This is a genomic window from Agromyces sp. Marseille-P2726 (assembly GCF_902809835.1).
Taxonomy (GTDB): Bacteria; Actinomycetota; Actinomycetes; order Actinomycetales; family Microbacteriaceae; genus Agromyces.
Genome location: NZ_CADDWM010000010.1, coordinates 224,783 through 267,063, shown reverse-complemented (window position 1 = coordinate 267,063; position 42,281 = coordinate 224,783). Strand labels below are relative to the sequence as shown.

44 protein-coding genes (1 of these 44 cut by a window edge) are annotated in these 42,281 nt (G+C 69.5%); 9 read left to right on the top strand and 35 right to left on the bottom strand.

The window, feature by feature from the left end; translation table 11 throughout:
- From HUS56_RS04400 to HUS56_RS04390, 3 genes are all read left to right on the top strand, one after another.
- A partial coding sequence (locus HUS56_RS04400; protein WP_173922160.1) for a hypothetical protein occupies positions 1 to 891 on the top strand: 891 nt, incomplete at its 5' end.
- 103 nt (positions 892 to 994) lie between these two features.
- Complete coding sequence (locus HUS56_RS04395) at positions 995 to 2,914, top strand: dynamin family protein (protein WP_173922159.1); 1,920 nt, start codon at positions 995 to 997, stop codon at positions 2,912 to 2,914.
- Complete coding sequence (locus HUS56_RS04390; RefSeq protein ID WP_254431282.1) at positions 2,911 to 4,497, top strand: dynamin family protein; 1,587 nt, start codon at positions 2,911 to 2,913, stop codon at positions 4,495 to 4,497. The genes HUS56_RS04395 and HUS56_RS04390 overlap by 4 nt, the downstream gene beginning before the upstream one ends.
- Here HUS56_RS04390 and HUS56_RS04385 read toward each other — a convergent pair.
- From HUS56_RS04385 to HUS56_RS04355, 7 genes are all read right to left on the bottom strand, one after another.
- The gene (locus HUS56_RS04385) at positions 4,381 to 5,034 is read right to left on the bottom strand and encodes a hypothetical protein (protein ID WP_173922158.1); all 654 of its coding nucleotides are present in this window, start codon (positions 5,032 to 5,034) and stop codon (positions 4,381 to 4,383) included. The genes HUS56_RS04390 and HUS56_RS04385 overlap by 117 nt on opposite strands.
- Positions 5,035 to 5,065: 31 nt before the next feature.
- A complete protein-coding gene (locus HUS56_RS04380; RefSeq protein WP_173922157.1) occupies positions 5,066 to 5,908 on the bottom strand; it encodes an SseB family protein in 843 nt (280 codons plus the stop codon).
- The gene (priA, locus tag HUS56_RS04375; protein WP_173922156.1) at positions 5,892 to 6,638 is read right to left on the bottom strand and encodes a bifunctional 1-(5-phosphoribosyl)-5-((5-phosphoribosylamino)methylideneamino)imidazole-4-carboxamide isomerase/phosphoribosylanthranilate isomerase PriA; all 747 of its coding nucleotides are present in this window, start codon (positions 6,636 to 6,638) and stop codon (positions 5,892 to 5,894) included. The genes HUS56_RS04380 and priA overlap by 17 nt, the downstream gene beginning before the upstream one ends.
- 112 nt (positions 6,639 to 6,750) lie before the next feature.
- Positions 6,751 to 7,389 carry an imidazole glycerol phosphate synthase subunit HisH gene (hisH, locus tag HUS56_RS04370; protein ID WP_173922155.1) on the bottom strand — a complete coding sequence of 213 codons (639 nt, stop codon included), beginning with the start codon at positions 7,387 to 7,389 and terminating at the stop codon, positions 6,751 to 6,753.
- Complete coding sequence (gene hisB / locus HUS56_RS04365) at positions 7,386 to 8,000, bottom strand: imidazoleglycerol-phosphate dehydratase HisB (protein WP_173922154.1); 615 nt, start codon at positions 7,998 to 8,000, stop codon at positions 7,386 to 7,388. The genes hisH and hisB overlap by 4 nt, the downstream gene beginning before the upstream one ends.
- The gene (locus HUS56_RS04360) at positions 7,997 to 9,097 is read right to left on the bottom strand and encodes a histidinol-phosphate transaminase (RefSeq protein ID WP_173922153.1); all 1,101 of its coding nucleotides are present in this window, start codon (positions 9,095 to 9,097) and stop codon (positions 7,997 to 7,999) included. The genes hisB and HUS56_RS04360 overlap by 4 nt, the downstream gene beginning before the upstream one ends.
- Before the next feature lie 45 nt (positions 9,098 to 9,142).
- Positions 9,143 to 9,529 (bottom strand): LysM peptidoglycan-binding domain-containing protein, encoded by a 387-nt coding sequence (locus HUS56_RS04355; RefSeq protein WP_254431281.1) that lies wholly within the window; start codon positions 9,527 to 9,529, stop codon positions 9,143 to 9,145.
- A 268-nt stretch (positions 9,530 to 9,797) separates the two neighbouring features.
- On the opposite strand from HUS56_RS04355, the gene lexA reads away from it, so the two are divergent.
- The gene (lexA, locus tag HUS56_RS04350) at positions 9,798 to 10,475 is read left to right on the top strand and encodes a transcriptional repressor LexA (protein ID WP_173922185.1); all 678 of its coding nucleotides are present in this window, start codon (positions 9,798 to 9,800) and stop codon (positions 10,473 to 10,475) included.
- Between the two features lie 9 nt (positions 10,476 to 10,484).
- On the opposite strand, the gene HUS56_RS04345 is transcribed toward lexA, so the two are convergent.
- The gene (locus HUS56_RS04345; protein WP_173922152.1) at positions 10,485 to 11,240 is read right to left on the bottom strand and encodes an alpha/beta fold hydrolase; all 756 of its coding nucleotides are present in this window, start codon (positions 11,238 to 11,240) and stop codon (positions 10,485 to 10,487) included.
- Between the two features lie 123 nt (positions 11,241 to 11,363).
- The gene (gene hflX, locus HUS56_RS04340; protein ID WP_173922151.1) at positions 11,364 to 12,893 is read right to left on the bottom strand and encodes a GTPase HflX; all 1,530 of its coding nucleotides are present in this window, start codon (positions 12,891 to 12,893) and stop codon (positions 11,364 to 11,366) included.
- A gap of 42 nt (positions 12,894 to 12,935) precedes the next feature.
- Between hflX and HUS56_RS04335 the strand changes: the two genes are divergently transcribed.
- A complete protein-coding gene (locus HUS56_RS04335; RefSeq protein ID WP_173922150.1) occupies positions 12,936 to 13,550 on the top strand; it encodes a class I SAM-dependent methyltransferase in 615 nt (204 codons plus the stop codon).
- 25 nt (positions 13,551 to 13,575) lie between these two features.
- Here HUS56_RS04335 and dapF read toward each other — a convergent pair whose 3' ends face one another.
- From dapF to HUS56_RS04260, 15 genes are all read right to left on the bottom strand, one after another.
- The gene (gene dapF, locus HUS56_RS04330; protein ID WP_173922149.1) at positions 13,576 to 14,457 is read right to left on the bottom strand and encodes a diaminopimelate epimerase; all 882 of its coding nucleotides are present in this window, start codon (positions 14,455 to 14,457) and stop codon (positions 13,576 to 13,578) included.
- Positions 14,458 to 14,461: 4 nt separating this feature from the next.
- Positions 14,462 to 15,382, bottom strand: coding sequence for a tRNA (adenosine(37)-N6)-dimethylallyltransferase MiaA (gene miaA / locus HUS56_RS04325; protein ID WP_173922148.1), 921 nt, complete (start codon positions 15,380 to 15,382; stop codon positions 14,462 to 14,464).
- 1 nt (position 15,383) lies between these two features.
- Positions 15,384 to 16,982 carry a tRNA (N6-isopentenyl adenosine(37)-C2)-methylthiotransferase MiaB gene (miaB, locus tag HUS56_RS04320; protein ID WP_173922147.1) on the bottom strand — a complete coding sequence of 533 codons (1,599 nt, stop codon included), beginning with the start codon at positions 16,980 to 16,982 and terminating at the stop codon, positions 15,384 to 15,386.
- A gap of 12 nt (positions 16,983 to 16,994) precedes the next feature.
- Positions 16,995 to 17,675 carry a regulatory protein RecX gene (locus HUS56_RS04315; protein ID WP_173922146.1) on the bottom strand — a complete coding sequence of 227 codons (681 nt, stop codon included), beginning with the start codon at positions 17,673 to 17,675 and terminating at the stop codon, positions 16,995 to 16,997.
- Positions 17,676 to 17,716: 41 nt separating this feature from the next.
- Positions 17,717 to 18,787: a recombinase RecA gene (gene recA / locus HUS56_RS04310; protein WP_173922145.1), complete on the bottom strand. Its 1,071-nt coding sequence runs from the start codon at positions 18,785 to 18,787 to the stop codon at positions 17,717 to 17,719.
- A 267-nt stretch (positions 18,788 to 19,054) separates the two neighbouring features.
- Complete coding sequence (locus HUS56_RS04305) at positions 19,055 to 19,300, bottom strand: DUF3046 domain-containing protein (protein WP_173922144.1); 246 nt, start codon at positions 19,298 to 19,300, stop codon at positions 19,055 to 19,057.
- A gap of 61 nt (positions 19,301 to 19,361) precedes the next feature.
- Complete coding sequence (locus HUS56_RS04300) at positions 19,362 to 19,670, bottom strand: helix-turn-helix domain-containing protein (protein ID WP_173922143.1); 309 nt, start codon at positions 19,668 to 19,670, stop codon at positions 19,362 to 19,364.
- 145 nt (positions 19,671 to 19,815) lie between these two features.
- Positions 19,816 to 20,325 carry a CinA family protein gene (locus HUS56_RS04295; protein WP_173922184.1) on the bottom strand — a complete coding sequence of 170 codons (510 nt, stop codon included), beginning with the start codon at positions 20,323 to 20,325 and terminating at the stop codon, positions 19,816 to 19,818.
- 11 nt (positions 20,326 to 20,336) lie between these two features.
- Positions 20,337 to 20,939, bottom strand: a complete 603-nt coding sequence (pgsA, locus tag HUS56_RS04290) for a CDP-diacylglycerol--glycerol-3-phosphate 3-phosphatidyltransferase (protein ID WP_173922142.1) — start codon at positions 20,937 to 20,939, stop codon at positions 20,337 to 20,339.
- A 52-nt stretch (positions 20,940 to 20,991) separates the two neighbouring features.
- The gene (locus tag HUS56_RS04285) at positions 20,992 to 23,877 is read right to left on the bottom strand and encodes a DNA translocase FtsK (RefSeq protein WP_173922141.1); all 2,886 of its coding nucleotides are present in this window, start codon (positions 23,875 to 23,877) and stop codon (positions 20,992 to 20,994) included.
- Positions 23,878 to 23,988: 111 nt separating this feature from the next.
- Positions 23,989 to 25,011, bottom strand: a complete 1,023-nt coding sequence (locus HUS56_RS04280; protein ID WP_217423924.1) for an alpha/beta fold hydrolase — start codon at positions 25,009 to 25,011, stop codon at positions 23,989 to 23,991.
- Positions 25,012 to 25,116: 105 nt separating this feature from the next.
- The gene (locus HUS56_RS04275; protein WP_173922140.1) at positions 25,117 to 26,793 is read right to left on the bottom strand and encodes a ribonuclease J; all 1,677 of its coding nucleotides are present in this window, start codon (positions 26,791 to 26,793) and stop codon (positions 25,117 to 25,119) included.
- A gap of 73 nt (positions 26,794 to 26,866) precedes the next feature.
- Positions 26,867 to 27,841: a 4-hydroxy-tetrahydrodipicolinate synthase gene (dapA, locus tag HUS56_RS04270; protein WP_173922139.1), complete on the bottom strand. Its 975-nt coding sequence runs from the start codon at positions 27,839 to 27,841 to the stop codon at positions 26,867 to 26,869.
- 167 nt (positions 27,842 to 28,008) lie between these two features.
- Positions 28,009 to 28,560, bottom strand: a complete 552-nt coding sequence (locus tag HUS56_RS04265; RefSeq protein WP_173922138.1) for a dihydrofolate reductase — start codon at positions 28,558 to 28,560, stop codon at positions 28,009 to 28,011.
- Positions 28,557 to 29,366: a thymidylate synthase gene (locus HUS56_RS04260; RefSeq protein WP_173922137.1), complete on the bottom strand. Its 810-nt coding sequence runs from the start codon at positions 29,364 to 29,366 to the stop codon at positions 28,557 to 28,559. Before HUS56_RS04260 ends, HUS56_RS04265 begins: the two co-directional genes overlap by 4 nt.
- 119 nt (positions 29,367 to 29,485) lie before the next feature.
- Between HUS56_RS04260 and HUS56_RS04255 the strand changes: the two genes are divergently transcribed.
- Entirely contained in the window at positions 29,486 to 29,908 is a 423-nt protein-coding gene (locus HUS56_RS04255; RefSeq protein WP_173922136.1) for an OsmC family peroxiredoxin, read from the top strand.
- A 1-nt stretch (position 29,909) separates the two neighbouring features.
- Entirely contained in the window at positions 29,910 to 30,824 is a 915-nt protein-coding gene (locus HUS56_RS04250) for a TIGR01777 family oxidoreductase (RefSeq protein ID WP_173922135.1), read from the top strand.
- Here the strand turns inward: HUS56_RS04250 and HUS56_RS04245 are convergent.
- Together HUS56_RS04245 and dapB are read right to left on the bottom strand one after the other, a co-directional pair.
- Positions 30,787 to 31,239, bottom strand: coding sequence for a hypothetical protein (locus HUS56_RS04245; protein ID WP_173922134.1), 453 nt, complete (start codon positions 31,237 to 31,239; stop codon positions 30,787 to 30,789). The two genes, HUS56_RS04250 and HUS56_RS04245, sit on opposite strands and share 38 nt — an antisense overlap.
- Positions 31,236 to 31,988: a 4-hydroxy-tetrahydrodipicolinate reductase gene (gene dapB, locus HUS56_RS04240; RefSeq protein WP_173922133.1), complete on the bottom strand. Its 753-nt coding sequence runs from the start codon at positions 31,986 to 31,988 to the stop codon at positions 31,236 to 31,238. The genes HUS56_RS04245 and dapB overlap by 4 nt, the downstream gene beginning before the upstream one ends.
- Positions 31,989 to 32,046: 58 nt before the next feature.
- On the opposite strand from dapB, the gene HUS56_RS04235 reads away from it, so the two are divergent.
- Positions 32,047 to 32,529, top strand: coding sequence for a GNAT family N-acetyltransferase (locus HUS56_RS04235; RefSeq protein ID WP_173922132.1), 483 nt, complete (start codon positions 32,047 to 32,049; stop codon positions 32,527 to 32,529).
- Positions 32,530 to 32,544: 15 nt separating this feature from the next.
- On the opposite strand, the gene HUS56_RS04230 is transcribed toward HUS56_RS04235, so the two are convergent.
- From HUS56_RS04230 to HUS56_RS04195, 8 genes are all read right to left on the bottom strand, one after another.
- The gene (locus tag HUS56_RS04230; protein WP_173922131.1) at positions 32,545 to 33,147 is read right to left on the bottom strand and encodes a histidine phosphatase family protein; all 603 of its coding nucleotides are present in this window, start codon (positions 33,145 to 33,147) and stop codon (positions 32,545 to 32,547) included.
- A 36-nt stretch (positions 33,148 to 33,183) separates the two neighbouring features.
- Positions 33,184 to 34,569 carry a pitrilysin family protein gene (locus HUS56_RS04225; protein ID WP_173922130.1) on the bottom strand — a complete coding sequence of 462 codons (1,386 nt, stop codon included), beginning with the start codon at positions 34,567 to 34,569 and terminating at the stop codon, positions 33,184 to 33,186.
- 63 nt (positions 34,570 to 34,632) lie between these two features.
- Positions 34,633 to 35,751 carry an aldo/keto reductase gene (locus tag HUS56_RS04220; RefSeq protein ID WP_254431280.1) on the bottom strand — a complete coding sequence of 373 codons (1,119 nt, stop codon included), beginning with the start codon at positions 35,749 to 35,751 and terminating at the stop codon, positions 34,633 to 34,635.
- Positions 35,752 to 35,919: 168 nt separating this feature from the next.
- Positions 35,920 to 36,735, bottom strand: coding sequence for a CoA ester lyase (locus HUS56_RS04215; RefSeq protein WP_173922129.1), 816 nt, complete (start codon positions 36,733 to 36,735; stop codon positions 35,920 to 35,922).
- A complete protein-coding gene (locus tag HUS56_RS04210; RefSeq protein WP_254431279.1) occupies positions 36,732 to 37,253 on the bottom strand; it encodes a MaoC family dehydratase in 522 nt (173 codons plus the stop codon). Before HUS56_RS04210 ends, HUS56_RS04215 begins: the two co-directional genes overlap by 4 nt.
- 13 nt (positions 37,254 to 37,266) lie before the next feature.
- Complete coding sequence (locus HUS56_RS04205; RefSeq protein ID WP_254431278.1) at positions 37,267 to 38,427, bottom strand: acyl-CoA dehydrogenase family protein; 1,161 nt, start codon at positions 38,425 to 38,427, stop codon at positions 37,267 to 37,269.
- 8 nt (positions 38,428 to 38,435) lie between these two features.
- Entirely contained in the window at positions 38,436 to 40,511 is a 2,076-nt protein-coding gene (locus HUS56_RS04200; protein ID WP_173922127.1) for an acetyl-CoA carboxylase biotin carboxylase subunit, read from the bottom strand.
- Positions 40,512 to 40,621: 110 nt separating this feature from the next.
- Positions 40,622 to 41,191, bottom strand: a complete 570-nt coding sequence (locus HUS56_RS04195) for a TetR/AcrR family transcriptional regulator (protein WP_173922126.1) — start codon at positions 41,189 to 41,191, stop codon at positions 40,622 to 40,624.
- Positions 41,192 to 41,268: 77 nt separating this feature from the next.
- On the opposite strand from HUS56_RS04195, the gene HUS56_RS04190 reads away from it, so the two are divergent.
- Positions 41,269 to 42,033 carry an MBL fold metallo-hydrolase gene (locus tag HUS56_RS04190; RefSeq protein ID WP_254431277.1) on the top strand — a complete coding sequence of 255 codons (765 nt, stop codon included), beginning with the start codon at positions 41,269 to 41,271 and terminating at the stop codon, positions 42,031 to 42,033.
- Between the two features lie 75 nt (positions 42,034 to 42,108).
- Here the strand turns inward: HUS56_RS04190 and HUS56_RS04185 are convergent, their stop codons facing one another.
- On the bottom strand, positions 42,109 to 42,281 hold the 3' portion of the coding sequence (locus tag HUS56_RS04185) for a carboxyl transferase domain-containing protein (RefSeq protein ID WP_173922125.1). 1,435 nt of this gene lie beyond the right edge of the window; only the last 173 of its 1,608 coding nucleotides appear in the window; its start codon lies beyond the right edge, outside the window; it ends in the stop codon at positions 42,109 to 42,111.

The window sequence follows — 42,281 nt, the reverse complement described above, 5'->3', positions numbered from 1 at the left end:
GGCGGCGGCCACGGCGGCGGCAAGAAGGACTGGGGCGGGGACGACCACGGTGACTACGCCGCGGCGAAGGCCAAGCTGATCAGCGTCGTGAACAACTACTCCTACGTGGACGACCGCGACGTCATCAACGACCAGTCGGTGAACCAGATCAACACGATCCTCGCCGGCGACGACGTCCACTTCGACCAGGACTTCAACCAGGAGTCGACCACCATCGGCGATGGCAACATCGTCGCTGGCGGCAGCGTCGCGGCCGGGAACACCGAGTACAACCTCGACGTCGACATCGACGACTCCTTCAATGAGGAGACCGAGATCGAGATCGAGGACTCGTTCAACGACAACTCCGACAACTCGACGAACACCGACAACTCGACGAACGTGCTCATCAACGACTCGTTCAACGAGGAGACGGAGATCGAGGACTCGTTCAACGAGACCGACGTCGAGGTCGACATCGAGGACTCCTTCAACGAGGACAACTCGACGAACACCGACGTCGAGGTCGACATCGAGGACTCCTTCAACGAGGACAACTCGGTCGACAACTCGACGAACACCGACGTGGAGGTCGACATCGAGGACTCGTTCAACGACAACGAGATCGGCAACACCGACAACTCGGTCGAGGTCGAGGACTCGTTCAACGACAACAACATCGACAACGACGGCAACGTCGTCGACTCGCTCAACGACAACAACGTGGCCGTCGACTCGTTCGACGACAACGTCGTGGTCAACGATTCGCTGAACGACAACGAGATCGGCAACACCGAGGTCGACGTCGAGGTCGAGGACTCGTTCCAGGTGAACGACAACTTCAGCGACAACTTCAGCGACAACAACGTCGCCGGGGATGACGTAGTCGCAGACAACGACGTGGCCCTGTAATCACACGTCACACCTGGGTCGGCCCGGCGCGGAACCATCCGTGCCGGGCCGATTCGGCGTCCCATCTGCAAGACTGAGGAAGCCTGGAACTAGGAGTGCACGGATGCAGCAACTCATCGAACTCGTCGATCACGGCATCGCGCTCGCAGGCACGGGAGATCGAGCCGACCTCCGACGTCGACTGGAGCAGACGAAGGACCGGCTGCTCGACCCGAGCATCCGGGTGATCGTCGTCGGCGAGTTCAAGCAGGGCAAGAGCCAGCTCGTGAACGCGCTGGTCAACGCCCCGGTCTGTCCGGTCGACGACGACATCGCCACGGCGGTGCCGACGAGCGTGCGCTTCGGCGAGAAGCCCGCGGCGTTCGTGCTCTCGCAACGGTCGAGTTCCGGAACGATCGAGTCGGGCGGCAGGGTCGAGCGCACCGAGGTCGCGCTCAGGGAGCTTGCGGGGTTCGTCTCCGAAGGTGGCGCGGATCCGCGTCGTGACGACGGCCGCGAGGTCACCGGAGCCGAGGTGTTCCTCCCCCGGAAGCTGCTGAAGAGCGGACTGACGCTCATCGACTCCCCCGGCGTCGGCGGTCTGACGTCGGCTCACGCCCTGACCACGCTCGCAGCGCTCCCCTCCGCGCACGCGATGCTCTTCGTCTCGGACGCCTCGCAGGAGTTCACCGAGCCCGAGATCCAGTTCCTCCGCCACGCGATGCGCATCTCCCCGAACGTCGCGTGCGTGCTCACGAAGACCGACCTGTATCCGCAGTGGCGAAAGGTCGAGGAGCTCAACCGTGCGCACCTGCGATCGATCGATCCCGACATCCGCCTCTTCCCCGTGTCGTCGCACCTGCGGCTCGCCGCGGTCGAGTCATCCGACACCGAGCTCAATGCGGAGTCGGGCTTCCCCGCCCTCGTCTCCTACCTGCGCCGCGACATCGTCGGACGCGCCGAACTGCTGCAGCTCAGGTCGACCGTGGCCGACCTGCACTCGACGACCGAGCACGTGCGCCTCGCCATCGACTCCGAGCTGAGCGCGCTCCTGAACCCCGAGAAGACCCCCGAGATCGTGGCTCAGCTCGAAGCCACGAAGGATCGGGCCGACGAGCTGCGACGGATCTCCGCTCGCTGGCAGACGACCCTGAATGACGGAGTGGCCGACCTCATCGCCGACCTCGAGCACGACCTCCGCGACCGCATGCGCTCGATTCAGCGCGAGGCCGAGGACTCGATCGACGAGGGCGATCCCGGACCGGTGTGGGACCAGTTCGTCGAGTGGTTCGAGCGTCGAGTCTCCGCGGCGGTCACCGACACGTTCGTGTGGACGCAGGAGCGTGCGACCTGGCTGTCGGAGCGGGTCGCCCGGCACTTCACCGAAGACGAGGTGGCCCTTCCGACGATCAATGTCGACGACACCCGCGACGTGCTCGACCCCGTCGGCGAGGTCGCGACCCTCGACTCCGGACGCCTCGGCGCCATGCAGAAGTTCTACATCGGACTCAAGGGGTCGTACGGCGGTGTGCTGATGGTCGGCATCATCACCGGCATCGTCGGGATGTCGATCATCAATCCGCTCTCCCTCGCCGCGGGAGCCGTGATCGGACGGAAGGCCTACAAGGAGGACACCGAGAACCGCCTCCAGCGGCGACGCAACGAGGCGAAGATGCTCATCCGCCGACAGGTCGACGAGATCATCTTCCAGGTCGGCAAGCAGCTGCGGGACCGACTGCGCATCGTGCAGCGCACGACCCGCGACCATTTCACGGCGATCGCCGACGAGCACCATCGTTCGCTGGCGGACTCGGTACTCGCAGCGCAGAAGGCGGCCTCGATGTACGCCGCCGAACGTGACAAGCGCGTCACGGCCCTGCGACGAGACCTCGAGCGCGTGGACGCCCTCACGAAGCGCGTCCGTGCCATCGAGAAGCGCGACGCGCGCCCGGCCGCGGGGGAGAGCGGACCGGCATCCACCGCCCAGCCGGCGGCTTCGCGCGTCTCCGCCGGCGAGCCCCGCGTCGGGACGGCTCCCGCGTGACCGTGCGCGTGCTGGACGAGGTGCACGCGCTGCTGGAGGCGGCGGCCGCCGAGTATCACGAAGACGATGAGGCTGTTCGGGTCCTCGACGAGCACTCCCAGCGCCTCGGCGAGCCGCTTCGGGTCGCCATCGCCGGGATGGTGAAGGCCGGCAAGTCGACCCTGCTGAATGCGATCATCGGCGAGGAGATCGCGCCGACGGATGCCGGCGAATGCACGAAGGTCATCACATGGTACCGACACGGGACGGCTCCCCGGATCACGTTGCACCTCGTCGACGGGGGCATACGGTCGCTGCCGGTCCGCCGCGACGACGGGCGGTTGGTCATCGACCTCGGCGAGACGCCCGTGAGCGACGTCGACCGGATCGAGGTCGAGTGGCCGTCGAAGCGTCTCGAGGAGGTGACGCTCATCGACACCCCCGGCATCGCGTCGCTGTCGACCGAGGTGTCCGCACGGTCGGCGGCGTTCCTGACGCCACAGGATTCGCCCTCCGAGGCGGACGCGATCGTGTACCTGATGCGCCACCTGCATTCCGCCGACCTGGGCTTCCTGTCCGCCTTCCGTGACACGTCCGTCGGCACGTCCGAGACGGTCAACGCGATGGCGGTGCTCTCGCGAGCCGACGAGATCGGCGCCGGTCGCATCGACGCGCTGTTGTCCGCTCGCACCATCGCCGAGCGCTATCGCACCGACGGTGCGCTGCGCTCGCTCGCCCTCGACGTCGTTCCGGTCGCCGGGCTGGTCGCTCAGTCGGCGCGCACCCTTCGCCAGCGCGAGTTCGATGCCCTTCGCGAGGTCGCACGCCTGGGTAGGGACGCACGCGAACGGATGCTGGTCTCGGTCGACCGGTTCGCACGCGCCGACGCCGGGATCGACGTGCCTGCCGACGACCGGCGAAACCTGCTCGACCGGTTCGGCATGTTCGGCATCCGGATGTCGGCGGTTGCCATCCGATCCGGGTGCAACGATTCGACCGACCTCGCCGACGAACTCTACCGGCGGAGCGGGATGGAGGATCTGTGGCGGGTCGTCTCGGACCAGTTCCGCTCTCGCGCCGACGCCTTGAAGGCGCGCACGGCCCTGGCCGCGCTCAGCTCGCTCATCAGCCGCCGACCGACCGCCGGCTCCTCAGCGCTCGCACGTGCGATCGAGCGGCTCGAGGCCAACGCGCACGAGCTTCGCGAGCTGCGACTGCTCTCGGCGGCCCGCACCACTGGTATCGGTCTCCCCGACGCCGAGGCGGCCGAGGCCGAGCGGCTCATCGGTGGAAGAGGAACCTCGGCGACTCGTCGTCTCGGTCTCGACGATGACGCCGGCGACGACGAGGTGCGCGCCGCTGCCGGCGCCGCACTGCAGCGATGGCGCGCCATGCTCGGCAGTCCGCTGCTCGACCGTGCCGCCGTGGAGGCGTGTCAGGTCGTGATCCGATCGTGCGAAGCGGTCATGATGGGCGTCGCGCCGACGTCAGTCGTCCGCAGCAAGCTGCGTCTCGTCCGGCATCCGGAACCATCGCTGAGCCGACCTGACCACGCCGAACACCCAGGCAACGGTCGCGAGCACGATTCCGGCCAGCATCAGTAGCTCGGCGATTCCACCCCAGTCGCCGATCGCGAGGAACGCCGACGCCACCAGCACGACGCCTGCGTGGACGACGAGCACCGGCAGCTGCAGCCACCGTGCGCCGCCACGCCGCGTGAGCATCGTGCCGAGCAGCACGGCTTCGATCACGACCACCACGCCCAGTCCGGCGAGGCTCGACCAGTAGACGAGGTCGACGAGCGCCGCCACCTCCTCATCGTCGTAGCCCGGCGAGAGGCGGCCGATCGTCTCGGCGAGCTCATCGTTGAGCGCGTCGTGCGTCAGGAAGGAGATGAACACTGCGGCCATGGAGGCCACGAACGAGATCAACCAGAGCGTGCGAGCGACGCGGACGGCCTTCGGCATGGGGATCGTGCGAACCACCGGCGGCTTCGTGTCATCGGACATCGCGGGCCGCGGCGGCGGCGGTGGCGCATCGTCATCCCACTCGCGCGCCGGCGCGAGCGGCATCCGACGCGGCTCGTTCGAGTTCCGTTCGCCGGTGCCGTCGACGGGGGACGTGGATTCCTGATCCGCCATACCAAGAAATATACGGCAGGGCACTGCGGGGCTAGTGCGGATCCTGCGCGATCAACCGCACGGTGAGCGAATCGACGAGCGTGGCGATCGCGTCATCCGCTGCCCAACGCGCCGCGAGGCGCTGGAGCACCGCGTCGAGCTCCGACCGCGTGAGGCCTCCCACCAGGGTGAGACGCACGACGAGCTCGGGGCCGGCGAGGCGGGCATCGGGATCGCCAGCCGAGAGCTCGACGCCCAAGACGGCGAGCTCGGTTCCGATCGAGCGCGCGAAGGCGTCGCGCACGGCGGGTGAGTCGTGCGGTGGATGCCACGGCTGCGACTGCGCGACGGCCCACACCGCTGGGCGCCGCAGCACGAACTCGGTCGGGGATCCGGGATCGAGAACGATGAGGTCCGTGCCGTCATCGGCCGCGGCCAGTGCCACTCGCACGCCGTCGGCCGGAACCGGTCGCGCCAGCGGATTCCAGCGCGACATGGTCTTTACTGAGGCGAAGACCGGGAGCACGCGCCGGCCGTCGGGCCCCTCGACCGTCACGATCGAGAGTTCCTGGCTCTTGTCGACAGCGAGCCCATGGGCCCCAGTCTCCGATCCGCCGTCGCCGAGTTCGGCGAGCAACGGGATCAGCAGACGCGACCGGGCGAACTCGGCGACCACGTCGCCCTGCCCGCCGTCGCCGGAGCGGAACCGGCGCAGCGCGGCGCTGAGGGCTTCAGGGGCTCGTCCGTCATCGGTGGCGTGCGGATTCGCCTGGAACGATCGGCCGGCCCACGGCACGCCGGCGGAGTCGCTGCCTGCCGAGGACGTCGGGTCGGCGCCGCGACGCGACGGCGCGGCATCCTCCGATTCAGCGGAGGGATCAGTAGCCGGCGACATCCAGCGCCTCTGCCAGCGTGAACGCGCCGGCGTAGAGGGCCTTGCCCACGATGGCGCCTTCGAGGCCCATCGGCACGAGATCCCGGAGCGTGGCGATGTCGTCGAGGCTCGAGACCCCGCCCGAGGCCACAACCGGTCGGTGGGTGCGGTCCATGACCTGGCGTAGCAGGTCGATGTTGGGGCCCTGCAGGGTGCCGTCCTTCGTCACGTCGGTCACGACGTAGCGGGCCGTCCCGGCCTCCTCGAGGCGATCCATGACCGACCACAGGTCTCCGCCGTCCTTCGTCCATCCGCGAGCGGCGAGGGTCGTTCCGCGAACGTCGAGCCCGACCGCGATGGCTTCGCCGTACTGCGAGATGACGGATGCCGCCCACTCGGGATTCTCGAGGGCGGCGGTGCCCAGATTGATGCGCTTCGCGCCGATCTCGAGCGCGTGCTCGAGGGATTCGTCGTCGCGGATGCCACCCGAGAGCTCGACGTTCACGCCGCGCACCTGGCGGATGACCTTCTTCAGGATGCCGGTGTTGGACCCGCGCCCGAAGGCCGCGTCGAGGTCGACGAGGTGGATCCAGTCGGCGCCCTGGTCGGCCCAGTCGACCGCTGCATCGACGGGGTCGCCGTAGCTCGTCTCGGTTCCGGCCTCGCCCTTCGTCAGTCGCACGGCCTTGCCACCGGCCACGTCCACTGCCGGAAGCAGCACGAGACGCGGCATGTTGTTGAACTCACTCATCACTGTCCTCGATTCGGTGGCGCGCACACCACAGCCGACAGTCACAACATCGTAGTCGGGTCGATCGCCCGCGGTCGGCTCGCGTACCAGGCATCCTCGCAGGACCCTGCCGTCAGCGCAGCGAACCCAGCCAGTTCGCGAGCAGGCGGATGCCGGCATCCGATGACTTCTCGGGATGGAACTGCGTCGCCGACAAGGGACCGTTCTCGACCGCGGCGAGGAAGCGGCCCCCGTGCTCGGCCCAGGTGAGCTTCGGCTTCACGAACGGCGGCGTGGCATCGAGCTGCCAGTCCTGGGCGGCGAAGGAGTGCACGAAGTAGAACCGCTCCCGCTCGATGCCGTCGAAGAGCACGGAGCCCTCGTCGGACTCGACGGTGTTCCATCCCATGTGCGGGAGCACTGGCGCCGGCAGCTCGGTCACGACCCCCGGCCATTCGCCGAGACCCTCGGTGTCGACGCCGCGTTCGACGCCACGCTCGAAGAGCACCTGCATGCCGACGCAGATGCCGAGCACCGGCCGGCCGCCGGCGAGCCGGCGATCGATGATCTCGTCGCCTCGCACGGCACGCAATTGCTGCATGACCGCGCGGAATGCTCCGACTCCGGGCACGACGAGCCCATCAGCCTCCATCGCGGCCGCGCGATCGGCCGTGACCTCGACCTCGGCGCCCGCGCGTTCGAGCGCCTTGGCCGCGGAGTGCACATTGCCCGAGCCGTACTCGAGCACCACCACGCGCTTGGCGCCGATCACAGTGCGCCCTTCGTGGAGGGGACGCCCGAGACGAGCGGATCGCGCGACTTCGCCTGCCGGAAGGCCCGAGCGAACGCCTTGAACTCGGCCTCCGCGATGTGGTGCGGGTCGCGGCCGCCGAGCACGGTGACGTGCACGGTGAGGCCCGCATTGAACGCGATGGCCTCGAAGACGTGCCGCACCATCGAACCCGTGAAGTGACCGCCGATGAGGTGGTACTCGAATCCGGCCGGTTCGCCCGTGTGCACGAGGAACGGTCGCCCCGAGATGTCGACGACGGCCTGGGCGAGCGCCTCGTCGAGCGGCACGAGGGCGTCGCCGTAACGGGAGATGCCGCGCTTGTCGCCGAGCGCCTGGCGGATGGCCTGGCCGAGCACGATGCCCACGTCCTCGACGGTGTGGTGCACGTCGATCTCGATGTCGCCTCGCGCCCGTACGGTGAGGTCGGTGAGCGAGTGCTTTGCGAACGCCGTGAGCATGTGGTCGTAGAACGGCACGGTCGTCTCGATATCGCTCGATCCCGATCCATCGAGGTTCAGCGAGAGGTCGATATTCGACTCGCTGGTCTCGCGCTGGACCCGAGCGGTTCGCGCTGCTCCGGCGGACGTCATGTGGCAATCCTATTCTCGGCCGACGACGCGACGGCCGCGAGGGCCTCGAGGAACGCCGTCGTCTCGGCCTCCGTTCCTGCGGTGACCCGGAGGCATCCGGGAAGCCCGACGTCGCGAATCAGGATGCCGCGCTCGAGGAGCGCTTCGAAGACGGCGGCCGGGTCATCGACGCCGCCGAACAGCACGAAATTCGACCCGCTCCGGTACGGGCGGAAGCCGAGGTTGGCCAGCTCGGTCGAGATCCGGTCTCGCTGGGCACGAATCTCGTCGACCATCGCCAGCATCTCGTCGGCGTGGGCCAGCGCCCCGAGAGCGGCCGCCTGGGTCAGGGCTGAAAGGTGGTAGGGCAGGCGAACAAGCCGAAGTGCGTCGATGACGACCGGATCTGCGGCGAGGTAGCCGACGCGAGCGCCGGCGAATGCGAAGGCCTTGCTCATGGTGCGCGAGACGATCAACCGAGGCCTGCCCTCGAGCAGCGTCAATGCACTCGGCGTGCCCGGGTCCGCGAACTCGAAGTACGCCTCGTCGACGACGACGATGCCGCGAGCGGCATCCGCGACTGCGCTGATCGTCTCGAGCGACAACGGGGTGCCGGTCGGATTGTTCGGCGCACAGAGCAGGACGACGTCGGGGTCGTGCTCGCGGACGGCGGCGACCGCGGTTTCGGGGCCGAGCTCGAAGTCATCGTCGCGTCCGGCGGTGACCCACGCCGTGCCCGTGCCGGAGGCGAGCAGCCCGTACATCGAGTAGGTCGGCGCGAAGCCGAGCGCCGCGCGGCCCGGTCCCCCGAACGCCTGGAGGATGTGCTGGAGCACCTCGTTGGATCCGTTCGCCGCCCAGATGCGGTCGATGCCGAGTCCGTGACCGAGGTATCGGGCGAGTGCGCCGCGGAGTTCGGAGAACTCGCGGTCGGGGTACCGGTTCAGGTGGAGGATCGCGGCGGCGACCCGGGCCACGATGTCATGCGCGACGTCCTCGGGAATGGGATGGGTGTTCTCGTTGACGTTGAGTGCGACCGGAACGGCTTGCTGGGGTGCGCCGTAGGGAGTGCGTCCGCGGAGGTCGTCTCTGATGGGCAGGTCTTCGAGGCTCGTCACCAGTCCATGCTAGCTACGAGCCGCTGAGCGGCCGGGCTCGCATCGTCAGGGAGCGAGCGGGAGCGCGAGACGCTGACCCGGCTCGAGGACGGCGTCGGCAAGGCCGTTCAGCCGGATGATCTCGTCGACCACGACACGAGGATCGGCTTCGGGCGCGATCGATTCGGCGATGCCCCAGAGCGACTCGCCCTGATGCACCGTCACGTACTGGAACCGGGTCGACGCTCCCCCGCCGTCGGCATCGGCGGCGGCGCCTGCGGAACCCAGCACGCCGACGAGTGCCCACGTCACCAGGGGCAGCGCCGCGAGTGCCGTGAAGACGATACGCCCCCGTCGAGTGAGGCGGAGCCGGGTGGTCGGAATCGCCGACGCATCGCCATCGCCCTGGCGCATCGGAGCGCCGAATCCGCTCGATACCATCACTGCGCTCATCTCGCACCTCCTGATGAGGAGCCTCCGACCCTCGGGCCGGGAGGGCCGGAGGCGAATCTCTGTTCCGAATGTATCTTCGAATACTCGAACCCGCAAGCGAGAATCGCTCGAACTCCGCGCAACGAATGGCACGACACACTCGAACGAATGTTTGCCGCTCACCCGTGGTACGGATACAGTTTCGAATGTCCGGTCACCAGTGGACCAGATACCACCGACATCCGGTCGCGAGCGGCCGCAACGAGGGGGCGAGAGCGTGAGCACCGACATCGACGACGTGCGGGAGGCCGGCCGGGGCCGGCGCCGCAAGAACCTGAGCGCGAAGCAGGTCGCGATCCTCGAGGTGATCCAGCGATCGGTGTCCACTCGCGGATACCCGCCCAGCATGCGCGAGATCGGCGACGCCGTGGGGCTCTCGTCGCTCTCGAGCGTCACGCATCAGCTGAACCAGCTCGAGCTCGCCGGATACCTCCGCCGCGACCCCAATCGTCCCCGCGCGCTCGAGGTGCTCATCGAGGTGCCCGGCACGACTGATCGGCCGGCGGAGTCGGGCGAACCGACCCCGGTCGGCGACGCCGCGATGGTGCCGCTGGTCGGTCGCATCGCCGCCGGCATCCCGATCACGGCTGAGCAGCAGATCGACGAGATCTTCCCGCTCCCCCGCCAGTTGGTCGGCAAGGGCGAGCTGTTCATCCTCAAGGTCGTCGGCGATTCCATGATCGACGCGGCCATCTGCGACGGCGACTGGGTGGTGGTCCGATCTCAGCCCACCGCCGAGAACGGTGAGATCGTCGCGGCGATGCTCGACGGGGAGGCCACGGTGAAGGTGTTCCGCCAGCGCGACGGCCACACGTGGCTGCTTCCGCGCAACAGCGCGTTCGAACCCATCCTCGGCGACGAGTCCGAGGTGCTCGGCAAGGTGGTCGCCGTGCTCCGCGCGGTCTGACCGTCCCCGTCAAGCCGGGCTCAGTGCCTTCGCGGGCTCCGCGCCCGTGTGGTTCCGGAGCCACCCCGTGATCGTCTCCATGAAGCCCGAGTGGTCGTCGCGGAAGACGGTGTGTCCCGTGCCCGCAACCGTCGCGACGGTCATGCCCTGGCGGCGCAGCTGCGACGCCACCCGCTCGGTGATCAGCAGGCTCTTCTCGGCGAGGACGACGAGGCTCGGAGCCACGAGTCGCATCGGCGGCACGAGCGGCCGTGTGTCAGCGAATCCGAGGATCGTACGGCGGTCCCAGTCGCGGAGGGTGGCGAGCTCGATGTCCACGTCGACCGGGTTCCACTTCGGGTTCATCCGCACGAGCGCCGCCCGCTTCGGTCGCGGTGCGATGGCGAAGAACAGCTTGAAGGCCAACCCGCGGATGCCGCGGGGGAACGAGAACGCAGGGTCGATGTAGATCGCGGCTCGCGGGGCCATGCGATCGGCGACGAGGCTCGCCACGAGCCCTCCGAGCGAGTGGCCCATGACGACGTCGGGAGGGCCGTCGAGCAGGGGCCCGAGCGTCTCGACCACATCGTCGGCCCATGCCGACGGCGAGTACCGAAGCGCGCGTGGGCTTCGTCCGTGGCCGGCGAGGTCGACCGCGATCACGCGAAAGCCGTGCTGTTCGAGCTCAGCCGTCACCCGGTGCCAGGCGCGTGAATCCGACATGATGCCATGGATGAGAATGGCCGTCTTCGTGCCGCTGCCAGATTCGTGAACCGCGAGTCGCATGCGACGACGCTATGCGACGCACCTGAGCGATCCCCCGGCAGCAACCGGGGGTTCCCCGACGAACCGGAATGTGCTAGCCCCACGAGCGACGAAGCTGAAGCCGCGCAGCGCGGCCCGACGACATCAGGCGTGCACGGATGCCGCAGCGAACTCGCTGAGCTGCGCGGCCTGTTCGGGCGACGCGAGCGCCCGGATGCGCGTCCCGTCATCGACGTAGGTCACCGACAGCACCCTGCCGGTCTCGTGGAGGGTCGACACCACGTCGCCCCGGTCGTACGGAACGAGCAGGTCGACCTCGACGGCGGGGTCGGGCAGCATGTCGGCAATGGCCGTGAGCACGTCGGGGATTCCCTCACCCGTGCGAGCCGAGGCGAACACCGCGTTCGGCTCCAGCCCGCGCAGCACGAGACGCTCCTCGGCTGTGATCAGATCGGCCTTGTTGAAGACGACGAGCTCGGGAATGCCGCGCGCGCCGACCTCACCGATGACGTCGCGCACGGTCGCGAGCTGGCCGGCGGGGTCGGGGTGGGCCGCATCGACGACGTGGACGATCAGGTCGGCCTCGCCGACCTCCTCGAGGGTCGAACGGAACGCCTCGACCAGCTGGTGCGGGAGGTTGCGCACGAATCCCACGGTGTCGGCGATCGTGTAGACGCGACCGTCGGCGGTGGTGTTCCGTCGCACCGTGGAATCGAGCGTGGCGAACAGCGCGTTCTCGACGAGCACGCCGGCGCCGGTGATGCGGTTCAGCAGGCTCGACTTGCCGGCGTTCGTGTACCCGGCGATCGCGACCGAGGGCACCGCGTTGCGCCGCCGGTTGGCACGCTTCGCCTCTCGAGCGGGCTTCATGCCGGCGATCTGGCGACGCAGCTTGGCCATGCGCGTATGGATGCGACGACGGTCGAGCTCGATCTTCGTCTCGCCCGGACCACGCGACCCCATGCCGGCGCCTGCACCACCGACCTGGCCACCGGCCTGGCGCGACATCGACTCACCCCAGCCTCGGAGGCGCGGAAGGAGGTACTCGAGCTGCGCCAGCTCGACCTGCGCCTTGCCCTCGCGGCTCTTGGCGTGCTGGCTGAAGATGTCGAGGATGACGGCCGTGCGGTCGATGACCTTCACCTTGACGACGTCTTCGAGTGCGCGCCGCTGACTGGGTGACAGCTCGGTGTCGGCCACGACGGTGTCGGCACCGAGCGCCGCGACCACATGTCGCAGCTCCTCGGCCTTGCCGCTGCCGAAGTACGTGCTGGGATCGGGATTCGGGCGACGCTGCAGCAATCCGTCGAGCACCCGGGCGCCTGCCGTTTCGGCGAGGGCGGCGAGCTCGCGCAACGAGTTCTCTGCCTCGAGCTGCGATCCCTGCGAGTACACGCCGATGAGCACGACGTTCTCGAGGCGCAGCTGGCGGTACTCGACCTCGCTGACGTCCTGCAGCTCGGTCGAGAGCCCGCCCACTCGGCGCAGGGCCGCGCGATCGTCACGGTCGAACTGGGCGCCGTCGGTCGAAGTGTCGGCCGTGGCATCCACCTGGTCGTGCTGGATGGCCGCCGCCTTGGCGGCGCCGAATCGCGCCACACCCGCCTTCGACTCGGCGGCGCGCAGCACCCGCTCGACGGCGTCGTCTGCAGTGCTCTGTTCGGCTTCCTTCATCTCGTCAACCCTACTTCCGATCGCGTGCGATAGCTTGCTTGCATGAGCTCCGACCACTACTTCTCCACCTCGCCTCGGAGCCGATTCGACACCCGCACCATCCGCGCGGTCCTTGCCGGACGCGAGGTCGACCTCGTCACCGCGCCGGGTGTCTTCAGCCCCGAACACCTCGACCAGGGCACCCGCGTGCTCCTCGACACGGTGCCCGCCCCGTCGGCCTCGGGCCACCTGCTCGATCTCGGTGCAGGATGGGGACCGGTCGCGCTGACGCTCGCCATGCGGGCTCCCGATGCCACGGTCTGGGCCGTCGACGTGAACGAACGCGCCCTCGACCTCGTACGCCGGAATGCAGCAAGACTCGGCATCACGAATATCAACACGGCCCTGCCCGACGATGTTCCCGCACAGATCGAATTCGCCACCATCTGGTCGAATCCTCCGATCCGGGTCGGAAAGCAGGAACTGCACGCGATGCTCGAGCGCTGGCTCTCGCGCCTGACCGGCGATGGCGAGGCATGGCTCGTGGTCGCCAAGCATCTGGGCGCCGAGTCCCTGCAGCGGTGGCTGGGCGACGTGCTCGGACTCGAGGTTGCGCGTGCCGCGACCTCGAAGGGGTTCCGCGTGCTCTCGGCTCGCCGCGCGGCGAGCACGAGATGACCGGTGCGACCGATCGTGACCGCGCTCAGGCCAGGCTGAGCACCCCGTCGAAGACCAGTTCGGCGGGACCTGAGAGCGCGGCGTGCTCTCCATCGGGTGCCTCGAACACGCGAACTCCGAGCACGCCACCCGGTACGTGCACGCGCCATTCGTTCGGTGCCCCCCGCCCCGCCCAGTGGCGCACCGCGAGGGCAGTCGCGACGGCTCCCGTGCCGCACGAGAGCGTCTCGCCGGATCCCCGTTCGTGCACGCGCATGCGAACCCGTCCGACCGCGTCTTCGATGAGCGGATCGGCCGGAACCACGAACTCGACGTTCGCTCCGCCCTCGGGATGCGGATCGAGGATCGGCTGATAGCCGAGATCCAGCTCGGCGAGTTCGTCGTCGTCGGCAAGGGCCACGACGACGTGCGGGTTGCCGACATCGATGCCGAGGCCGGGCCGCGGCACGTCGAGGTTCTTCGCGCGAACCAGCGGGTCTTCGCCCGTGAGCCGCCACCTTCCGAGGTCGGCTTCGTAGCCGCCGCGGCTGCGCCTCACGGTGCGAACGCCGGCGCGCGTGCCGATGGCGATGGACCCATCGGCCGGAAGGTCGGCGAAGCCCTGGTCGAGGAGGTAGCTCGTGTACACACGGATGCCGTTGCCGCACATCTCGGAGACCGAGCCGTCGGCGTTCCAGTAGTCCATGAACCAGACGGCGTGCGGATTCTCGGCAAGTGCGGCGGCGCCCGCCTCGAGGTTCGCCGATCGCACGGCACGGATCACCCCGTCGGCGCCGACACCGAAGCGACGATCGCACATCGCGACGATCTGCGTGGGCGTCAACTCGGTGACGCCCTCGGGGTCGCTGAAGAGCACGAAGTCGTTGCCGGTGCCCTGCCCCTTGGTGAATCGCAGATCGAACGACATCCGATCAGTCTAGGGCCGCCTGGCGGGCGAGCTCTGCCCTGCGGGCGACGAGGTCGTCGGCGTCGATCGCCACCGCGTCGGCGTACCTGCGGAACCACCCGACCTGCCGCCTGGCGTACGTGCGGGTGAGTTGCTGCGTCTGGGCGATCGCCTCGGCACGCGATATCCGGCCGTGCAGTTCTGCCAGCGCTTGTGCGTACCCGATCGCCTTGCGAGCGGTCACGCCGTGCTCGAGGCCCCGTGGGATGAGTGCGCGAACCTCGTCCACGAGTCCGTCCTCCCACATGCCGGAGGCGCGGGCGTCGAGTCGTTCGACGAGTTTCGACCGTTCGCTTCGAAGGTGCACGATGCGATGCGGTCGCCACGGCACAGGGTCGTCGGGAAGCCGCGCCGCCTTGGGCTCCCCGGTGAGCTCGATGACCTCGAGCGCACGCACGATGCGACGTGCGTTCTGCGGGTCCACACTCGCCGCGGTCTCGGCATCGATGGCACGCAGCCGAGCATGCAGGAGGCCCGGACCCAGCGCCGCGAGGTCGGCCTCGAGGCGCGCGCGGATCGAGGCATCCGTGCCCGGGAAGCGGAAGTCGTGGATGACGGACGACACGTACAGACCCGACCCACCGACCAGCAGGGCGAGCCCGCCTCGCGACATGATCTCGTCGATCACCGTGCGGGCGGCCCGCTGGTACTCGGCGACGGATGCCTCGTCGGTGACCTCGAGGACGTCGAGGAGGTGGTGGGGAACGCCGCGGCGCTGGTGCATGGGCACCTTGGCCGTGCCAATGTCCATGCCGCGATACAGCTGCATCGCGTCGGCGTTCACGACCTCGGCGACCCGGCCGACCTCGTCGAAGGCCTCTGCGAGGTCGAGAGCGAAGTCGGACTTGCCCGTGCCGGTGGCGCCGACGATCGCGATGAGCGTCACGTCAGCGCTGTGCGTCGCTCGGGTCGTAGATCGGCATCGTGCCGACACCCGGCGCAATGAGCGGCTCGGCCCCGCGAGTTCGCAGCGTCGGCAGCCCGAGCGAGACGCGACCCTGACCGGATGCCGCGGCTCCTGGGGTCGGCACGGCGCAGCTGTCGGCCTGTTCGCGGTCCCACGCGTCGCCGGCGCGCGTGCGGCGGATACGCAGCGGCGCATCGTCGACGGAGTCGGCGAGCAGGTGGAACGGAGCGGCCTGCGTGATCGTCACCGAGACGACGTCGCCCGGACGCGGAAGCTCGGATCGCTCGGGCACCTCGAAGTGCACGAGCCGGCTGTCTTCCGCCCTTCCGCTCAGGCGATGCGTCTCGGCGTCCTTCTTGCCCTCACCGGTGGAGACCAGCACTTCGACGGAACGCCCGACGAGCGCCTGGTTCTCCTCCCACGAGATGCGCTCCTGCAGTGCCGCGAGGCGCTCGTATCGCTCCTGCACGACCTCCTTCGGGACCTGGTCCGGCATGGTCGCGGCGGGTGTGCCCGGACGGATCGAGTACTGGAAGGTGAAGGCCGAGGCGAACCGAGCTGCCTCGACCACCCGGAGCGTCTCTCGGAAGTCCTCCTCGGTCTCTCCGGGGAAGCCGACGATGATGTCGGTCGAGATCGCCGCGTGCGGGATCTTGGCCCGAACCCGGTCGAGGATGCCGAGGAATCTCTCGGATCGGTACGAGCGGCGCATCGCCTTCAGGATGCGATCGGAGCCCGACTGCAGTGGCATGTGGAGTTGCGGCATCACCGTGGGCGTCTCGGCCATCGCATCGATGACGTCGTCGGTGAACGCCGCCGGGTGCGGGCTCGTGAACCGGATCCGCTCGAGACCGTCGATCTCGCCAGCCGCACGGAGGAGCTTGCCGAACGCCTGCCGGTCGCCGAACTCGACGCCGTACGAGTTGACGTTCTGGCCGAGCAACGTGACCTCGATCGCGCCGTCATCGACCAGCGCCTGGATCTCGGCGAGGATCTCGCCTGGCCGGCGGTCCTTCTCCTTGCCGCGGAGCGCCGGCACGATGCAGAACGTGCAGGTGTTGTTGCATCCGACCGAGATCGACACCCAGCCGCTGTAGGTGGAGTCGCGCTTGGTCGGCAGTGTCGAGGGGAAGACCTCGAGCGCGTCGAGGATCTCGAGCTGCGCCTCGTCGTTGTGCCGCGCCCGTTCGAGGAGGCTCGGGAGCGAGCCCATGTTGTGCGTGCCGAAGACGACGTCGACCCACGGCGCCTTCTCGAGGATGACGTGCTTGTCCTTCTGGGCGAGACAGCCGCCGACGGCGATCTGCATGCCCTGGTGGCGGCGCTTCACGCCGGCGAGGTGCCCGAGATTGCCGTAGAGCTTGTTGTCGGCGTTCTCTCGGACGGCGCAGGTGTTGATGACGACGACGTCGGGCTCGACCCCCTCTGCCGGCACGTATCCGGCCGCCTCGAGCGAGCCGCTGAGCCGTTCGGAGTCGTGCACGTTCATCTGGCACCCGAACGTTCGCACCTCGTACGTGCGCGGAGTGGCCGTCGTCTCGATGGCCTCGCCGGGCGAGACCTGGTGAAGGGTGCTCATGATCGCACCAGTCTACGAGTCGTCGGCCCCGAGGACCGCCCTCACCGCCTCACGGACGACGCCGCTGGAGTACCCGCGGCGCTGGAGGAACGCCGAGAGACGCCGCTCGGCCGTCTGGCGGTCGAGCCCGGCGAGCTGCCGCACGCGACGTTCGGCCGCGGCGAGGGCGTTTCGCCGTTCGATGTCGGGATCGAGCTCATCGACTGCGGCGCGCGCAGCGGCAGCGTCGACTCCACGACGAGTGAGCTCGTGCAGGATCGCAACACTGCCCCGACCACGCCGCGCCCCGTTCACGTACACGAGCTGCTCAGCCAGCCGGGCATCGTCGAGGTACCCGAGCCGCTCGTAGCGCTCGATCCACTCCTCGATCTCGGCCTCATCGAGTCCGTGCTCGGTGAGCACGGCCCGCACCTCGGCCACCGACAGGGCGGACCGCCGCAGCCGGGATACGACGAGTCGGTCGATGCGGGCATCACGCTCGGCGCCGGTCTCATCGTGGCCCTCGACCGCTTCGTCAGCCCGCACGGTCGACAGTGGCACCGGTCGTGGACTGCCGCCGGAGCGGGCGGCGCCGAATCGGTCGCGATCACGATCACGATCGCGACGCCGAGCCGGTGACTCGCTGCCTCGGTCGCCCGGCGTCGCCCACGGCAGGTACGAGACCGGGGCGAGGTGCTCGGATGCGTCGCTCATGCCACTCCCCTCCCCGATCTCGTTCGTGCCCTCCCGCCTGCTCAGGCGCCCTTGCGCCCGAGCTTCGTCTCGATGGACTCGACGTTCGACGCCGTCGCGGGTGCCTGACCGGCGGTCGCGCCGATGCCGAGCTTGGCGAGGATCTTCTTCTCAATGTCTGCTGCGATGTCGGGGTTCTGCAGCAGGAAATTGCGGGCGTTCTCTTTGCCCTGCCCGAGCTGATCGCCGTCGTAGGTGTACCAGGCACCGGACTTCTTCACGATGCCCTGGTCGACGCCGTAGTCGATGAGACTGCCCTCGCGCGAGATGCCCACCCCGTAGAGGATGTCGAACTCAGCCTGCTTGAAGGGGGGTGCCATCTTGTTCTTCACGACCTTGACGCGCGTGCGGTTGCCGACCGCATCGGCGCCGTCTTTCAGGGTCTCGATGCGGCGGATGTCGAGCCGCACCGACGCGTAGAACTTGAGCGCCTTGCCGCCCGCGGTGGTCTCGGGACTGCCGAAGAACACACCGATCTTCTCGCGGAGCTGGTTGATGAAGATCGCGGTGGTCTTCGTCTGGTTGAGCCCGCCCGTGAGCTTGCGGAGGGCCTGCGACATGAGACGCGCCTGAAGGCCGACGTGCGAATCGCCCATCTCGCCTTCGATCTCGGCCCGGGGAACGAGCGCCGCCACCGAGTCGATGACGACGAGGTCGATCGAGCCCGAGCGGATGAGCATGTCGGCGATCTCGAGCGCCTGCTCACCGGTGTCGGGCTGCGAGACGAGCAGGGAATCGATGTCGACGCCGAGCTTCTTCGCGTAGTCGGGGTCGAGCGCATGCTCGGCGTCGATGAACGCCGCGATGCCGCCGGCTCGCTGGACGTTGGCGATGGCGTGGAGCGTGAGCGTGGTCTTGCCCGATGACTCGGGACCGTAGATCTCGATGATGCGGCCGCGGGGAAGCCCGCCGACGCCGAGTGCCACATCGAGCGCGATCGATCCGGTGGGGATGACCTCGACTGGAGCACGCTCCTCACTGCCGAGGCGCATGACCGAGCCCTTGCCGAACTGGCGGTCGATCTGCGCGAGTGCCGTCTCGAGGGCTTTCTCGCGGTCTGCAGGTGATGGCATTGCTGGGCTCCTTCGATGCTCGATGCTGCTGCCTCTAGGCTGTCGTTCCACGTACGGGCCCGACTCGTAAGCGCTGCCCGCGCGTCTTCCGACAAGGCGGTTGCGGTGTGTTCCGACGCATCGACCGTATGGCCGACCACCGACATCCATCGCCCGGCTGAGCGGAGATGTGAGCAGTCGCGTCATCCCTCCTGCTGTTGAGGAGAGCCTAGTAGCACACCCGAACGGATGTTCGAAGACACGCCCGCGTGTCGAACGCGTCTTCGGTCAGCGAGCACCCCCGGGTCGGCGCGCGCCCGGCTCACGGCGGCCGACGCCGTGTCGACGCTCGGGCGGAACATCGGTCGCCTCGCACAGTGCGAGCCAGACGTCGCGGGGAGGGACTCCGGCGGCGAGGGCTTCGCGCGCGGTTCGGCCGCCGACACGCTCGAGCACGAGGTCGTTGACGACCACTCCCCCGTACGCGGGACCGAACTCGTGGTCGACCGCGATCTGGAACTCGCTCAGCTTCATGAGATGTCTCCGGAGACGACGTCGGCCGGTCCGAAGACCGGCCGACGCACGAATGCCTGGATCAGCGAACCATCATGTCCGCATCGAACTCCGCCACGAGCTCGTCGGGCAGGCTGTCGGGAACGACGGCCATGCCTTCGAGTACGGCGATACGGTCGCCGACCTCGTGCATGATGACGGAGATGGGGGTGTCGAGGGCCTCGGCCACCGACGCGAGGATCTCGGACGAGGCCTCTTTCTGGCCACGCTCGACCTCGCTGAGGTACCCGAGCGCGACGCTGGCCTTGGACGCCACCTGTCGAAGGGTGCGCCCCTTCTGCAGACGGAAGTCCCTCAGCACGTCGCCGATTTCCTGTCGAACCAGAACCATCGGGAACCTCCTTCAATCTGCCTGCGGCTCCGCCGGAGCCGGAAACGGGAGAGCCAGTCTAGCCGACTCTCGTGGCTTCCAATCTAGCGTTGCACACTGGGCCTTTCGTGTGAACTCGACACCTGTAACAGGTTGTTCACGAAGGTTATTCCGCCCTGCCGGACAACTGCGCGAGCTCGTCGCGCGCCGCGGAGATCGCCTCGGCGACGGCGGCCCGGCGCACGGCCGGCCGGTCGCCCGACAGCTGGAGTGCCACCGATCGGATGCCGCGTCCACTCGCGACCCCGAGGTACACGGTGCCCGGCTCACGACCGTCCTGCGGGTCGGGGCCCGCTGCCCCCGTGGTGGCCAGGCCGAGGTCGGCCGCGCGGCCATCGACGGCGCACGCACTCCGCACCCCGTCGGCCATCTGGCACGCGACGTCGGGATCGACCGCACCCCGCTCGGCGAGGAGCTCCGCGTCGACACCCAGCAGGGAGTGCTTCAGCGGGGTCGCATACGCCACCACGCCCCCGTTCACGACGAGCGACGCGCCCGGCACGTCGACGAGTGCTGCCGTGAGCATCCCGCCGGTGAGCGACTCGGCGACGGCGATCGTCAGCCGGCGCTCGGTCAGTTCCCCGATGAGGGCGACCGCGTCCTCGGAGGGCGACATCCGCTCCTCGCTCACCGCGCCTGTCCTCGGTGCTCGCGGGCCAGACGGAACGCCTCACGCACGTACAGCAGACCCGACCAGACCGTGAGCACGAGGGCCGCGATCATGAACGCCCAGTTCACCCAGATGATCCAGTCGCCCACGACCGTCCAGAGGGGCGCGAGGAACAGCGCGATCGCGATCGCCTGCGTGAGCGTCTTCAGCTTGCCGCCCGAGGACGCCGGCACGACCGTGCCGCGACCGAGTTCCACCAGGCGCCACACCGTGATGCCGACCTCCCGCACGACGATCACGATCGTGATCCACCACGGAAGGTCGCCGAGGATCGAGAGGCAGACCAGCGCGCCGCTCGTGAGCAGCTTGTCAGCGATCGGGTCGAGGATCTTGCCGAGATCGGTGATGAGTCCGCGCGAGCGGGCGAGCCATCCATCCACCCAGTCGGTGGAGATCGCCACGATGAAGATCACCGCCGCCCACCAGCGCATGGGCCCGTTCTGCCCGGCGTCGGCCAGCAGAAGCCAGAAGAACAGCGGCGCCATGAGGATCCGCACGACCGTGATCGTGTTCGGCAGGTTCCAGTTCGCGGCGCCTGCCCGGCTCACGGGAGCAGTCATGGCCTCAGCCTATCCGCGAGCGGGGAGAGCCGAGCGACGGAGGTCGTGCACGTCATTCCCGGCCGGTGAGGCCCCAGGCGTCTTCGTCGGAATCGGCTTCGAACTCGGCGCGGCCGTTCGTCGCCCGCCCGACGGCATCGTCGTCGTAGCGATCGTCAGGTGCGCCGTACACCTCTTCGGCGGCCGATGCGGGAGATGCAGACGTCGACGTCGGGACCGAACCGCTGGGCTCGTCGCCCCGGAGTCGGGCGAGCACGCCGGGCAGCTGCTCGGCGGTCACGAGCACGTCGCGAGCCTTCGAACCTTCGGACGGACCGACGATCTCGCGCGATTCGAGGAGGTCCATCAGCCGCCCCGCCTTCGCGAACCCGACCCGGAGCTTGCGCTGGAGCATCGACGTCGAGCCGAACTGGGTGGAGACGACGAGCTCTGCGGCGGCGAGCAGCAGCTCGAGGTCGTCGCCGATGTCGGCATCGATCTCTTTGCGCTCGACGGCGGCCGCGACATCCTGCCGATACTCGGGACGCGCCTGCTGCGTGACGTGCTTCACGACGCGCACGATCTCGGCCTCGGTCACCCATGCGCCCTGGACCCGAATCGGCTTGGACGCCCCCATGGGGAGGAACAGCGCGTCGCCCTGCCCGATGAGCTTGTCGGCGCCCGGCTGGTCGAGGATGACGCGCGAGTCGGTGACGCTCGTCACGGCGAAGGCGAGCCGCGACGGCACGTTCGCCTTGATGAGGCCGGTCACCACGTCGACCGACGGGCGCTGCGTGGCCAGCACGAGGTGGATGCCGGAGGCGCGGGCGAGCTGGGTGATGCGCACGATCGAATCCTCGACGTCGCGCGGGGCGACCATCATGAGGTCGGCGAGCTCGTCGACGACGACGAGCAGGTAGGGGTAGGGCTTGAGCCTGCGCTCCGAACCCGCCGGCAGCACGATCTCGTCGTTGACCACGGCCTTGTTGAAGTCGTCGATGTGACGGAACCCGAACGACGCGAGGTCGTCGTAGCGCATGTCCATCTCCTTCACGACCCACTGCAGCGCCTCGGCTGCCTTCTTCGGATTCGTGATGATGGGCGTGATGAGGTGCGGTACGCCGGCGTACGGGGCGAGTTCCACGCGCTTCGGGTCGATGAGCACCATGCGCACGTCGGACGGCTTCGCCCGCATGAGCAGCGAAGTGATCATGGAGTTCACGAAGCTCGACTTGCCCGACCCGGTGGATCCGGCGACGAGCAGGTGCGGCATCTTCGCGAGATTGGCGACGACGTAGCCGCCACCGACGTCTTTTCCGACGCCGATCGTCATCGGGTGGCGGGCGTTGACGGCTGCGCCCGACCGGAGCACGTCGCCGAGCGTCACCGTTTCGCGGTCGGCGTTCGGGATCTCGACGCCGATCGCGCTCTTGCCCGGGATCGGCGAGAGGATGCGCACCTCGTTCGAGGCGACGGCGTAGGCCAGGTTCTTCGAGAGGGCCGTGACGCGTTCGACCTTCACGCCGGGACCGAGCTCGATCTCGTACTGCGTGACGGTGGGGCCGCGCGAGAACCCGGTCACCTTCGCATCGACCTGGAACTGGTCGAGCACCGCGGTGATCTGCCGGACGACGTCGTCGTTGACGGCGGACCGGGATTTCGCGGGAGCGCCGGCGGCGAGCGTCGATGCTGCCGGCAGGTGGTAGGGGCGCTCGGGCGCGGATGCCGCGGCCTCGTCGACCGCGGCGGCGTCGCCTGCCGCGTCGGACGTGCCTGCATCGCCGTCGCCCGACGGGTCGAACACGGAGAGCACGCCGGTCGCCCCGCCATCGTCGCCACGGAGGCCGGTGCCGCCGCGCGGCACGTCGCCCGTGTAGCGCTGGAGCGCCGATTCGGCGCGCTCGAGCTCGCCGAGCACCTCGGTACCGTACGAGGTGGCCCCACCCCCCGCTCCCTCGATCGGGGACTCGAAGCTGCCGGCCGCGGACCCGGGCCCGAACACCTCGGTGATGCCGTCGACACCACTCGACTGGAACGCGGGGTCCTCTTCACGATTGGAGTCGTTGCGCCGCCACCACGGCAGGAGCCCGGTGCGCTCGGGCTCGTCGTCGGTCCCGTCGATGCCGTCGAGCTCGACCTGGGCGGCCTTGCGGCGCTCACGCCTCGAGGGCTTGGGTGCGGCATCCGTCGACGGGTCGTCGGGTTCGGGCGCGCCGAACAGCCACGCGTAGAGCTCGCGGGACCGTGCGGGGATGCGGTTCGGCGGCGTCTTCGTGATGATGAGCACCGACAGAGCGAGGACGAGCACGATGACGATCGCCGCGCCGACCTCGGTGATGAGCAGGATCAACGGCTGCGCCAGCATCCAGCCGAGGATGCCGCCGGCCCGTGCCAGCACCGCCATGCCGGCGCTCGGCTCGGGCTGGCCGCCGAACAGGTGGCACAGCCCTGAGACGGTGAGCAACAGCAGCCCGACGCCGATGCCGATGCGCGTGTTGTCGTGCACCGAGCTCGGGTGACGGAACAGCCACACGGCGAACAGCAGCATCACGACGGGCAGGGCGAATGCGACGCGGCCGAACAGGCCTCCGAACGTCCAGGAGTCGAGGGCCTGGGCGATGGGATCGTTGATGAGGAACCACTCGACCACGGCCCCCACGACAGCGAGCAGGACGATGAAGAACGGCAGGCCGTCGCGGCGCTCCTCCTTCTGGAGCGTCTCGGGACCGAGGGCACGTGCGGCACCGCCCACGAGGTGCGCGAGTCCCATCCACGCGCGCACGAGGACGCCCCGTCGGTCGGCGCCGGCGGACTTCGTCGCCTTGGTGCCTGCGGAACCGCGGGCCGTCGTCGCGGGAAGCTTCTTGGTCGGTGCGGTCTTGGCGCCGCCGCCCCGTGAGCTCCCGCCGCGCCCGGACGTGCCCGAGGCACGCCCGTTCGACCTGGTGCGCGTAGCCATGCCCACCACGTTACGGCCGACCGCCGACCGATCCCGACAGGACGCAGCGAGTGTTCGCGATCAGCCGTGGCCTCGCAACCGCGTCGACGACCCGCCGGCTCTCGTCGGCGGTCAGCGCATCGTGTTCCGGCCCTGCCGAACCGCTGCGACGACCTCGAGGATGGAATCCGACACGAGAACCGGATTCTCGAGCATGATGTCGTGACCGCTGTCGGTCTCGGTGATGTGCTCGGCCCCCGGCACGAGCTGGGCGACCTGGCGCTGGGAGACATCCTGCGCGTCGCGCGTCACCACATGGATGTCGGCAGGCAGGCCGGGTTGCGTCGGCGCAGGATAGGGCTGGTCGGCGGTGAGCACGACGAGCGGCATCGGATGGATGGATCGGTTCGCCTCGATCTCGTCGAGCGCGGCGTCGAAATCGACCCGTTCGTAGTCGGGGTACTCCACGATGATCTCGGCCGGCGTCGTGTTCCACGCGATCCACGATGGCCACAGGTCGGCCATGGCGTCGCGCAGCTCGGGTGAGAAGCTGTCCACCAGCACCATGCCCGCGACATCGTCGGGGTACTCGTGGGCGTAGTAGCGAGCGACCAGTCCCCCGTAGGAGTGGGCGGCGAGCACGAACGGCCCCGACTCGCCGGCCGCCTCCATCAGTGCGTGGAGGTCCGCCGCCGAACGCGACGGGGTGACCGGCTGCGGAACGGGATCACTGCGGCTGGGCCCACCCTCGGCCCTGGCCCGAGTCGTTCCCGGCCTGTCGTACGCGCACACCCGCGTCTCTTCGGCGATCGTCGGATGCACCGTCGGCTGCTCGCCGAGCGGGCTGTCCCAGAGATCGGCCGCGATTCCACCTCCGGAGATCAGGATCACCGTGGGCGACCCATGGCCCGTGCACTCGAGGTACATCTCGCGGCCGCCGATGTCGAACGTTCGGGCGAGGTCGGCTCGGTCGGCCGTAGCAGGGGCAGTGGCACTGTCCATCGATGGCGCGGTGCTCGTCGGCGTCGACGCGCACGCACCGCCGAGCAGCACGACGCCGACGACGAGTACGGCGACGCTCGGCTTCGTGACACGTGGAATCGCGTCGCGGCGTGCGGAACCCGACACGGCGAGGTGGTCGGCGGAACGGGACATGGCAACCTCCGAGGCTCGGAGATGACTGCCTCGCCCCAGATTCTCCGCGGGTGAACGCCCATCGTCAACTGGCCCGGGCGACGCGGCACGAAGGACCCGCCGCGACTACGCCTCGATGACCAGCGGCACGAGCATCGGGCGTCGGCGCAGGCGGCGGTTCACCCAGGTGCCGACCGTGCGCCGCACCGTCTGCTGCAGCGCGTGCTGGTCGCGCACCCCGTTCTGGGCGGCCTCGCGCAGCGCCGAGGAGATCTTCGGCTTGACCTCCTCGAACACGGCGTCGTCCTCGGCGAACCCGCGCGCGTGGATCTCGGGCCCGACGATGATTCGCCCGGTCGTGGCATCCACGACGATGATGACCGAGATGAAGCCCTCCTCGCCGAGGATGCGGCGATCCTTCAGGTCGGCGTCGGTGATCTCGCCCACGGTCGAGCCGTCGACGTAGACGAAGCCGAGATCGAGTTGCCCGGCAACCCGCACCTCGCCGTCACGCAGGTCGTAGACGGCGCCGTTCTCGCCGATGAACGTGTTCTGCTCGCGGATCCCGGTGTCGTGCGCGAGCTTCGCGTTGGCGAACAGGTGCCGATACTCGCCGTGGATCGGCAGCACGTTCTTCGGCTTGAGGATGTTGTAGCAGTAGAGCAGCTCACCGGCGGCGGCGTGACCCGAGACGTGCACCTTCGCGTTGCCCTTGTGCACCACGTTCGCGCCGAGCTTGGTGAGGCCGTCGATGACCCGGTAGACGGCGTTCTCGTTTCCGGGGATCAGGCTCGAAGCCAGGATGACCGTGTCACCCTCGCCGATCTCGATCTGGTGGTCTCGGTTCGCCATGCGGGACAGCACCGCCATCGGCTCGCCCTGCGAACCGGTCGACATGTAGACGATGCGATCGTCGGGGATGTCGCCGGCCCGCTTGTAGTCGACGAGCACACCCTCGGGAACCTTGAGGTAGCCGAGTTCGGCCGCGATGGTCATGTTGCGCACCATGCTGCGCCCCAGCAGGGCCACCCGGCGGCCGTTGAAGTGCGCCGCATCGAGCACCTGCTGCACCCGGTGCACGTGGCTCGAGAAGCTGGCGACGATGACGCGGCGTGGCGACCGCGCGATGACCTCGTCGAGCACGGGACCGATGGACCGCTCGAGCGGCGTGAAGCCCGGGATGTCGGCGTTGGTGGAATCGACCATGAAGAGGTCGACGCCCTCTGCGCCGAGGCGGGCGAACTCGCGGAGGTCGGTGAGGCGACCGTCGAGGGGCAGCTGGTCCATCTTGAAGTCGCCGGTGGCCAGCACGCTGCCCGCGCGGGTCTTGATCGCGACGGCGAGCGCGTCGGGGATCGAGTGGTTGACCGCGATGAACTCGAGGTCGAACGGGCCGATCCGCTCGCGCTGGCCCTCGGCCACCGTGAGCGTGTAGGGCTGGATGCGATGCTCCTTGAGCTTCGCCTCGACGAGCGCGAGCGTCAGCGTCGACCCGATGAGGGGGATGTCGGTCCGCTGGCGAAGCAGGTACGGCACCGCCCCGATGTGGTCTTCGTGGCCGTGGGTGAGCACGACGCCGACGATGTCGTCGAGACGCTCGCGGAGGAACCCGAAGTCGGGCAGGATCAGGTCGACGCCCGGCTGGTGCTCCTCTGGGAAGAGCACGCCGCAGTCGACGATGAGGATCTTGCCGTCGATCTCGTAGCTCGTCATGTTGCGGCCGACCTCGCCGAGGCCCCCGATGGGGATGATGCGGAGCGTTCCCGCTTCGAGCGGGGCGGGTTCGATGACGACGTCGGGCATGTGCCCTCCTCACGTGTGCGGTATTCGGTTCGTGCGGGGCCTTCATCGGCCCGGCGGATGCCTGGTGAGCGCGTCAGCGCGTCGTGCCCGCGACCTTCGGCAGCGCGCCGCCGGCGGCGGCATTGCGATCGGGGCGGAAGTTCTGGAAGTCGGCGCCCGGGATGCCGCTGACGAGACCGATCTCGTCCTCGATCAGCGCGGCCTCCCATTCCTCGGGGCCGACGAGCGGCAGGCGCACGCGCGGGCTGCCGATGCGGCCCAGTCCGTGCAGGATGTACTTGGTCGCGACGGTGCCGGGCACGTGCGTCATCACGGCGCGGACGAGCGGTTCCAGTCGCCGGTGCTCGGCGGTCGCCGCCGTGAGGTCGCCGCGGTTCACCGCGTCGACGATCGTGCGGTACGGCGCGGGCGCGATGTTCGCGGTCACGCCGATGAGGCCGGTGGCGCCGATGGAGAGATGCGGCAGCACGTTCGCGTCGTCGCCCGAGAAGTACATGAGGTCGGTCTGGTTCAGCACTCGGCTGACCTCGGAGAAGTCGCCCTTCGCATCTTTCACGGCGAGGATGTTCGGATGCTTCGCGAGACGCAGGATGGTCTCGTACCTGATCGGCACGCCCGTGCGCCCCGGGATGTCGTAGAGGATGACGGGGAGGTCGGTCGCATCGGCGACGAGCCGGAAGTGGGTGAGGATGCCGGCCTGGGTCGGCTTGTTGTAGTAGGGCGTGACGATCATGATGCCGTCGGCGCCTGCCTGCTCGCTGTGCTTGTAGAGCTCGATGGCGTGCGCGGTCTCGTTCGAACCGCCGCCGGTGATGATCTTGGCGCGGCCCGCCGCGACATCCTTTCCGACTTCGACCAGCCGGATCTTCTCGGGGTCGGTGAGCGTGGAGGTCTCGCCGGTGGTACCGGTGACGACGATGCCGTCGGCACCCGCCGTGATGACCTCGTCGATGTGCTGCTCGACCGCCGGCCAGTCGACCTCGCCGTCAGCCGTCATCGGCGTGACGAGCGCGACGAGCACCTGTCCGAACGGGTTCTCCTGAGTCACGTGCTCAAGGCTATCGTTCTGCCCGCCCGCACCGCTCCCATGCCGGCACGAAGCCTCGCGAGAGACGTCCTTCCTTTCAGGAGTCCACCGAACCCTTTGGCGCCCACCAGACCCTTTCAGGACTCCACCAGACGAAGCGGCGGAGTCGAGCAGGCCGGGATGCAGCGTCAGGCACGCTCGAGGCGGCGGAAGCGGTAGCGCACGCCCGTCGTCGAGGTGTGCCAGCCCGAGGGCGGATCGGCCGCCGCCTCACGCCAGGCGGCGGGGTCGAGGCGTGGGGCGAACGTGTCGCCGTCGACCGTGAGATCGATCTCGGTGAGTTCCACGACGTCGGCGTCGTCGATGAGCGCGGCGAAGAGCTCGCCCCCGCCGATGACCGACACCCGATCGGGGCCCGAGGCCGCGGCTGCGGCGAGCGCCTCATCGATCGACCCCGCCCGCACCGCACCGTCCGCCGCCCATGCGGGGTCGCGGGTCACCACGATGTTGTCCCTCCCCGGCAACGGCCGGAACTGCTCGGGAAGCGACTCCCATGTGCGGCGACCCATGATCACGGGGGTGCCGAGCGTCACCGCCTTGAAGTGCGCCAGGTCCTCGGGCACATGCCACGGCAGGCGACCGTCGCGTCCGATCACGCCGCCGTGCGCCTCAGCCCAGACCAGGCCGACGGGCGGGAGCGGCGCAGCCGAAGGCGCGGGCTCCGCTGCATCCGTCGTCATACCGCGACGGCGGCGCGGATCGCCGGATGATGCTGGTACCCCTCGACCTCGAAGTCCTCGTACTCGTACTCGAAGACCGACGGCGGCCGCCGGGTGATGCGCAGCGTCGGCGGCGGGAACGGCTCGCGCGAGAGCTGCTCGGTCACCTGCTCGACGTGGTTGTCGTAGATGTGGCAGTCGCCGCCGGTCCAGACGAAGTCGCCGACCTCGAGCCCGGTCTGCTGGGCCACCATGTGGGTGAGCAGCGCGTACGACGCGATGTTGAACGGCACGCCGAGGAACAGGTCGGCACTGCGCTGGTAGAGCTGGCATGAGAGCCGGCCGTCGGCCACGTAGAACTGGAAGAGCGCGTGGCAGGGTGCCAGCGCCATCGCCGGGATGTCGGCGGGATTCCACGCCGAGACGATCAGGCGACGCGAGTCGGGATTGCGACGGATCTCGTCGACGACCCAGGCGATCTGGTCGATCTGCTCCCCCGACGGCGTCGGCCACGAGCGCCACTGCACGCCGTAGACGGGGCCGAGCTCGCCCGCGGCATCCGCCCACTCGTCCCAGATGGTGACGCCGTGCTCCTGCAGCCAGCCGACGTTCGACGAGCCCTGCAGGAACCACAGCAGCTCGTAGGCGATCGACTTGAAGTGCACCCGCTTCGTCGTGACGAGCGGGAACCCCTGCGACAGGTCGAATCGCAGCTGCCGGCCGAACACACTGCGCGTTCCGGTGCCGGTGCGATCGGTCTTCTGCGCCCCGTGCTCGAGCACTTCTCGAAGCAGGTCCTCGTACGGCGTCGGAATCGTCTCGGCCATCGCTCGATGCTACCGCCGGAAGCGATGGTGAGGATGCCGCGGCGCGCGTCCCGCGGGAACCCGACCGTCGCGGCATCCGCCCGACTAGGCTGGGAGCCCGGCTCGACGAGGAGGAACACATGGCACTGACGAGTGAAGCGACCACCATCTGGAAGGGCACCCTGTTCGAAGGCTCGGGCGACGTCGCCCTCGACTCGTCGGGGCTCGCGAAGTTCCCGGTGAACTGGCAGGCCCGCGCCGAGGGCGTGGCCGACATGACGAATCCCGAGGAGCTGCTGGCGGCGGCGCACTCGTCCTGCTTCTCGATGGCGCTGTCGCTGGCCCTCGCGAAGGCCGGCAACCCCGCAGAGAGCATCCAGACGACCGCCGCCGTGACCTTCGAGGCAGGCAAGGGCGTGCTCGGCAGTCACCTGCTCGTGAGCGCACGGGTCCCCGGCGTCACCGAGGAGGAGTTCGAGCGCTTCGCCGAGGACGCGAGGGCGAACTGCCCGATCTCGCAGGCCCTGTCGATCCCCATCACGATCGAAGCCGAACTGGCCTGACGTGCGGGTGCTGGTCGCCGGCGCTTCCGGCTTCATCGGAACAGCGCTCGTCGACCGGTTGACGGCCGACGGCCACGAGGTGGTGCGCCTCGTGCGCCGTCGAGCGCACGACCACCACGAGAGCTCGTGGTCGCCGGCGGCCGGCATCATCGACTTCACCGTGATCGACCGGGTGGATGCGGTCGTGAACCTCTCCGGCGCCTCGCTGGCGAGGCTGCCGTGGACGAAGCACTACCGCGGCGAGATCGCCCACTCGCGCATCGCGGCCACACGCACGCTCACCGACGCCATGGCCAAGGCGAAACGCCCGCCCGCGGTGTTCCTCAACGCCTCGGCGGTCGCCTACTACGGCGACCGGCCCGGCGAGCTGCTCACCGAGTTCTCCAGCGCCGGTTCCGGATTCCTCACCGATGCCGTACAACGATGGGAGGCCGCCGCCGCGCTGGCACCCGAGGAGACTCGGACCGTGCTGTTCCGCACGGGCATCGTCGTCGGACACGGCGGTGCCCTGCAGCGCATCTTCACCCTCACGAAGACCGGCCTCTCCGGCCGACTGGGCACGGGCGGTCAGTACTGGGCCTGGATCGCGCTCGACGACGAGGTCTCGGCCATCAGGCACCTGCTGACCTCCCATCACTCGGGTCCCGTGAACCTCGCCGGCCCGACCCCCGCGACGGCCGACCGGGTGATGACGGCGATCGCCGAGCGGCTGCACCGGCCCTACACGTTCGCCGTCCCCGAGCGCATGCTCGAGATGGCACTCGGCCGGGCCGCTGACGATCTGCTGCTGTCGAGCCAGAAGGTTCGGCCGCAACGGCTCCTCGACGACGGGTTCCGGTTCCGTCACGCGACGGTCGAATCGGCGATCGATGCACCGCTCAGCGCCCCGCGCGCTGCTCCGCGCGCTGGGGCGTGATCGCGTGGCGCCCCGCGCGCGGTGCGCGACGGCGGTCTCCGGCCGCGTCGTAGGCGAGCCCGGGGCGCAGCCGGGCCCGCCACGACTCGGGGTCGGCCTCCGCTGCCGCCTGGAAGGCCGGGAACGCGGCATCCGCGCCGGCACGTTCGGGCCGACCGCTCGGCAGCTGCGGAATGCCGAGGTCGAGCGCCCCTTCGGCCTCGAGTCGTCGTACGAGCGCCTGCGAGCGCACGCCGAAGGCGATCTCGCGCCAGAGCGCCCAGGCGGCGATCACCGGGAGCACCAGGAGCGCGACGCCGATGCCCACGGCGACCGGTTCGCCTGTGCCGATGAACTGCACGGCACGCCAGCCGACGAGCACCAGGTAGATCGCGAGCAGCACGGCCATGAGCGCTGCGCCGGTCTTCGTCGTCATCGGCCGGTGCCCGGGATGCCGAGGTCGAGGAGGGCGTCGAGCCCGACGACGACACCCGACTCGTGAGGAGCGCGACGCAGGGCGAGGAGGATCCCTTGCTCGTACGACTTCGGCGAGAGTGTCGAGTGCGCGATCGTGAGGGTCTCGCCGTCGCCGCCGAGCACGACCCGCTGCTCGGCGAGCACACCGGCGAGCCGCATGCTGTGGACGGGAACCCCCGACACGAGCTGGCCCCTCGCCCGCTGGTCGGCGTGCGGGGCGGCGACGGGGCCCACGTCGCCGCGAGCCTCGCCGATGAGCTCGGCGGTGCGCACGGCCGTGCCCGATGGCGAATCCACCTTGCCGGCGTGATGGGCCTCGATGACCTCGATGGAGTCGAAGAACCGGGCCGCGAGCACCGAGAAGGCCGTGCCGAGCACGCTGCCGACGGAGAAGTTCGGAATGAACAGCACGGCACCGGCGTCGTCGTGGCCGCGCATGAACTGCGCGATCTCGGCGATGCGATCGTTCGACCACCCCGACGTGCCGACGACGATCGGGATGCCCGCGCCCGTGGCGAACTCGACGATCGCGGGACTCGCACCGGGGTGGGTGACGTCGAACGCCACGTCGGCCCCGAGCATCTCGTCGAGGCTCGAGCTCGAATCCAGCGCCGCATGCAGTTCGAGGTCGTCGGATGCCTCGATGAGCCCGATCGCCAATCGCCCCATCCTGCCCGTGGCCCCGGCCACGGCGACCCGAATCGTCACGGCTTCACCCTAGCAATGCGCGCGGAGACCCTGGTCGCGGCGGCCCTAGTGTGGACGCATGCGATTCCGACAGGTCGACGTGGCGGACCCCGAGGCGCTGGCGCTGCTCGACGCGTACTTCGCCGAGCGGTCGGCGGGGTTCCCCGCCGAGCAGGGTACCTACCGTCCGACCTATCCGACGAGCGAGCAGTTCACTCCCCCGGCGGGCGTCTTCCTCGTCGTCGAGGACGACCACGGCACCGTGATCGGCTGCGGCGGAGTACGCCGTGTCGAGTCGGGGCGCGGCAGCGACGACGTCAGGTTCGAGGTGAAGCATCTCTGGTTGGCGCCGTCATCGCGCGGCCGCGGTGCTGGCCGGGCATTGCTGACCGAGCTGGAGCGACGTGCGATCGGGTTCGGAGCCGACGAGCTCGTGCTCGACACGAACGCGAGCCTCGAAGCCGCGGGCGGTCTGTACCGTTCGAGCGGGTACGTCGAGATCCAGCCCTACAACGCGAATCCGAACGCCACGCACTGGTTCGGCAAGCGAGTCGCGCGTTGATCGGCCGACGACACGTCAGACCGAGTACGGTTCCGGCAATCCCGTGCGCAGCTCGAACGGCAGGTGCGCGAGGTCGTTGTGCGCGAGCAGGCTCCACGGGCGGCCCGTCTTCTGCGTGAGCACGGTGAGGCCGCAGTTCGCCTGGTTGATCGACATCCAGCGCCATTCGGGCGCGCCGAGCACCTCGCGGACGAACCATCCGATCACGAAGTTGTGGGTGATGAGCAGGTCGTGCGTGTCCTCGCGATGGGAGCGGAGGAACTCGGCGCGGGCATCGGCCATCTGGGCGCTGCCCGCCTCGATCTCGGCCTGCGTGACCGATCCGAAGAAGGCGTCGTAGACCTTCGGCGTCTCGGGAGCGGGGCCTGATGGGATGCAGTCGAAGAGCAGGGCCGACGGCTCGGGGTTCAGGGCCGGCATCTTCGCCGCGATGATCTCCGCCGTCTCGGTGGCTCGCTGCAGCGGGGAGTGCCACGCATTGTCGAACGGGATGCCGCCCAGCCGCTCGGCGAGGAGCTCGGCCTGGCGCCGACCGCGGGGAGACAGCGGTCCGTCGGGCATGCCGTGCTCGGCGTCGAGCTGCTCGCCGTGTCGGACGAGGTACAGGTGGTGGGGCACGCTTCCGCTCTCCTGGATGTGTTGGGGGTCGCCGCGTCAGGCGACGTCGATGGCAGGCGCGGCATCCTCGACCGCGCCACGGAACGCCGCTTCGTCGGTCGCGCCCACCGCGACCAGCGAGAACGGCCGGGAGACGAGGTCGGCCGCGAGCGATTGCACGTCGTCGACCGTGACGAGCGCGATGCGCCGGAGGACCTCGTCGAGATCTGCGAACTCGCCGAGCGTCAGCTCGGCGCGGCCCAGCCGCGTCATCCGCGTGTCCGAATCCTCGAGCGCGAGCGCCGACGCGCCACCGAGCTGGCCGGCTGCACGACGGAGTTCGTCCGCAGTGACGCCGTGCTCGGCGAGACGCTCCAGTTCGGTCCGCATCAGCGCGGCGACGGTGCCCGCCTTCGAGGGCGCGCATCCGGCGTACATGGCGAAGAGGCCGGCGTCGGAGTATCCGGGAGCGAACGAGTAGACCGCGTACGCGAGACCCCGGCGCTCTCGCACCTGCTGGAACAGGCGTGAGGACATGCCCGAGCCGAAGATGGCGTTGAGCACGCTCATCGCCGGACGGCGTTCGTCGGTGGCGACCAGCCCGGGCACCCCGAGCAGTAGGTTGACCTGCTCGTTGGGGCGCGGCACGATCGTGAGTGCCGACCCCGGCGCAAGCTGTGCCGCCGTGGTGGGGCGACGCTCGACGGGTGCCGCCTCGGCCGACAGATCCCAGCCGTATCGCGTCAGCGAGCGCTCGAGCTCGCCGACGAGCTCGTCGTGGTCGACCGCCCCCGCCACGGTGACCACCAGGTCCTGGGGGCGATAGTTCGCGCGGTAGTGCGCCCAGACCGCCTCGCGGGTCGCCGCACGGATGGTCTCGGGGTCGCCGCCGATGGGCCTGCCCAGGTCGTGCTCGCCGAGGACGGCCTGGAAGAAGCGTTCGTTCGCGACATCCGCCGGATCGTCGCTGGCCATCGAGAGCTCCTCGAGGATGACCCCGCGCTCGTTGTCGAACTCCGTCGGGTCGAGCACCGAGGACGTGAACATGTCGGCGAGCACATCGACCGCCATCTGCAGGTCACGATCCTGCACCTTGGCGTAGTAGCAGGTGTACTCCTTCGCGGTGAGGGCGTTGTGTTCGCCGCCGACGGCGTCGAACGAGATGGCGATGTCGAGCGCCGAGCGCTGTTCGGTGCCCTTGAAGAGCAGGTGCTCGAGGAAGTGGGTCGACCCGTAGGTGGCCGGGTGCGTGGCCTCGGCATGCTGCTCGTCACGCGATCCGACGGCGACCCAGAATCCCACCGTGACGCTGCGACTGCCCGGGACCTGTTCGCTGAGGACCCGAACGCCGGATGGGAGCACGCTGCGCCGAACCCGCGCATCGCCTGCCGCGCTGAAGGAGAGTTCGGCCTGGCCGAGTGGGAGGTCGACAGCGCCGTTCATCCCGTCCACCATACGTCACTGCGGCACCAACGGAGGCCGCTCACGACGCCCCGCCGCGGCCGGTCAGGCCGACACGCGATCGAGCTCGACGAGCTCGGACCGGTTGAGATCGACGCACGCTGCGGCGATGAGGGCCTCGACCTGATCGGGGCGCGTCGCGCTCGCCACTGGCGCGACCACGGTGGGCTTGGCGAGGAGCCACGCGAGCGCGATGGTCGCCGGCTGCACGCCACGCGCGAAGGCGATCTCGTCGATCGCTGTGAGCACGCGGTGACCACGGCGCCCGAGGTGACGTGCCACTCGCAGGCCACGGGTGTCGCGACGCACCTCCGACCGGCGGCGCACCCGACCACCGAGGAATCCGTTGGCGAGCGCGAAGTACGGCAGCACCCCCAGGCCCTGGGCGTGGGCCACGAGCTCGGTCGCTCCCTCGAACGGGCGTCGTTCCATCAGGTTGTACCGGGTCGTGAGGAGCTCGAAGCGCGGCAGGCCGTTCGCGGCGAGCACCCGTGCCTCGATGAGTCGCTCGGGGGTGAAATCGGCCGCTCCGATGCTCCGCACCTTGCCGGCGGTGATCAGCGCGTCCACCGCTCCGAGGCTCTCCTCGAGCGGCGTGCGCGGGTCGTCGCCGTGGAAGAAGAGTACATCGATCCGGTCGGTGCGGAGCCGCATGAGCGAGTCGTCGACGGCACCGCGGATGTCGGTCGGCGCAAGTCCGGGGTGGTCGGGGTGCCGTCCGAGCTTCGTCATGATGCGCATGCGGTCCTGGCAACGACGTGACGCCATCCAGGACCCGATGATGGACTCGCTGCGGCCGGCGGCGTAGCTGTCGGCTGTGTCGATCAGGTCGCCGCCCGTGCCCGCGAAGCGGTCGAGCACGGCGAACGCGTCGTCGGAGCCGAGCGTCCAGCCGAAGGTGCTGCCGCCGAGGGCCAGTGGATGCACCGCCAGTCCGGTCTCGCCGAGGGGACGCCGCACGGGCACCGTGATGGGCCCCGAGAGCGTGTTCGTCTCGACGGTCTCGACGCGGAGCGTCGGCACGTCGACCGCGAGCGGGCGGGGCGTGGTCGCGATGACGGTGGGGGATGCCGCGGCCGTTTCCCTCGCGTCCGCGGTCGTCTCGGCAGCGATCGCCCCCGCGACGCTCACCGGATGCGCCCCGTAGCTGTGCCGTCGTGCCACGCGCTCCCCCTCCCCAGGATTGGAACTCGACGATACGTCTTCGGGGTACCTGTACCCCAACGCCACGGTGAACCGTTACCGAATCGTTTGCAACACCCGGGGTGTTGTCCCCCATGGGGCCGAGGTCATGCGGTAGAAGACCCCCGAGCAGGGGTCACGCGAGCCTCATCATCCGCCCGCGCGCCGCACGACCGCTTCCGCTTGACGAAGCAGCGGCGCGTCCACCATCGCTCCGCGAAACGCGAAGACACCCGGTCGGGTCGAGGCCTCCGCGAGCACGGCGCGCGCCCACTCCAGTCGTTCGGCGCTCGGCCGGAATGCGTCGCGGACGACGGGCACCTGCGACGGGTGGATGCATGCGGTCGCCGCGAATCCCATCGCCGCGGCATCCTCGGCCGCATCCTGCAGGCCCGGCAGGTCGGCGATGTCGAGGTGCACCGTGTCGATGGCGGCGATGCGGTGCGCCCCCGCTGCGAGCAGCACTCGGGAGCGCGCATGGACCGCGACATCCCGATACCGCCCGTCGGGATGGCGGCTCGACGAGCCGCCCAACGAGACCACCAGGTCCTCGGCGCCCCACATGAGCGCCGACACGTTCGGGAGGGCGGCGATCTCGGGTGCGGCGAGCACGCCGCGCGCCGTCTCGCAGAGGGCGATGACCTCGTAGTCCTCGAGCCCGACGAGGTCGGCGGTGCCCTCGCACTTGGCGAGCATCACGGTCCGGTAGTCGGTGGCGGCGACCGCCCCGAGGTCGTGGGCGAAGTCGTCCGACGAGGCGGGATTCAGCCGAACGATCACTCGTTCGGGGTCGAGCGACGCCCCCACCAGCGCGAGACGGGCATCGTGCTTCCCGTCGGCAGCGACGGCGTCCTCGAGGTCGAGGATGACGGCGTCGGCGCGCTCCGCCGCCTTCTCGAAGCGGTCGGGCCGGTCGGCCGGGCAGAAGAGCAGCGCGGGGCCGAATCGGAACGGCGGATGCGTCATCCGCTCGCCTCACCGCCGGTGCGGGACTGCCGCTCCCCCGCCTCGCGCATCCAGACGAGCATGGTGCGCGACGCCGTGGCAACGATGGCGCCGTCCTGGTTGCGGGCCGTGTGGCCCAGGACGACGATGCCCTGCCCGGGCCGCGAGGCGGACTCCCGCTTCGACTCCACCACGCTCTCGCCGTACAGCGTGTCGCCGACGAACACCGGATGCGGGAACGCGACCTCGCCGAACCCGAGGTTGGCGACGAGGGTTCCGCGGGTGAGCTGGCTCACCGACTGCCCGACGAGCGTCGACAGTGTGAAGAGCGAGTTCACGAGCGGCCGACCGAACGGCTGGCCGGCCGACCATGCGGCGTCGAGGTGCAGCGGCTGGGGGTTCATGGTCAGCGTGGTGAACAGCACGTTGTCGGCTTCGCTCACCGTGCGGCCGGGACGGTGCAGGTAGCGCACCCCCTCCTCGAACTCCTCGTACCAGAGCCCCCGCTCCACGATCTCGCGCATCGGAACGTCCGTCATGCCGATCTCCTCGCTAGCCGATGCCCAGCTCACGCGCGATGACCATGAGCTGCACCTCGTTCGTGCCCTCGCCGATCTCGAGGATCTTCGAATCACGGTAGTGCCTGGCCACGAGGCTCTCGTTCATGAAGCCCATGCCGCCGAAGATCTGCGTGGCGTCGCGCGAGTTCGCCATCGCCGCGTCGCTCGAGACGAGCTTCGCCATCGCCGCCTCCTTCTTGAACGGGAGGCCCGCGTCGAGCCGTCGGGCCGCGTCCCGCCAGGCGAGGCGTGCGGTGTGGACCCGCGCCTGCATCTGGGCGATGGTGAACGCGATGTACTGGTGCGAGGCGATCGGAACGCCGAAGACGTTTCGGCTCCTCGCGTAGTTCAGGGCTTCGTCGAGGCAGCCCTGGGCGACGCCGGTCGCGAGCGCGGCGATCGCGACGCGGCCCTCGTCGAGGGTGCGCAGGAAGTTGGCGAAGCCTCGGCCGCGCTGCCCGAGCAGGTTGGCAGCCGGCACGCGGACGTTCTCGAACGTCAGCGGGTGCGTGTCGGAGGCGCGCCAGCCCGACTTGTCGTAGCCCGGTCCGATGGTGTAGCCGGGCGTGCCGTTCGGCACGATGATCGTCGACAGTTCCTTGGACGTCGAACCGTCGGGGCGTGGCTCGTCGCCGGTCACGGCGGTGACCGTGACGAACCTGGTGATCGGCGTACCCGAGTTCGTGATGAACTGCTTCGAGCCGTTGACGACCCATTCGTCGCCATCGAGCACCGCGGTCGTACGAGTGGCGCCCGCGTCGGAGCCCGCCTCGGACTCGGTGAGGCCGAAGCCGGCGAGCGCGCGCCCGGCGACGAGGTCGGGAAGATACTCGGACTTCTGCTCCTCGGTGCCGTGACGGAAGATCGGCATGGCACCCAGTCCGACAGCGGCTTCGAGCGTGATCGCGATCGACTGGTCGACACGGGCCAGGGCCTCGATCGCGAGGCACAGGGCCACGTAGTCGCCGCCCTGGCCGCCGTACTCCTCGGGGAACGGCAGTCCGAAGAGTCCGAGCTCCCCCATCTGCCCGACCACGTCCATCGAGAGGGTGTGGGTGCGGTCTGCCTCGTACGACTGGGGAGCCACGACGGTGTCGGCGAACTCGCAGACCATGTCGTACAGCTGCTGTTCTTCGGCGCTCAGGTCGTGCATGACGTTCCTCATTCCTGGTGGGGTGCGTTCGTGACGGCTGCGTCGTGGGAGCCGTTCGACAGCTGGGGGTCGGATGCCGCGGCGGGCGGCTCGATGCGGGCGACCGCCTGATCCCGGGAGACGAGGTCGCCCAGGCCGACGGCGAGCCGCGCGGTGCCGTCGAGGGCGGCGACGATGCGGTGCTCCATCTTCATGGCCTCGATGGCGACGACGGCGTCGCCCGCCTCCACCGAATCGCCGTCCGCGGCGAAGACCGCGGTGACCGTGCCCGGCATGGGTGCGCGCAGTTCGGGGTCGGCCGACAGCCCTCCGCGTTCGGCTGCCGCGCGTCGGCGCTCGACGTGCGCGCGGCGGTCGATGCGGATGAAGGCCGCGGCCTCGCCGTCGTGGTGCGCCCAGACGGAGCCGTCATCGCCACGCCTGACCGTCACGTCGCCGTCATCGAGGCGTTCGCCGTCGACCCCGCCCGCGGCGACGACGCGCACGTCGTGCGGATGGTCGCGGGGAGCGAGCAGGACCTCGTATGCGCGCGGGGAGCCGGGGCGCCACCCCGTGGCAGACCGCCACGCCGTCGGACCCGTCGCACGCCGCCCGGGTTCGCGGTCGACCTCGTCTCGCGCGAACCGGCGCGCCGCGATCTCGACGAGCGCGGGTGACGGACCGCCGGCGTCGGTCTCGGGCATCCGGTCGATGAGTCCGGTGTCGAGGTGTCCGGCCTGCACGTCGGGCTCGGCGAGCAGCCGACGCAGGAAGCCGAGGTTGGTGTCGACGCCGAGCACGACCGTGTCGGCCAGGGCGGCGTCGAGCCGCGCGATGGCCTGCTGGCGGTCGTCGCCGAACGTGATCACCTTGGCGATCATCGGGTCGTAATGGGCCGTGATCTCGAACCCCTCGGTGATGCCGGCGTCGACCCGCACGCCCTCGCCGCCTGGAGCTCGCCAGGCGAGGACGCGCCCGGTCGAGGGCAGGAACCCGCGATGCGGCGTCTCGGCGTAGACGCGCGCCTCGATGGCGTGCCCGGTCAGTCGCACGTCGTCCTGCCCGATGGCGAGCGGCTCGCCCGCGGCGATCCTGAGCTGCTGCTCGACGAGGTCGACGCCCGTCACGAGCTCGGTGACGGGATGTTCGACCTGGAGGCGGGTGTTCATCTCGATGAAGAAGAACTCGTCGGGTGCGGCATCCGAGACCAGGAACTCGACGGTGCCGGCGCCGAGGTACCCCACGCTGCGGGCCGCATCGCACGCGGCCGCACCGATGCGTGCCCGCGTCTGCTCGTCGAGGAGCGGTGACGGCGCCTCCTCGATGACCTTCTGGTGTCGTCGCTGGAGCGAGCACTCGCGTTCGCCGAGGTGCACGATCGTGCCGTGGGAATCCGCGAGCACCTGCACCTCGATGTGGCGGGGTCTCTCGATCAGGCGCTCGAGCAGCAGGGTGTCGTCGCCGAACGCTGCACTGGCCACGCGGCGGGCCGTGGCGAGCGCTGCAGCCAGCTCGTCGGCGTCGCGGGCGACCTGCATGCCCTTGCCCCCGCCACCGGCCGACGGCTTCACGAGCAGCGGGAATCCGACCGAGTCGGCAGCGACGAGCAGCGCATCGTCGTCGAGTGTCGGGTCGGCGATGCCGGGCACGATGGGAACACCGGATGCCGCGACGTGCGTCTTGGCCCGGATCTTGTCGCCCATCACCTCGAGCGCCTTCTCGCCGGGCCCGATGAAGACGATCTCCGCCTCGCGGCAGGCGCGAGCGAAGCCCGCGTGCTCGGACAGGAATCCGTAGCCCGGGTGCACCGCCTGGGCACCCGTGGCGATGGCCGCCTGGACGATGCGAGCGGGATCGAGGTAGCTCTCGGCGGCGGGCGACGGGCCGATCCGCACGGACTCGTCGGCGAGGAGGACGTGCGGCGCGTCGGCATCGGCGTCGGAGTAGACGGCGATCGCCGTGATGCCCAGCCGCTTCAGGGTGCGGATCACGCGGACGGCGATCTCGCCGCGGTTCGCCACGAGCACGCGATCGAACGGCGGCCGGCGGCGGTCGCCACCGGCGGAAGCACGGTCCGAGTCGGGTGTGCTCGTGTGCGTGACCATCGGCGCCTCTCTGCTGCGACTCTGCGAACGTGCACCACGTCAGTTAGCGTGCATTAACTGGGAGTGATGTTAGTGGCCACTAACTGAAATCACAAGTGGCCAGCGGTGCGTCAGGTCGACGGCAGCGACATCGCCCTGGAAAGCCGGTCGATCCCGAAGTCGAACGCGCGGTCGACCTCGCCCGCGAGACGGAACGCGCCCGCGAGCTCCATGCTGATGAATCCGTTCGCCCAGGCCGTGAAGGTGCGTGCCGCATCGAGCGCGTGCTCTGGTCCGGCGAGCTCGCTCGCGACGCGCAACACGCTCGCGCTCGCAGCGGCGAGGGAGTCGTCTTCGAGCCGCAGGTCTGCACCGGGAGCGAACACCAGCGCGAACGCTGCCGGCCGCTCGTGGGCGAACGCCCTGGCCACGGCGGCGAGTCGACGAAGTGCTTCGCGCGCGTCGCCGCCCGCTGCTGCCGCCGCCGCGTCGAGGCGCTCGCCGAGATCGCGGATGCTGGCATCGGCGACGAGCGCGACGAGGTCGCTGCGATTGCGGACCCGCTTGTACAGCGATGGAGCCCGCACCCCGACCCGGTCGGCCACCGACTGCATCGTCAGGCCGTCGAGTCCGCCGACCTCGAGCAGGTCGCGGCCCGCCGCGACGATGGCCTCGAGTGACGTGCGGCGTGGCGTTGGCATGAAGTGGCTCCCCTCCTCGATGGCTCGTCGGCAGTCTAGGCTATTGACCGTAGCCATGATAGCTAGGTACCATAGCCATGAATCAGCTCGCACACCCGACCATCGAGGAGCTCACCATGAGGCTCGGCCCGAACCTCCACCGCATCGGCAACGACCTCGTCGCGGTCCACCTCGTCGACACGCCCGAGGGAGTGACCGTGATCGACGCCGGCCTCGCCGGTCAGTGGCGCGACTTCGTCGCCAAGCTCACCGCCATGGACCGCACGATCGACGACGTGCGCGGCGTCGTGCTCACGCACGGGGACACCGATCACCTCGGTTTCGCCGAGCGCCTTCGCCGCGACCACGGCGTCCCCGTGTTCGTCCATGAGGCCGACGCGGCTCGCGCCCGCGGCGAGGAGTCGACGAAGCCAGACTGGGGTCACGTGAAGGTGGGCCCGACGGCGCGGTTCCTCTGGTTCGCCATGCGGAAGGGCGGTCTGCGAACGACGTGGCTCGACGAGGTGGTCACCGTACGCGACGGTGACGTGCTCGATCTTCCGGGTTCACCGCGCGTCATCGGCATGCCGGGGCACTCCCCGGGGAGCATCGCGCTGCACGTGCCCGCTGTCGACGCGGTGTTCGTCGGCGACGCCCTCACGACCCGCCACGTGCTCACGGGCGCGGCCGGGCCGCAGCCCGCGCCGTTCACCGACGATCCCGCCCAGGCCCTCGTCTCGCTGCGGCGGCTCGAGGGGCTCGAGGTCACGTGGGTGCTGCCCGGTCACGGCACTCCGTGGAAGGGCGGGGTCGCCGAGGCCGTGCGTGAGGTGGAGCGCGCAGCCGCGACATCCGCCGCCTGACACATCTGGGTGAGCACTCGCCGACCGTGCAGTCGCCGGCCCGTGAGTGGCGGGGAGTGCACTCTCGACGACGCGCTACATGCGGAACAGGCCGAAGGCCGGTTCGGGCAGCGGAGTGCGGCTCGCGAGCTCGAGCGCGAGGGCGAGCACGGTGCGGGTGTCTGCGGGGTCGATGATGCCGTCGTCCCACAGCCGCGCGGTCGAATGATACGGGCTGCCCTGATCCTCGTACTGCGCCCGGATCGGCG

What these genes read in the sequence shown, in the direction of transcription:
- HUS56_RS04395 (WP_173922159.1), top strand. Translation starts at nt 995, where the DNA reads ATGCAGCAACTCATCGAACTCGTCGATCACGGCATCGCGCTCGCAGGC.
- HUS56_RS04385 (WP_173922158.1), bottom strand. Translation starts at nt 5,034, where the DNA reads ATGGCGGATCAGGAATCCACGTCCCCCGTCGACGGCACCGGCGAACGG.
- HUS56_RS04380 (WP_173922157.1), bottom strand. Translation starts at nt 5,908, where the DNA reads ATGTCGCCGGCTACTGATCCCTCCGCTGAATCGGAGGATGCCGCGCCG.
- priA (WP_173922156.1), bottom strand. Translation starts at nt 6,638, where the DNA reads ATGAGTGAGTTCAACAACATGCCGCGTCTCGTGCTGCTTCCGGCAGTG.
- hisB (WP_173922154.1), bottom strand. Translation starts at nt 8,000, where the DNA reads ATGACGTCCGCCGGAGCAGCGCGAACCGCTCGGGTCCAGCGCGAGACC.
- HUS56_RS04355 (WP_254431281.1), bottom strand. Translation starts at nt 9,529, where the DNA reads ATGAGCGCAGTGATGGTATCGAGCGGATTCGGCGCTCCGATGCGCCAG.
- HUS56_RS04345 (WP_173922152.1), bottom strand. Translation starts at nt 11,240, where the DNA reads ATGCGACTCGCGGTTCACGAATCTGGCAGCGGCACGAAGACGGCCATT.
- hflX (WP_173922151.1), bottom strand. Translation starts at nt 12,893, where the DNA reads ATGAAGGAAGCCGAACAGAGCACTGCAGACGACGCCGTCGAGCGGGTG.
- HUS56_RS04335 (WP_173922150.1), top strand. Translation starts at nt 12,936, where the DNA reads ATGAGCTCCGACCACTACTTCTCCACCTCGCCTCGGAGCCGATTCGAC.
- dapF (WP_173922149.1), bottom strand. Translation starts at nt 14,457, where the DNA reads ATGTCGTTCGATCTGCGATTCACCAAGGGGCAGGGCACCGGCAACGAC.
- miaB (WP_173922147.1), bottom strand. Translation starts at nt 16,982, where the DNA reads ATGAGCACCCTTCACCAGGTCTCGCCCGGCGAGGCCATCGAGACGACG.
- HUS56_RS04315 (WP_173922146.1), bottom strand. Translation starts at nt 17,675, where the DNA reads ATGAGCGACGCATCCGAGCACCTCGCCCCGGTCTCGTACCTGCCGTGG.
- recA (WP_173922145.1), bottom strand. Translation starts at nt 18,787, where the DNA reads ATGCCATCACCTGCAGACCGCGAGAAAGCCCTCGAGACGGCACTCGCG.
- HUS56_RS04305 (WP_173922144.1), bottom strand. Translation starts at nt 19,300, where the DNA reads ATGAAGCTGAGCGAGTTCCAGATCGCGGTCGACCACGAGTTCGGTCCC.
- HUS56_RS04300 (WP_173922143.1), bottom strand. Translation starts at nt 19,670, where the DNA reads ATGGTTCTGGTTCGACAGGAAATCGGCGACGTGCTGAGGGACTTCCGT.
- HUS56_RS04295 (WP_173922184.1), bottom strand. Translation starts at nt 20,325, where the DNA reads ATGTCGCCCTCCGAGGACGCGGTCGCCCTCATCGGGGAACTGACCGAG.
- pgsA (WP_173922142.1), bottom strand. Translation starts at nt 20,939, where the DNA reads ATGACTGCTCCCGTGAGCCGGGCAGGCGCCGCGAACTGGAACCTGCCG.
- HUS56_RS04285 (WP_173922141.1), bottom strand. Translation starts at nt 23,877, where the DNA reads ATGGCTACGCGCACCAGGTCGAACGGGCGTGCCTCGGGCACGTCCGGG.
- HUS56_RS04280 (WP_217423924.1), bottom strand. Translation starts at nt 25,011, where the DNA reads ATGTCCCGTTCCGCCGACCACCTCGCCGTGTCGGGTTCCGCACGCCGC.
- HUS56_RS04275 (WP_173922140.1), bottom strand. Translation starts at nt 26,793, where the DNA reads ATGCCCGACGTCGTCATCGAACCCGCCCCGCTCGAAGCGGGAACGCTC.
- HUS56_RS04265 (WP_173922138.1), bottom strand. Translation starts at nt 28,560, where the DNA reads ATGACGACGGATGCAGCGGAGCCCGCGCCTTCGGCTGCGCCGCTCCCG.
- HUS56_RS04260 (WP_173922137.1), bottom strand. Translation starts at nt 29,366, where the DNA reads ATGGCCGAGACGATTCCGACGCCGTACGAGGACCTGCTTCGAGAAGTG.
- HUS56_RS04255 (WP_173922136.1), top strand. Translation starts at nt 29,486, where the DNA reads ATGGCACTGACGAGTGAAGCGACCACCATCTGGAAGGGCACCCTGTTC.
- HUS56_RS04245 (WP_173922134.1), bottom strand. Translation starts at nt 31,239, where the DNA reads ATGACGACGAAGACCGGCGCAGCGCTCATGGCCGTGCTGCTCGCGATC.
- HUS56_RS04235 (WP_173922132.1), top strand. Translation starts at nt 32,047, where the DNA reads ATGCGATTCCGACAGGTCGACGTGGCGGACCCCGAGGCGCTGGCGCTG.
- HUS56_RS04225 (WP_173922130.1), bottom strand. Translation starts at nt 34,569, where the DNA reads ATGAACGGCGCTGTCGACCTCCCACTCGGCCAGGCCGAACTCTCCTTC.
- HUS56_RS04215 (WP_173922129.1), bottom strand. Translation starts at nt 36,735, where the DNA reads ATGACGCATCCGCCGTTCCGATTCGGCCCCGCGCTGCTCTTCTGCCCG.
- HUS56_RS04210 (WP_254431279.1), bottom strand. Translation starts at nt 37,253, where the DNA reads ATGACGGACGTTCCGATGCGCGAGATCGTGGAGCGGGGGCTCTGGTAC.
- HUS56_RS04205 (WP_254431278.1), bottom strand. Translation starts at nt 38,427, where the DNA reads ATGCACGACCTGAGCGCCGAAGAACAGCAGCTGTACGACATGGTCTGC.
- HUS56_RS04200 (WP_173922127.1), bottom strand. Translation starts at nt 40,511, where the DNA reads ATGGTCACGCACACGAGCACACCCGACTCGGACCGTGCTTCCGCCGGT.
- HUS56_RS04195 (WP_173922126.1), bottom strand. Translation starts at nt 41,191, where the DNA reads ATGCCAACGCCACGCCGCACGTCACTCGAGGCCATCGTCGCGGCGGGC.
- HUS56_RS04190 (WP_254431277.1), top strand. Translation starts at nt 41,269, where the DNA reads ATGAATCAGCTCGCACACCCGACCATCGAGGAGCTCACCATGAGGCTC.